This window comes from Streptomyces sp. NPDC049887 (genome assembly GCF_040656535.1).
Taxonomy (GTDB): Bacteria; Actinomycetota; Actinomycetes; order Streptomycetales; family Streptomycetaceae; genus Streptomyces.
This window is the reverse complement of sequence record NZ_JBFAMM010000001.1, coordinates 179,016-236,030: the sequence shown is the minus strand read 5'-3', so window position 1 is coordinate 236,030 and position 57,015 is coordinate 179,016. Positions and strand designations below refer to the sequence as shown.

The following is a 57,015-nucleotide window of genomic DNA, read 5'->3' as shown; positions in this document are numbered from 1 at the left end:
GCCCGGCACGAAGCAGGAGGCTTCGCAGCGCTCGCCGCAGCAGCGGCCGCAGCAGCGCCCCCCGCAGGAGCGAGGCCAGGAGCGTGGCCAGGAGCGCGGGCAGGAGCGCGGGCAGGAGCGTCGCCGCCCGGAGCGTGAGATGAGCGACGAGCCGATGCACCGTCGCCACGACGCCTGACGTCCGAGGCACCCGGAAGGGGCGCACCCAGTGCACGGGGTGCGCCCCTTTCCCACGGCCGATCGCCGCCGCCGGCCGTCCGGTTCCACGGCCCGGGCTCCTTGCCCGTCGTCCCGGGCGGCCGGGTTCCGCGGCCCGGCGGCAGGTTCGGTCTCCGGGTGGCCCGCTTCCGTGAGGCCCGGCGGCAGGTGCGCTCTCCGGCCCGCGATCGTCGTCGGTGCGTCGGTGCGTCGGTGCGTCGGTGCGTCGGTGCGTCGGTATGGCGGTACGGCGGTGCGGCGGTCAACGGCGCGGCGGTAGCGGAGGTCGGCGCCGGTCGGGGACGTTCGCGTAGCCCGGAGGCGTCTTGGCCGGATCCTTCGCCAGCCGGTCGAGCGCGACCTGCACCGCGGTGTCGAGGTCGGTGCGCTTGCCCTCGGCCCAGTGGAGCGGCGGGCGTTCGGCGAAGATGTCCGGCTCCACGCCGTGGTTCTCCACGGACCAGCCGTATGCCTCGAACCAGGCGGCGTTCATCGGCACCGTGATCACCGTCCCGTCCGCGAGCCGGTGTCGGCCGGTCATCCCCACCACACCGCCCCAGGTGCGCTGACCCACCACGGGACCGAGGCCCAGCAGTTTGATCGCCGCCGTGATCATGTCCCCGTCGGAGGAGGTCGCCTCGTCCGCGAGCGCCACGATCGGTCCGCGTGGGGCGTTGGAGGTGTACGAGACCGGCTGCGCGTTCCGCGTCAGGTCCCAGCCCAGGATCGTGCGGCTCAGCTGCTCGATGACCAACTCGCTGATGTGACCGCCCGCGTTGCCGCGCACGTCCACGATCAGCGACGGCCGGGACACCTCCATCCGCACATCGCGGTTGAACTGCGCCCAGCCGGAACCGCCGAGGTCCGGGATGTGGAGGTAACCGCACTCGCCGCCGCTCATCTCCCGTACGACCGCGCGCCGTTTGGCGACCCAGTCCTGATAACGCAGGGGGCGCTCGTCGATCAGCGGCACGACCGCCACCCGCCGCGGCCGGCCCTCGCCCTCGGCCGGCCGGAAGGTCAGCTCCACGGTCGTCCCGCCCGCCGCGGACAGCAGCGGGTACGGGCCGGTCACCCGGTCCACCGGACGTCCGTCGACATGGGTCAGCACGGCCCCCTCGCGAATGCCGGTGCCGGCGAGCGGGGAACGCGCCTTGGAGTCCGAGGAGTCGCCGGGCAGGATCCGCACGACGGTCCAGCCCTCCTCCCTGCGTGCCAGGTTGGCGCCGAGCAGGCCCATCGCCCGCTGGTAGTGGGGAGGCCCCTCGTTGCGGCGCGCCGGGGTGACGTAGGCGTGCGAGGTGCCCAGCTCGCCGAGCACCTCGCGGAGCAGGTCGGCGAACTCGTCGGGGGACGCGACCCGTTCGAGCAGCGGACGGTACTGGTCCAGCACCCCGCTCCAGTCGATCCCGCACATGCCCGGGTCCCAGTAGTAGTCCCGGATGAGCCGGCCGGCCTCCTCGTACGCCCCGCGCCACTCCGCGGGCGGGTCCACCTCGTGCAGGATCCGGCGCATGTCGAGGTACACCGTGGAGTCGCTGTCGCCGGACTCGGTCGCGGGCACGGCACGCAGCTCCCCGTCGTCGAAGAGCACCAGCCGGGAGCCGTCGCCGCTGACCGCGAACCAGTCGAGGTGCGCGACGAGTTCGGTCCTGCGGGCCTTGGGGATGTCGAAGTACTCCAGGGTCGGCCGGTGCGAGGGGTCGGCGGGGTTGGCGAACGTCTCGCCGAGGGCGCCCGAGATCGGCCACCGCAGCCAGACCAGACCGCCGCCCGCGACGGGGTGCAGGGACGAGTACTTGGACGCGGCCACGGGGAACGGTGTGACCCGGCTCTCCAGTCCCTCCACCTCCACCATCGCCGCGCCCTCCCCCACGTCGGCCTCGGTGGGGTCCAGCCCGCCCGCCGCGGGCCGTCCGTCGGGCAGCAGCGCGAACGGCGAGGGCGTGGCGGACGACAGCGGTACGAGGTAGGGGCGGCAGCCCAGCGGGAAGGACAGGTCGCCGGTGTGCACGTCGTACACGGGGTCGAAGCCGCGCCAGGAAAGGAAGGCCAGATAGCGGCCGTCGCGGGTGAAGACGGGGGACTCGTCCTCGAAGCGGCCGTTGGTCACGTCGACGACGGTGCGTGGGCCGGGGCCGTCGATACGGGCCATCTTGATCTGTCGCAGGGAGCGGCCGATGAACGGGTGGGACCAGGTGAGCCAGTTCCCGAGGGGGGAGAAGGCGAGATCGCGGACCGGCCCGTTGTCGGAGCGGATCAGCTCGGTGACGAGGTCCTCGACGGTGCCGGCGGTGCCGCCGGGTTCGTGGGTGGAGCCGGGGTCCGTCCCGCCGGGTTCGGCGGTGGAGCCGGCTTCCGAGCCGCCGGAAGCCCCTGTTCCGTCCGCTCCGTCCCCGGCGTCGTCGTGCCTCGGCGCCCCCGTTCCGTGCGCCCCCGTTCCGTCCGCCCCGTCGGTCGCGGACGCTTCCCCGGCGTCCCCCTCGTCCCCCGTCCTCCGCACCCGCTCCGCCCCGGTCTCCACTTCCGCCACCGCGAGGAGCAGCAGCCGCCCGTCGTGCGAAGCGATCGCGAGCCGCTCCCCGGCCGGGTCCGAGACCATCTCCAGCACCCGGCCCAGTCGGCCGGTGGCCAGTCTCCGGGGCGGCCGGTCGCCGCTGGCCCGGGGCAGGTACGCGATCTCGACGGCGTCCTCCCCGTCGGCGTCGGTGACGTACGCGACCTGTCCGCCGCCGCTGCCGAGCATCACCGGCAGCCGCACCCGGACGCCCGGGGTGTCGGCGATGGTGCGCGCCGGGCCGTCGCGGTGGGTCAGCCAGTAGAGGCTGCCGCGTACGACGACGGCACTCGCCCTGCCCGTGGTGTCCACGGAGAGCCCGTCGACGTGGCTGGCGGCCGGGACCTGGTAGCGGCGCCGTCCGGCGCGCGGGCCGCCGAGCCGGACGTCCAGCTTCCGCGGCCGGGAGTCCGGCGCCAGGTCCTCGACGATCCACAGGTCGCCTGCGCACTGGTAGACGACCCGGCTGCCGTCGCTGGAGGCGTGCCGGGCGTAGAAGGCGTCATGGTCGGTGTGGCGGCGCAGATCCGTGCCGTCGGGCAGGCACGAGTAGAGGTTCCCGACGCCCTCGTGGTCGGAGAGGAACGCGATGCGGCCGTTCACGAACATCGGGCAGTCGAGATGGCCGCCGATGTCGGCCAGCAGCCGTTCGCCGTGCAGGTAGAGGCGCCCCATCGCGCCGCCCCGGTAGCGCTTCCACCCGGCCGGTTCGTGCGGCGGCTTCCCCGTGAGCAGCAGGGTGCGGTGCTGTCCTTCGCCGCCGGCGACGGCGATGTCGGAGACCGGCCCCCAGGGGAGGCGCTTTCCCGGGTCGCCGTCCGTGGGCACCTTGTAGGCCCAGGAGAAGTAGGAGAACGGCTGGCCGTGCGAGGAGACCGCGAGGATGTTGCCGTCCGGGTCCCAGCCGCAGACCCGGGTGTCGGTCGAGCCCCAGTAGCCGAGGCGTCGTGCCGGGCCGCCGTCGACCGGTGCCAGATGGATCTCCGGGTCCAGGCTGCGCCAGGTCGTGTAGGCGATCAGGCTGCCGTCCGGGGAGAAGCGGGGGTGTCCGATCCGGGTCCGGTCGACGGTGAGCCGCCAGGCCCGGCCGGGGCTCCGGCCCGCGGGGACGAGGGGGGCGATCCAGAGATCGTCCTCGGCCGCGAAGCACAGCAAGTCGTCGTGCAGATGCGGAAAGCGGAGATACGCGACGTCTTCACTCACTCCTAAATGCTTTCCGTGTGCGGGGGGCCCGGCAACTCGTGGGGACGGACTTTCCCGTCGTCTTCGGGGTGGCCGCGACGACCCGGGCGGTGCGGTGTGGCCCGGCACACGTACGAAACGGTTTCGTTTCGTAGGCGGCGGGGGTACAGTCTTACTGTACGAAACCGTTTCGTTCGGAAGGTTGGGTCATGGCACGCAGCAGACTCACGCCCGAGCGCGAGGCCGAGCTGTACGAAGCCGTGCTCGACCTGTTGCGCGAGGTCGGTTACGACGCCCTCACCATGGACGCCGTGGCCGCCCGCACCCGCTCCAGCAAGGCCACCCTCTACCGCCAGTGGGGGAGCAAGCCCGAGCTGGTCGCCATGTCGTTGCGGCACAGCAAGCCGGTGGACATCTCCCGGATCGACACCGGCAGTCTGCGCGGCGACTTCCACGAGATGGTGTCGCAGTCCGACGACTGCCAGATGGAGCGGGACACCGCGCTGATGCGCGGCCTCGCCCGGGCGGTCCACGAGAACGACGATCTGCTGCAGGCGCTGCGCGAGCTGTTCATCGAGCCGGAGATCACCGGGCTCGACGTGCTGCTGCAGCGGGCCGTCGGCCGCGGTGAGATCTCCGCGGACAACCCCGCCCTGAAGTACCTGTCGCACATGCTGGTGGGCGCGTTCGTGGCCCATCCGCTGATCAAGGACGAGCCCATGTGCCAGGGCTTCCTGCACGGGTACCTGGACGCCGTCGTGCTCCCCGCCCTGGGTGTCCCCGCCGACGGCGACTGACGTCCCCTCCCTGTCCCCGCGCCGCACCCTCCCCGCTGCACCCTCCCCGCCCCGCATTCCGCAAAGCCCCACCTGACGCGCACCGCTCACGTCGTCGGGCTGGTGAAGCCTGCCCATCCGCCCCAACGACCTGACCGGGAGACCCATCTCGTGGCCACATTCCTCTACAAACTCGGACGGTTCGCCTTCCGGCGCCGACGGCTCGTTGCGTTGCTGTGGGTGGCGCTGTTCGCCCTCGCCGGCGTCGCCGCCTCCTCCGCGCCGACCGCCGCGTCCAGTTCCTTCTCCATACCGGGTACGGAGGCCCAGAAGGCCTTCGACCTGCTCGACGAGCGCTTCCCGGGCACCAGCGTCGACGGAGCGACCGCCCGCGTCGTCTTCAAGGCGCCCGAGGGCGAGAAGATGACGGACCCCGCAAACCGGGCCGAGGTCGAGAAGGCCGTCGCCGCACTCGAGTCCGGTTCGGACCAGGTCGCCTCGGTCGTCGACCCGTACCGGGCCAAGGCGATCAGCCGGGACGGAACCATCGCCTACACCCAGGTCTCCTACAAGGTCAGCGGCATGGAGCTGGCCGAGAAGGACCGCGAGGCCCTCACCGAGGCAGGTGAGAAGGCCGAGGGCGCCGGGCTGACCGTCGAGATCGGCGGCGACGCACTGCAGGCCGCCCCCGAGACCGGCGCGTCCGAGGTCATCGGCGTCGGCGTCGCCGCGGTGGTCCTCGTGATCACCTTCGGCTCGCTGGTCGCGGCCGGTCTGCCGCTGCTCACCGCCATCATCGGCGTCGGCATCGGCGTCTCCACCATCACGGCGCTCGCGAGCACCCTCGACCTGGGCTCCACCACGGCCACCCTGGCCACGATGATCGGTCTCGCCGTCGGCATCGACTACGCGCTCTTCATCGTCTCCCGCTACCGGGCCGAGCTGGCCGAGGGGCGCGACCACGAGGAGGCCGCGGGACGGGCCACCGGCACGGCCGGCTCCGCCGTCGTCTTCGCCGGACTGACCGTGGTCATCGCCCTCGTCGGCCTGGCCGTCGTCAACATCCCCATGCTGAGCAAGATGGGCTTCGCGGCCGCCGGTACCGTCGCCATCGCCGTGCTCATCGCCCTCACCCTGATCCCGGCCCTGCTCGGCTTCGCCGGCAGGCGGGTGCTGGGCCGCAAGGCGCGCAAGCTGACCGCGCAGGCGGGCGACAAGCCCAACATGGGCACTCGGTGGGCCCGGTTCGTGCTGCGCCGCCCGGTCGCCGTGCTGCTCGCCGGAGTCGTGGGTCTCGGCGCCGTGGCCGTGCCGGCCGCCTCGCTCGAGATGGGGCTGCCGGACGACGGTTCCCAGCCCACCAGCACCACCCAGCGCAAGGCATACGACCTGCTCTCCGAAGGCTTCGGCCCCGGCTTCAACGGGCCGCTGCTCATCGTCGTCGACGGCGACAAGGCCGCCGCGGACCGCACGGCGAAGGAGATCGCGGGGCTCGACGGCGTCGCGGCCGTCACCCCGGCCACGTACAACAAGGCCGGCGACACGGCGATGATCACGGTGATCCCGGAGGACCGGCCCAGCTCCACGGAGACCGAGGACCTCGTCCACACGATCCGCGAGACCAGCGGCGACAACGTGCACGTCACCGGTGCCACGGCGATGAACATCGACTTCTCGCAGCGGATGAACGACGCGCTGGTGCCCTATCTGGCGCTGGTCGTCGGTCTGGCCTTCCTGCTGCTGATGGTGGTCTTCCGGTCCGTCCTCGTGCCCCTGAAGGCGGCACTCGGCTTCCTGCTCTCGGTGGTCGCCGCCCTCGGTGCGGTTGTCGCGGTCTTCCAGTGGGGCTGGCTCGGCTCGCTGTTCGGCGTCGAGCAGACCGGCCCGATCATGTCGATGATGCCGATCTTCATGGTGGGTGTCGTCTTCGGTCTCGCCATGGACTACGAGGTGTTCCTGGTGACGCGGATGCGCGAGGCGTTCGTGCACGGCGAGCGGCCCGGCCAGGCGATCGTCACCGGTTTCCGGCACGGTGCCCGGGTGGTCACCGCCGCCGCGGTGATCATGATCGCGGTGTTCGCGGGCTTCATCGGCTCCAGCGAGCAGATGGTGAAGATGATCGGCTTCGGTCTCGCCATCGCGGTCTTCTTCGACGCCTTCGTGGTCCGGATGGCGATCGTGCCGGCGGTGCTCGCACTGCTGGGCGGCAAGGCCTGGTGGCTGCCGCGCTGGCTGGACCGCGTGCTGCCGAGCGTGGACGTCGAGGGCGAGAAGCTGGGTGGCGCGGACGACCCGGCGGGTGGCGGAGGCAAGGAGCGGGAACTGGTCGGCGCCTGAGCGCCCGCCCGGACCGGTGTGTGGCACGTCCACGGCCGGCCCGGGCATCGCCCGGGTCCGCCCGGCGCGTGGCGCCTGCTCGGCCGGACGTGGTCCCGGGCGGGTCCGGGGCGCGAGAACGAACGGGCGCCCACCGGTCGTCGGCCGGTGGGCGCCCGTGAGCCGGCAGGCGCGGTGGCCGCGTCCGTCACACCCTGGTGGCGGGAGCGGCCGCTTCCGCGTGGGTGCGGCGCAGGAAGCGTACGAGGGGGCGGGTGTCGAACTGGATCACCGCCACACCGTCCGGTGAGTGGAACTCGACGACCACCTGGGCGCGGCCGCACGGCCAGACGGCGACCGGACCGCGACGCGCGGGAGCGCGCAGCCCCGTCTCCAGCAGTTCGCGGCGGAACGCCCATTCGACGCCGCTCGGGAAGACGCACCGCACGGCGTCGGGGTCCGTTCCGGGCGCGTAGCGGAGGGCCACGGGCACCGATCGGTAGTGAGGGGCGTCGTTGATGATCCGGGCCTTCGCATGCTCTTCGACAGAGGGGCTCTCGACACTGTGGGACATCGGACGCTCCTCACCTTTGGTTCTCTTTGTCATCCAATGTCGCATATTTTCCATCGAAAGACCTGGGCGCCTTGCTTGCATCTGCAGATGGGGCACACTTGCAAGGAGTTCGCAACAGGGCGCATCATCGGACGGTTGACCAGCCAGGCCGATGTGGTCTGCCCCCGGAAGCGGAGCCCTCCATGCATGTCCCCGACGGATTCATCAATGTCCCCGTCTCCGCGGCGGCCGGGGTCGTCGCCGCCGGTGCCGTGGCCGTGAGCCTGCGCGGTGCCCGGCGGGAGCTCGGGAGTGCCACCCACGCCGGCGGCCACGGGGTCGACCGGACCGCACCGCTCGCGGGGCTCGTCGCCGCCTTCGTCTTCGCCGTCCAGATGCTCAACTTCCCGGTCGCGGCCGGGACCAGCGGCCATCTGCTGGGCGGGGCGCTGGCGGCGATCCTCGTCGGGCCGTACACGGGGGTGCTGTGCATCTCCGTCGTACTGCTGCTGCAGGGCGTGCTCTTCGCGGACGGCGGTCTGACGGCGCTCGGCGTCAACATCCTGCTCATGGGCGTGGTCACGGTCGTCGTCGCCTACACCCTGTTCCGTGCGCTGATACGGATGCTGCCGAAGAAGCGCAGGTCGGTGACGGTCGCCACGTTCCTCGCCGCCCTGGTGTCCGTGCCGGCGTCCGCCGTGGCCTTCACACTCCTCTACGCGCTCGGCGGCACGACCGACGTGCCGATCGGCACGGTCCTCGGCGCCATGACCGGGGTCCACATCCTCATCGGCATCGGCGAGGCCGCCATCACCGCGGCGACCGTCGGCGCCGTCCTCGCCGTGCGGCCGGACCTCGTACACGGTGCCCGCGGGCTGTCGGCGCCGCTCAAGCTGCGTGTGGACGGTGAACTGGTCGACGCGCGGCCCGAGTCGGCGCCGGCCCCCGTCGGCTCACCGCGCCCGGTGCTGTTCGCGGGCCTCGTGATCTCCCTGGTCCTCGCCGGGTTCGTCTCCTTCTACGCCTCCGCCGACCCCGACGGACTGGAGCGGGTCGCCGCCGACAAGGGCATCGACGAGAAGGTGGAGGACCACGCCACCGCCGACTCCCCGCTCGCCGACTACGGCGTCGGCGGCGTCGAGAACGCGCGGGTCTCCGGCGGCCTGGCGGGAGTGATCGGCGTCGGAGCCACGCTGGTGGTGGGCACGGGTGTGTTCATCGTCGTCCGCCGCCGCGGCGACAACGCCGGGGCCGCGAAGGAAACCGTACGGGGCTGAGGAAGCGGAAGCGGGAGAATGAGCACTGGCCACGCCCACAAGCTGTACCGGCACGGTGAGTCGCCGGTCCACCGGCTGCCGTCGCACTGCAAGATCGCCGCCGCCCTCTGCTTCGTGCTGGTGGTGGTCTCCACCCCGCGCGAGGCGGTCTGGGCCTTCGGCCTGTACGCGCTGCTGCTGGCCCTGGTCGCCGCGGCGGCCCGGATCCCGGCGGGCTTCGTACTGCGCCGGCTGGTGATCGAGATCCCGTTCGTCGCCTTCGCGCTGCTCATGCCGTTCGTGGTGCCGGGCGAACGCACCGAATGGCTCGGCATCTCCCTCTCCGTGCCCGGACTGTGGGGCGCCTGGAACATCCTCGCCAAGGGGACGCTGGGCGTCGCCACCTCCGTCCTCCTCGCCTCGACCACCGAGCTGCGGTCCCTGCTCCTCGGAATGCAGCGGCTGAGGATGCCGCCGCTGATGGTGCAGATCGCGTCCTTCATGATCCGCTACGGCGACGTCATCGCCGACGAGATGCGGCGGATGTCCGTCGCCCGGCGCTCGCGCGGGTTCGAGGCCCGCGGGGTGCGCCACTGGGGTGTGCTCGCCAAGTCCGCGGGTGCGCTCTTCATCCGCTCCTACGAGCGCGGCGAGCGGGTGCACCTGGCGATGGTCAGCCGCGGCTACACCGGCACCATGCCCGTCATCGACGAGGTGACCGCGTCCCGGGCGCAGTGGGCGTACGCCGCCGCCCTCCCGTTCTCGGCGCTCGCCGTCTGTCTGCTTGGCTGGACCCTATGACCTCGCTCCCCCCGGCAGCCGCCGTCCCGCCGTCCCTCGACGTCCGAGGGCTGGCGTACGCGTACCCCGACGGCCACCAGGCCCTCTTCGGCGTCGATCTGACCGTCGGCCGCGGCGAGCGCGTCGCCCTGCTCGGCCCCAACGGTGCCGGCAAGACCACCCTCGTCCTCCACCTCAACGGCATCCTCGCCGGCGGTGCCGGCACGGTCGCCGTCGCCGGGCTGCCCGTCGGCCGGCAGCACATGGCAGAGATCCGGCGGAAGGTCGGCATCGTCTTCCAGGACCCGGACGACCAGTTGTTCATGCCGACCGTCCGGGAGGACGTCGCCTTCGGTCCGGCGGCGGCCGGGCTGCGCGGGGAGGAGCTGGAGAGGCGGGTCCGCACGGCGCTCGACCGGGTGGGGATGTCGGACTACCTGGAGCGGCCGCCACACCACCTCTCCTTCGGACAGCGGCGCCGGGTGGCGGTCGCGACCGTCCTCGCCATGGAGCCGGAGATCCTCGTCCTCGACGAACCCTCGTCCAATCTGGATCCGGCGTCCCGTCGTGAACTCGCCGACATCCTGCGCTCGTTGGACGTCACCGTCCTGATGGTCACGCACGATCTGCCGTACGCCCTGGAGCTGTGCCCGCGTTCGGTGATCCTCAGTGAGGGCGTGATCGCCGCCGACGGGCGCACCCAGGACCTGCTCGCCGATCCCGACCTGATGCGCGCGCACCGGCTCGAGCTGCCCTTCGGCTTCGATCCCCGGGCAGTGACGACGGGCGCGTGAGCGTGCGGCGGGCTCCCGGGGCCCGCCGCACCGGCCCGGCATCGCAGGCGGCGTCCGACGCCCGCCCCGCCGGCCCGGGGCCGACCCGGAATTCCGGTCACGTCCCGGCACGTTGCACCATGGTGGGGCTAGGGGCAGGCCGGAACAGCAGGGAGAGGTGGACGTGGACGTCCAGGGCACGGTTGCGGAAGGCTTCGAGCCCGTCCGGGACGCGTTCATACGCAACTTCGAGGCGCGCGGAGAGCGCGGCGCCGCCGTAGCCGTCTACAAGGACGGAGTGAAGGTCGTCGACCTCTGGGGCGGCACCCGGGACGTGGACGGCGCCGAGCCGTGGGCCGTGGATACCGCGCAGGTCGTCCGCTCGGCCACCAAGGGCTTCGCCGCCGCCGTACCGCTGCTGCTGCACCAGCGCGGACAGCTCGACCTGGACGCCCCCGTCGGCACGTACTGGCCGGAGTTCAAGGCCGCGGGCAAGGAACGCGCGCTCGTACGGCATCTGCTGTCCCACCGGGCCGGAGTGCCCGCGCTCGACCGGCCGCTCACCCCGGCGGAGGCCGCCGACGGCACGACCGGGGCGCGCGCCGTCGCCGCCCAGGCCCCCGCCTGGGACCCCGGTGCCGATCACGGCTACCACGCCCAGACCTACAGCTGGCTGCTGTCGGAACTCGTACGCAGGGTCACCGGACGCACGATCGGCCGCTGGACCGCCGAGGAGATCGCCCGCCCGCTCGGCCTGGACTTCTGGATCGGCGTCCCCGACGACGAGGCCCACCGCACCGGCCGGATCGGACGGATCGAGGAACCGCCCACGGCCTCCGGCGGCGGGCTGAAACTGCGCCCCAAACGTTCCGTGGCCGAGGCGTACCGCGACCCGGACTCCCTCACCCGCCGGGCCTTCGGCGCCATCGACCCGATGCCCGACGAGAACGACCCCGCCTACCGCGCCGCCGAACTCCCCGCGTCCAACGGCGTCTCCACCGCCCGCGCTCTGGCCCGCTTCTACGCGGCGACGATCGGCGCGGTCGACGGCCACCGGCTCTTCGCCCCCGCCACGCTCACCCTCGCCCGTACCGAGGAGTCCACGGGCCCCGACCGCGTCCTCGTCGTCGGCACCCGCTTCGGCCTCGGCTACATGCTCCACGGGCCGGCCTGCCCGCTGCTGGGTCCCGGTTCCTTCGGCCACCCGGGCCGCGGCGGATCGCTCGGCTTCGCCGACCCGGAGTCCGGCACCGCCCTCGGCTACGTCACCAACGGCATGCGCAAGGGAGTCACCGCCGACCCCCGGGCGCAGGCTCTGGTCAGGGCGGTCCGCTCGGCAGCGTGATCGGCGCATGCGGCGTCATGTCGCATGGGCGGAGGTTTTCGGCTCGCATTCGACTTTCAACGGACTTGCCGCCCCCGACGCACTCGTCAAGAACGGTACCCAGCGATCCGGGCCGGGACGCATGGCGCGGCCCGGCCCCGCCCCGCCCTCAGCCGGCCTTGAGCACCGACGCCACCAGCGGCCCGGCCGCGTCGCCGCCGTGTCCGCCCGACTGCACGACCGCGGCCGCCGCCAGGTCTCCGGCGAACCCGGCGAACCAGCTGTTGGACGTGGCCTGTCCGTCCACCTCCGCGGACCCCGTCTTCGCGCCCTTGTCGCCGGGCACTCCGGCCATCGCCTGCGCGCCGGAACCCCACTGGGCGGTCGCCCGCATCATGTCCCTCAGCTGGCGCCACACCGATCCCGACAACTGCCGGTTTGCGGTGGCCAGTTCACGGCCGTCCAGCGAGCGCGGCACGATGACGGGCTGCCGGAAGCCGCCGTTCTTGGCCGTGGCGGCGACGGAGGCGACCGTCAGCGCGTTCATCTGGACCGTGCCCTGGCCGATGTACTGCGCGGCCGCCTCGCCGCCGCTGCCCTCCGGCACCGAGCCGTCGAAGGTCTGCACCCCGGTGCTCCAGTCGAGCCCGATGCCGAAGGCGTCCCGGGCCAGCTTCGACAGCGCCGTGTCGTCGTGGACGTCGTCGATCAGCTTGACGAAGGCCGTGTTGCAGGAGCGCGCGAAGCTCTGGGTGAACGTTCCGTCGGGGATGTCGAAGTGGCCCAGGTTGTGGAAGGTCCGCCCCTGGTACATCGCCTCCTTCGGGCATTCCGCCTTCCGGTCGGCGGCAGCCAGCCCCTTGTCCAGCAGGAGCGCGGCCGTCACGATCTTCATCGTCGAACCGGGCGCCTGCTGTCCTCCGAGCGCCGCGTCGAAGCCGTCCCTGCGGTTGTTGGCCACCGCGCGTATCTCTCCCGTGCTCGGCTTGATCGCGACGACCGACGCCTCGCTGTGCCGCTTCACGGCCTTCTCGGCCGCCGCCTGGACGTCCGCATCGAGCGTGGTCGGCAGCTCGCCCGGCTCTCCCTCGGACAGCGTCAGCAGGGTGGTGTCCGCGCCGTCCGGCGGGCTGATGACCAGCTCGACTCCCGCCTTGCCGCCCGCCTCGTCCCCGTACCTCTGCCGCAGTTGGTCGAGCACCGGGCCGAGCGAGGGGTACTTCTCCTTCGTCAGTTCCCTGCCCCTGCGGTCCACGGCCCTGATCGGCGGCGCGGCCGCGGGGCCCGTCTTCAGCCGTTCCTGCTTGTCGAGCTGCGGGTGGACGACGGAAGGGGCCCAGTCGACGAGCGGACGGCCGGTGGTCAGACCGCGGACGACCGTGAGCTCCGAGGTGTACGTCCAGGGCTTGCTGGCGCCCTCGTAGGACACCGTGGCGCTGACCGTGAACGGCACCTTCGGCCCGACCGGCTTGCCCTGCTTCATCGTCACCGCGCTGACGTGGGCCCCGTCGCGGAACGAGCTGAGCAGGGGCTCCGCCTCGGCGGCGTTGTTGGTGAGCTGCGCGGCCCGTGGTGCCTCCCCGGACGCCCAGGCGGCGAGGAAGTCCTCGGCGGTCGTGCGGACCTCCTCGGCACTCGGCGGACCCGAGCTCTTCGTGACGGCACCGGACCTCGACTCCGTACCGCCGTCGTCACCGCCGCTCAGGACGTTGTGGGCGCCGTACCCCACCCCGCCCGCGAACAGCACGAACACACCGCCCACGACGGCGATCCTGGCTCCACTGCGCATGCCGCAGTCCCTCCCCGTGGCCCCCCCTGAGGACCTTGAACGCGTTCAAGAGTATCCAGCGGGCACTCTACGGGACAGGAGTGAGCCAGGAGACGGGCGTTACCGGACCGTGCCGTCGTACCGGGTAGGGCAAGGGCCATGAACCGCACACGCACCATCGACACGACGACGCCGCCCGGTGATCGGTCGTCGGACACCGTCTGGTACACCGCCTACGGCTCCAACACGCATCTGGAGCGGCTGTCGCACTACCTCACCGGCGGCCGCCCGCGCGGCGCCGCGCGGACCTACCCGGGCTGCCGCGACCCCCGTCCGCCCGCGGCTTCCGTACCGGTGGAACTGCCGGGCACGCTGTACTTCGCCACCCACTCCCCGGTCTGGCGCGGCGGCCGGGCCTTCTACGACCCCGGCGAGCCCGGCACGGTCCGGGCCCGCGCGCACCTGGTGACGGCCGGGCAGTTCTCGGACCTCGTGGCCCAGGAGATGTACCGCGAGCCGGGGCGCGATCTGGACCTCTCCGAGGTGCTGGGACGCGGTAGGGCCGAACTCGGCGGCGGGCGATACGAGACGCTCGTCTGCCCGGGAGTCCTGGACGGAGTGCCCGTGCTGACCTTCACGGCCCCCTGGACCCTCCACGACGTGGAGTGGACCCGGCCGTCCGCGGCCTATCTGCGCCATCTCGTCGCGGGACTGTCGGACGCCGGCGCGTGGCCGGCGTCCGACATCGCCGCCTATCTCGCGGCCTGTCCCGGCGCCGCGGGCCACTGGACCGCCCAGGCGGTCGCGGCGCTCACGGCGGCCCGCTGACGGTGAACCCCATGGCGGTCGATGACTCGGCGGCCTGGTCGGCAAGGACTGGCCTGGTCGGCAAGGACGGGCCTGTTCGGTGAAGCGGGCCTCTTGAGTGGAGCGGTTCGTTCGGTGAAGCGGCTTTGTTCAGTAGAAGTGGCGTCGGCCGCCGACCGCGTGGCCCATCGCGCCGAGGACCCAGAGCAGGGCTCCGACGGCGACCAGGATGATTCCGATGGTCCACAGGATGTTGATGCCGGCGACCAGCCCGATGATCAGAAGGATGAGTCCGAGGATGATCATTTGGTCCTCCAGGTCGGGACCCCCACAACCCGAACCTTGCCGCTCCGGCCCGCCGCAAACGAACGGCGGGGCTGATCTTTTCGGGCCTCCTCCGACGCGGCCGCCCGGGGAGGAGTGGTCAACGACAAGCGGGTCTGCCGCTCTCGGAGATGGAGAGGCTGCCGTCTCCGGGCCGTAGAGCGACGGCCCAGGGCGACCGGAGACACCCGTCGACGACCACGGCGGCCCCGGCACCACCACGCGCCGGGACCACCGTCGTGCCTGCTAGACCCAGGTGTCCAGCCACATCCGGGCCCGCCAGTCGTCCATCGGGATCGGATCGCCCGTGAACAGCGGCCAGAAGTAGATGAAGTTCCAGATGACGAGCAGCACCAGCACGCCGGCCGTGACCGCGCCCACCGTCCTGCGGCGCTCTCCGGGGGCGAAGCCCTGTTCCGGTGGGGCGGCGGGGACGCCGGTGCGCTGGGCCGGGCCGATGATCGCGCCCAGGAACATCGCGACGGCCAGGCACAGGAACGGGACGAAGACGACCGCGTAGAAGATGAAGATCGTCCGCTCCTGGTAGAGGAACCACGGCAGCCAGCCCGCCGCGATCCCGCAGGCGATCGCTCCCGCGCGCCAGTCGCGGCGGAAGGCCCAGCGCCACAGCGCGTAGACGACGGCCAAGCAGGCGATCCACCACAGTACGGGAGTGCCGATCGCCAGGACCTCGCGTGCGCACTTCTCGGTGGCGGTCACGGGGCAGCCCGCGGTTCCCGCCGCCGGGTCCTCGTAGAAGTAGGAGACCGGACGGCCCAGGACGATCCAGCTCCACGGGTTGGACTCGTAGGTGTGACCGGACGTCAGATTGACGTGGAAGCTGTAGACCTCGGTCTCGTAGTGCCACAGGCTCCGCCACCAGTCGGGGAACACCACGCTCCAGGGGCTGTCGTCGCCCGCCGTCGCCGCCCAGTCCCGGAAGTAGCCCTTGTCCGTGAAGATCCAGCCGGACCAGGAGGCGATGTACGTGGCGACCGCCACCGGCAGACCGACGAGGGCCGGGAGGAGGTCGCGCCTCAGCACCGCCACGTACGGGCGGACCGCACCGGCCGTCTTTCGCGCGCCCGCGTCCCACAGCAGCGTCATCAGACCGAACGCGGCCAGGAAGTACAGGCCGTTCCACTTCGTGCCGATCGCCAGGCCCAGCATCACCGCCGAGGCGATCCGCCAGGGCCGCGGGCCCAGCCGCAGGGTCTCAGCGATCCGCGGGCCCGGACGCAGCACGCCCTCCGCGTCGACCGGGAGCGCGTCCGCGAACCGCCGTCTCGCCCGGTCGCGGTCGATCAGCAGAGAGCCGAACGCCGCCAGCACGAAGAACATCAGCACCTGGTCGAGCAGCGCCGTGCGGCTCATCACGAAGTGCAGGCCGTCCACGGCCATCAGCGCGCCCGCGAGGCACCCGAGGAACGTCGAACGGAACAGCCGCCTGCCGATCCGGCACAGCATCAGGACCGACAGCGTGCCGAGCACGAACACCATGAAGCGCCAGCCGAACGGGGTGAACCCGAAGATCTGCTCGCCGAGTCCGATGATCCACTTGCCCACCGGCGGGTGCACCACATAGCCGGGGTCCGACGGGATCGCGACCGCGTCCGGGTTCGCCAGGATCGCCTTGTCGACGTCCTTGGGCCAGGAGCCCTCGTAGCCCTGGTTGACCAGGGCCCATGCGTCCTTCGCATAGTACGTCTCGTCGAATATCACCGCCTTGGGGCTGCCCAGCTGCCAGAACCGCAGAAGCCCGGCCACCAGCGCCACCAGCAGCGGGCCGCCCCACGAGGAGAAGCGCTCAACCCGGCGCGCCGCTCCCGGCGGCACCCCGAGCAGGGACCACAACCGGTCGGAGGGCCGGGTGTACGGCGGCACCAGCCGCTCGCGCAGCCCGATGCCGGGTCTGGGCACATGGCCGAATCTGCGCAGGCGCTGCTGCCAGGGCGGCGGCTGTTCCACGACGTCCCGACCGTGCGCGGCCCGTGGGGCGGTACTGGTCACCGCGCCATCGTAGGGAACGCGTCTGTGCGAGGGGTGGGGCCCGCCCTGCGAGGATTGCTCCTGTGACTGGATCGGTGACTGGAACACTCGTACTGGCAGGGACCCCCATCGGTGATGTGGCGGACGCCCCGCCGCGGCTCGCGGCCGAGCTGGAGAACGCCGACGTGGTCGCAGCGGAGGACACCCGGCGGCTGCGCCGCCTCACCCAGGCGCTGGGGGTGCACACCCGCGGTCGGATCGTGTCGTACTTCGAGGGCAACGAGTCCGCCCGCACCCCTGAACTGGTGGAGGCGCTGGAGAGCGGGGCGCGGGTGCTGCTCGTCACCGACGCCGGGATGCCGTCCGTGTCCGACCCCGGCTACCGGCTCGTCGCCGCGGCCGTGGAGAAGGACATCAGGGTCACAGCCGTGCCCGGCCCGTCCGCCGTGCTGACCGCGCTGGCCCTGTCGGGGCTCCCGGTGGACCGGTTCTGCTTCGAGGGCTTCCTGCCCCGCAAGGCGGGCGAGCGGCTGGGCCGGCTGCGCGAGGTCGCGGACGAGCGCCGGACGCTCGTCTACTTCGAGGCGCCGCACCGCCTCGACGACACGCTCGCCGCCATGGCCGAGGTGTTCGGCGCGGACCGCAGGGCGGCGGTCTGCCGGGAGCTGACGAAGACGTACGAGGAGGTCAGGCGCGGCGGCCTCGGGGAGCTGGCGGCCTGGGCGGCGGAGGGCGTGCGCGGGGAGATCACTGTCGTCGTGGAGGGCGCCCCGGCCCCGGGGCCTTCCGAGCTGGGCGCGGACGAGCTGGTGCGCAGGGTGCGGGTGCGCGAGGAGGCGGGGGAGCGGCGCAAGGAGGCCATCGCGGCGGTCGCCGCCGAGGCGGGCCTGCCCAAGCGGGAGGTGTTCGACGCGGTCGTCGCGGCAAAGAACGCGGCAGGAACAGGACCGTCGAACGGTAAAGGTCTATCGTGAAAGGCAAAGCTCGGACCGCGCGATCACGCCTTCCGGAATGCGCCGGCCAAATCCTCGCCAAATAGCCGGAAGGTCTGATGTCATCCCGCGGCGACAGGAGTCCACTGGTAGAGGACGCACCCCGCCGAACAGGGGGCAGTGGATCAGGAGGAGCTGGCATGAGCGACACAGCGGGCACCCCGAGCGGCGCGGCCCCCCTTCCGGTCGGCGCACCCGAGACGGTGCAGGAGTCCTACGCCTTCGCCTGTATGCGGTGCGGCTACGGCTGGGAGCAGACCTACGACATCGAGCACCACATCGACGGCACGGGCCGGCCCTTCTTCACCTACCGCGTGCAGGGGCAGGTCGTTCCCTCCCCGCTGAACCGGCTGACCTGCCTCAACTGCGGCGGGCAGAAGGTCCGCATCATGCGTGCGGGGCAGGTGTCCGGCCTCGCCGAGTCGCTGCGACGCCAGCACTTCGCGCCCCCGAACTTCGCCACCGCCGGGCCGGTTCCGGCGTCCGAGGCGGAGTCGAGGGTTCCAAGGCGCCGCCACGGGGCACACGCCGCCGACGCGTCCGCGTCCGAGGAGGCCGCGTCCGAGGGGGCCGTGGCGGGAGCCGCCGTACCCGAGGGCGCGCCGCGCCGCGGCCTCGGCGGGATGTTCCGCGGTTTCCACCGCCGCAAGTGAGTCCGGCGGGTCTGGTGCCCGGGGCGGGTCGACCGTGAGCACGGGCCCCTGCCGGTGAACGCCGTCCGCGGGCCCGCCGCCGTGCGTGAGGCCGTGGCCATGGTCCTCGTACGATCGTGGGCATGAGTGCCAAGCCCAACGACACCCCTCCGCCGCTGCCCGCACCGCTGGCCGTGCCGGTCGCCGATTCGCACACCCATCTGGACATGCAGAGCGGCACCGTCGAGGAGGCGCTGGAGAAGGCGGCGAAGGTCGGTGTGACGACCGTCGTCCAGGTGGGGTGCGACATCAACGGCTCGCGCTGGGCGGCCGAAACGGCGGCGCGGCACGGGAACGTCCACGCGGCGGTCGCGCTTCACCCGAACGAGGCACCGCGAATCGTCCACGGCGACCCCGTCGAGCAGGCGCCGCGAGACGAATCGGCCAAGGGCGGTGGTGGGAGTCGGGCGGGACGGCCCCGGCAGGGTGCGCGGCGCGGCGGCGGGGACGCCGCGCTCGACGAGGCGCTCGCCGAGATCGAGCGGCTGGCGGGTCTCCACCAGGTGCGGGCCGTCGGCGAGACCGGGCTCGACCACTTCCGTACGGGTCCCGAGGGCATCGCCGCCCAGGAGCGGTCCTTCCGCGCCCACATCGAGATCGCCAAGCGCCACGGCAAGACCCTCGTCATCCACGACCGCGACGCCCACGCCGACGTTTTGCGGATCCTGGCCGAGGAGGGAGCCCCGGAGCGCACGGTCTTCCACTGCTACTCGGGGGACGCGGAGATGGCGCGGACCTGCGCCGACGCCGGGTACTTCATGTCCTTCGCCGGCAATGTCACCTTCAAGAACGCCCAGCCGCTGCGGGACGCGCTCGCCGTCGCCCCGCTGGAACTCGTCCTGGTGGAGACCGACGCGCCGTTCCTGACGCCCGCGCCCTACCGCGGTCGGCCCAACGCGCCGTATCTCATTCCTGTCACGGTGCGCGCGATGGCCGCGGTGAGAGGGATCGACGAGGACGCCATGTCGGAGGCGATTGCTTCGAACACGGCTCGTGCATTCGATTACTGAAGGATAACGAACCGTCACATTCCAGGACCTGTCTGGCATGGCGTCGCGACACCGGGTAGCCGTCCTGCTTTGGAGAGTGACGAGGAGCGGCTAGGGTCCCGGCCTCGTGAGCACTTCGCAGGGCAGTCACCGTGCCGCGCGCGGCGGTCGCCGCGCCGCCCGGCTCATGGAGCCCCCGCCGCCGCCCGTGCCGCCGGCGCCCGTCAGGGTCCCGCCGCACGGGCGGGCGGTGCCGGTGTCTCCGTACGCTCCGACGGTCACCGCGTTCCGGCCCGGGACGCCCGAGGGCCCACCCGGCGGTCCCGGCGGTGGCCGCCCCGGTCCCGACGGCTCCGTCCCGGCCGGACGGCCTCCGGCCCCCGGCGCACCGGGCCGCCCCGCCGGTCCGGGCGGCGCACCCGTCAGTGGGGCCGCGGGGCCGGCGACCGCCGCGGTTCCCGCCACTCCCATGGGCCGCGGCGCCGATGCCCGCCCGGCTCCCGCCCCTCCCGGCAGCCCCGCCGGCGGCCGCGCCGCCGCCCGGGCCGAAGCCCGCCGCGCCGCCCGCCGCCGCAGGAGCGGACCGTTCACGCTCGGCGGTACCGACGGACTGCGCCGCCTCATCCCACAGGCCCTCGTCGTCGCCTTCCTCGCCGGCGGCACCACCGCCTTCGTCGCCGCCGACAAGGCCGTCCGCCTCAGCGTCGACGGGGTGCCCCGCACCCTGCACACGTTCGCCGACGACGTGGACGAACTCCTCGCCGAGGAAGGGGTCACGGTCGGCGACCACGACATCGTCGCCCCGGCCCCCGGCACCGAGCTCTCCCACGGCGACGAGGTCGTCGTCCGATTCGGCCGACCCGTCACCCTCACCATCGACGGCCGCAGCCGCCGGGTGTGGACGACCGCCCGCACCGTCGAGGAGGCGCTGCACCAGGTCGGGGTGCGGGCGAACGGCGCGTCCGTGTCCGTCTCGCGCTCCCGGTCCATCTCCCGCGGCGGCCTCGACGTCGACGTGCTGACCGAGCGCACCGTCACGCTCCTGGCCGACGGCAGGGCCCGCACCATCCGCACGAACGCGGCGACCGCACAGGAGGCCGTCGAGGCGGCCGGCATCACCCTCGGCGGTCAGGACACCACCTCCGTGCCTCCGGACAGCTTCCCGCGCGACGGCCAGACGATCACCGTCATGCGCATCAGCGACACCGAGGAGGTCCGCGAGGAGCCCGTCCCGTACGACACCGTCCGGACCGAGGACCCGGAGCTGCACCGAGGCACCGAGGTCGTCGCACGGGCGGGGCGGGCGGGCGTGCGGCGTGTCACCTACGCGGTGCGGACCGTGAACGGCGTCCGGCAGAAGCCCCGGAAGGTCTCCGAGGAGGTCGTGCGGCAGCCGGTCGCCCGGCAGGTGAGGACCGGCACCAAACGGCCGCCCGAATCGGTACGGGGGGCCGACGGACTGAACTGGAACGCGCTGGCGCAGTGCGAGTCGGGCGGGCGCCCGGATGCGGTGGACCCGTCGGGCACCTACGGCGGGCTGTACCAGTTCGACACCCGCACCTGGCAGTCGCTCGGCGGCCGAGGCCGACCCCAGGACGCCTCCCCCGAGGAACAGACGTACCGGGCGAAGAAGCTGTACGTGCAACGGGGGGCGAGTCCGTGGCCGCACTGCGGCCGTAGGCTGTACCGGTGAGCACCACCGATCCCGATGCCCTCCTCGGCCCCGCCGACATCCGAGAACTGGCCGCAGCGCTTGGCGTACGCCCCACCAAGCAGCGCGGCCAGAACTTCGTCATCGACGCCAACACCGTCCGCCGGATCGTCCGCACCGCCGAGGTGCGGTCCGACGACGTGGTCGTGGAGGTCGGCCCCGGGCTCGGCTCCCTCACCCTCGCGCTGCTGGAGGCGGCGGACCGGGTGACAGCCGTCGAGATCGACGACGTGCTCGCCGCCGCACTGCCCACCACGATCGCCGCCCGGATGCCGGAGCGAAAGGACCGCTTCGCGCTGGTCCACTCCGACGCGATGCACGTGCGGGAGCTTCCGGGCCCCGCGCCCACCGCGCTCGTCGCCAACCTCCCGTACAACGTGGCCGTCCCGGTCCTGCTGCACATGCTGGAGCGCTTCCCGACCATCGAGCGGACGCTGGTCATGGTGCAGTCCGAGGTCGCCGACCGGCTCGCGGCCCGGCCCGGCAACAAGGTCTACGGCGTGCCGTCGGTCAAGGCGAACTGGTACGCCGAGGTCAAGCGGGCCGGGGCGATCGGCCGGAACGTCTTCTGGCCCGCGCCGAACGTCGACTCCGGGCTCGTCTCCCTGGTCCGTCGCACCGAGCCGCTGAAGACCACCGCCACCAGGACCGAGGTCTTCGCGGTCGTCGACGCGGCCTTCGCACAGCGCCGCAAGACACTGCGGGCCGCGCTCGCCGGCTGGGCGGGCTCCCCGGCGGCGGCGGAGGCGGCACTGGTCGCGGCCGGGATCTCGCCCCAGGCGCGGGGCGAGTCGCTGACGGTGGAAGAATTCGCGCGGATCGCGGAGCACAAGGGAGCCGGGGAAACCACGTGAGCGTCACCGTACGGGTACCTGCCAAGGTCAATGTCCAGCTGGCCGTCGGCGGGGTCCGCGACGACGGGTACCACGACCTGGCCAATGTGTTCCTGGCCGTCGGGCTGTACGACGAGATCACCGTCACCCCCGCGAAGTCGCTGACCGTCACCTGCACCGGCCCCGGCGCCGACCAGGTGCCGCTGGACCGCACGAACCTCGCCGCGCGGGCGGCGGAACTGCTCGCCGCGCGGTACGGCATCGACCCGGCCGTGCACATCCACATCGACAAGGACATCCCCGTCGCCGGCGGCATGGCGGGCGGCAGCGCCGACGGCGCGGGCGCCCTCCTCGCCTGCGACGCGCTGTGGTCCACCGGGGCGTCGCGGGAGGAACTGCTCGGCATCTGCGCCGAACTGGGCAGCGACGTGCCGTTCAGCCTGGTCGGGGGTGCCGCCCTCGGCACGGGCCGGGGCGAGCGACTCACGGAGCTGCCCGTCGGCGGGGCGTTCCACTGGGTCTTCGCCGTCGCCGACGGGGGGCTGTCCACCCCGGCGGTCTACCGGGAGTTCGACCGGCTCAGCGAGGGCACCGACGTCCCCGCGCCGACGGCGTCCCCGCTGCTGCTGGACGCGCTGCGCACCGGCGACGCGGGCGCACTGGCCGGGGCACTGGTCAACGACCTCCAGCCCGCGGCCCTCTCGCTGCGTCCGTCGCTCGCGGACACGCTGCGCACCGGCACTGAAGCGGGTGCGCTGGCCGCGCTCGTCTCGGGCTCCGGGCCGACGACCGCGTTCCTCGCCAAGAACGCGGACTCGGCGGGTCAGATCGCCGAGGCGCTGCTCGCGTCGGGGACCTGCCGCGCGGCGCGTGTCGCAGAGGCCCCGGTGCCGGGGGCGACGATCCTGTAGTCGGCAGCTCGGCAGCTCGGCAGCTCGGCAGCTCGGCAGCTCGGCAGCTCGGCAGCTCGGCAGCTCGGCGGTTCGGCGGCTCCACGGCTCCGCGGTGTGGTGCGGTTCGGCGGTTCTGCAGCTCTGCGGTTCTGCAGCTACTCAGGTGCGAGTTGAGTACCAACGCCCTCACGCCCATGCGCCCCCGGGCGGGACCGTGGGCGCATGGGATCACGCGTACGAGCGTTCGCCGAGGCGACACCGGACACCCGGGACCGTTATGTCGACCTGCTGAGGGTCGTCTCGCTCGGGACCGTCGTGCTCGGGCACTGGCTGATGGCCGCCGTCACCGCCGACGGCGTCGGCAACCTGCTCGCCGTCGTGCCGGAGCTCCAACTCCTCACCTGGGCACTGCAGATCATGCCGGTGTTCTTCTTCGTCGGCGGCTTCTCGCACGCGCTCTCCTACCGCTCCCTGCGCCGCAGGCACCCCGCGGACGACGGCACCTCGCTCTACGCGGCGTTTCTGCGGGCGCGGCTGCGGCGACTGCTGCGGCCCACCATGGTCTTCGTGCTCGTCTGGGGCGCGGCGGCGCTGCTGGTGCAACTGCTGGGCGGTGGCGGCGGGTTGACGGGCGTCTCGCTGAGACTCGTCACCCAGCCGCTGTGGTTCATCGGCATCTACCTGGCGATGGTCGCCTTCACCCCGCCGCTGCTGAAGCTGCACGAGCGGTACGGCTGGGGCGCGTTCGGGGCGCTCGTCGCCGGCGCGGTCCTCGTGGACGTGCTCCGGTTCGCGCTGGGGGTCCCGTTCGTGGAGTTCCTGAACTTCGCCTTCGTCTGGCTGGCCGTGCACCAGCTCGGCTTCCTGCGGGCCGACGGATGCCTCCGGCTGCCGTCGGCGCTGGCGGCGACCGGGCTGGCCGGGGCCGCGCTGCTGGTGGCGGCCGGTCCGTACCCGCTGTCCATGGTCGGCATGCCGGGGGAGAAGGTCTCCAACATGGCCCCGCCCACGCTGGCGCTGCTCTGCCACGGGCTGTGGCTGGTCGGCGCGGTGGAGCTGCTGCGCGGGCCCGGCGCCCGGCTGGTGGCCCGGCCCCGGGTCTGGCGCGGCGTCGTCGCTGCGAACGGCGTCGCCATGACCGCGTTCCTGTGGCATCTGACCGCGATGCTCGGGGTCTACGGCGCGCTGCTCGCCGCGGGCGTCACGCTGCCGGAGCCCGCCTCTGCCGCCTGGTGGGCGCAGACCCCGCTGAGGATAGCCGCGGCGGCGCTCCTCACGGCGCTGCTGGTCGCCGCGTTCCGGGGCTTCGAACAGCCCTCACCCGCACCGGTCCGGCCCGGCTCGGGCCCGCTCGCCGCGCTCGGAATCACCCTCTGCCTGTTCGGAGTGCTCGGCCTGTCCATGGTCGGCTTCGCCGGTCTGCTCGAAGGCCGCACGGCCACCCTGATCGCGGTGCCGGTCAGCGCCCCGGCCGCGGTCGCGATGGCGCTGGCGGGCTGGTGGCTGGTGGAACGGTCAGGCTTCGCCGTACGCCGAGACGAACGCTGACCAGACGGCGGCGGGGACGGCGAGCTGAGGGCCGTCGGGGACCTTGGAGTCGCGGACGTGGACGGTACCGGGGCAGGCGGCGACCTCGACGCAGTTGTCGCCCTGAGTGCCGCTGTAGCTGGACTTGTGCCAGGACAGGGCGACTTCGACGCAGCTGTCGCCCTGGTCGCTGCTGTAGCTGGACTTGAACCAGGCGAGTTCGGCAGTGCTCATAGCGCTCCTCGGATTCGCTCCAGCAGACACCTTGAGTCACCAGGGGTAAGGGCCTGCGAGCGCAGTGTGTCATACCGCTGTTGGAGTGGGACCACCTCCCTCGGGTCGCTGATCAGACGGCCGTTGCGTTGCCCCTCGGAGTAGGCATACCTCTTGCCATCCGGCCCTTCCAGTAACTGCAACGGTCCTGCCAGGCAGGCGTGGAACTCGGATTCGGTCGGCATGACTTGAAGCGTCACGTTCCGGCGCGCACTGCTCGCAAGTACGTGCGCGAGCATCTCCCGTGCTACCTCGCGGCCGCCGAGACGCTGACGGAAGACGGCTTCCGCGACGATGAAGCTGAACGGGACGTTCGGCAGCTCAACCAGCAGTCGTTGGCGCTCCATTCGCATGAGGAGCTGGTTCTCCAAGTCCTCATCTGTCAGTGGCGGCACGGCGTTCTCGTAAACGGCGCGGATGTACCCCTCCGACTGCAGCAGCCCCGGCACCATCCGGCACTCGTACGTGCACAGGCTCACCGCCGTCCGCTCCCGCCGCGCCCACTCGCGGAACCACGACGCCAGTCCCGGCTGCCGCGTCAGATGCCCGAACGCCCGCCGCAGCGCGCCCGTGTTGCCCAGTGCCGCCTCCGCCAGCTCCACGAACTGCGTGTCCGGCATCCGGCGGCCCAGCTCGATCGAGGCCACCGTGTGCCGGGAGAAGCGCACCATCGGCGCGAACGCCTCCCGCGTCAACCCCGAATGCTCCCGCAGCCCCTGCACGAACGCCCCGAACGTCCTCAGACTGTCCGACGACACCGGCTCGTCGTCCACCCCGGCCAAATCCGCCACCTCCAGGTGCGTTTCCCCGCCCTCAGGCCCCAGGCTCCAGGCCGACGGCCACCCACGGCCGTCCAGAGCTCACACGGTCAACTGGGGCGACCCACCCAGCGTCGCGACCCGGTCGCGTACTGTCCACTCTCCGTGGATGTACGGTCGCGCACCGTACGCGCGGACTGCGGACGGTGCGCCCCGACTACCCTGGTAGGTCGATCGATCCCCCTGTCAGGAGAGAAATGGCCGTCAATCTGGTCAATGTCGAGGCAGTCAGCAAGGTGTACGGCACCCGTGCCCTGCTCGACGGAGTGTCGCTCGGCGTCTCCGAGGGTGACCGCATCGGAGTCGTCGGGCGCAACGGAGACGGCAAGACCACGCTGATCCGCATGCTCGCCGGGCTGGAGGAGCCCGACACCGGCCGGGTCACCCACAGCGGCGGACTGCACATCGGGGTGCTCACCCAGCACGACTCGCTCGACCCCGCCGCCACCATCCGCCACGAGGTCATCGGCGACCTCGCCGACCACGAGTGGGCCGGCAACGCCAAGATCCGCGATGTGCTCACCGGTCTCTTCGGCGGGCTCGACCTGCCCGGCTTCCCGCAGGGCCTGGACACCGTCATCGCCCCGCTGTCCGGCGGTGAGCGGCGCCGGATCGCGCTCGCCAAGCTGCTGATCGCCGAACAGGACCTGATCGTCCTCGACGAGCCCACGAACCACCTGGACGTCGAGGGCATCGCCTGGCTCGCCCAGCACCTCCGGGCACGCCGCTCGGCACTCGTCTGCGTCACCCACGACCGCTGGTTCCTCGACCAGGTCTGCACCCGCATGTGGGACGTCCAGCGCGGGACGGTGTACGAGTACGAGGGCGGCTACTCCGACTATGTCTTCGCCCGCGCCGAGCGCGAGCGCATCGCCGCGACCGAGGAGACCAAGCGGCAGAACCTCGTCCGCAAGGAGCTCGCCTGGCTGCGCCGCGGCGCACCGGCCCGTACGTCGAAGCCCCGCTTCCGCGTCGAGGCCGCCAATGAGCTGATCAAGGACGTGCCGCCGCCGCGCGACACCTCCGAGCTGATGAAGTTCGCCACCACCCGGCTCGGCAAGACCGTCTTCGACCTCGAGGACGTCACCGTCCAGGCCGGCCCGAAGGTCCTCCTCAAGCACCTGACGTGGCAGCTCGGCCCCGGCGACCGGATCGGCCTGGTCGGCGTGAACGGCGCCGGCAAGACCTCCCTGCTGCGCGCCATGGCCGACGCCGCGGACAGCGACGGCGAACGGCAGCCCGCCGCCGGGCGGATCGTCACCGGCAAGACCGTGCGGCTCGCCTACCTCTCGCAGGACGTCACCGAACTCGACCCCGAACTGCGGGTGCTGGAGGCCGTCCAGCAGGTCCGCGACCGTGTGGACCTCGGCAAGGGCCGGGAGATGACCGCTGGCCAGCTGTGCGAGCAGTTCGGCTTCGCGAAGGAGAAGCAGTGGACCCCGGTCGGCGACCTGTCCGGCGGTGAGCGGCGCCGACTCCAGCTTCTGCGGCTGCTGATGGACGAGCCGAACGTCCTCTTCCTCGACGAGCCCACCAACGACCTCGACATCGAGACGCTGACGCAGCTCGAGGACCTCCTCGACGGCTGGCCGGGCTCGATGGTCGTGATCTCCCATGACCGCTTCTTCGTCGAGCGCACGACCGACCGTGTGCTCGCGCTCCTCGGTGACGCGACACTGCGGATGCTGCCGCGCGGCATCGACGAGTACCTGGAGCGCAGGGCGAGGGTCACGCAGGCCGCGGCTCCGGCACCTGCCGCGCCCACGAAGCCCGCCGGGGCGGAGAGGTCCGCGGCGGACCAGCGGGCCGCGAAGAAGGAGCTGCAGAAGATCGAGCGGCAGCTCGACAGGATCTCCGAAAAGGAATCCACGCTGCACTCGCAAATCGCCGAAAACGCCACCGATTTCGAGAAAGTGGCGGAACTCGACGCGCGCCTCCGTGAACTCTCGGGTGAGCGCGAAGAGTTGGAAATGCGCTGGCTCGAACTCGCCGAGGACGCGTAGCGGCGGCGCACGCCGGTCGCGTAACAAGGGCATCACAGGCCGGTTCTCCCTTGGGTACAGGGGCGGACCGGCCCGCTTCTTGACATGCTCCGGGTGATACAAAGAAGCCCCGCTCGACTGACGTGACGTTGCGGAATCCATGTCCGATTCGCTCCATTTCCAAAGGCACATGCCCGAGGGAATCGCGGGGGAGGCCGGTCGGGCAGCGGACCGCACGAAGGGGGAGAGCTGATGACTCAGCCACCCAGCCAGCAACCGCCGCAGGGGGGCTCCGGGTCTCCGCAGGACCCTCAGCAGGGCACTCCCCAGCAACCCGTCCAGCCGCCGCAGCTGCCGCCCACCCCGCCGCACGCCCCTCCGGCCCAGCCCGCCGGTCCGCCGCAGGACGCGCAGCCCGGGTACGGCTACCCGCAGGCGGCGCCGCAGCCGGGGTACGGCTATCCGCAGCAGGCTGCCGGTCAACCCGGTCCGTACGGCGGTCAGCCCGGTCCGTACGCCCAGCAGCCGGGTCCGTACGGTCAGCAGCCTGGCCCCTACGGTCAGCAGCCGGGTCCGTACGGTCAGCAGCCTGGCCCCTACGGTCAGCAGCCCGGTCCGTACGGTCAGCAGCCCGGTCCGTACGGCGCCTACCCCACCCAGCCTCAGTACCCGGGTGCGCCCGTCCCGCCCCCTCCGGGCGGCGGCAGCGGCAACTTCTTCAAGGGCAGGCCCGCCGCGATCATCGGCGCGGCCGTGGCGGCACTCCTCGTCATCGGCGGCGGCACCTGGTTCGCGCTCAGCGGCAGCGAGGACGGCCCCAGGCCCGACGCCAAGCAGACCGGCGGCCCGCAGCCGACCGGCTCCGAGTCCGTGGACCAGGGCGACGGCAGCGGCACCGGGCGCAAGGAGGTCGACGACCTCAACGCCGGCCGCAAGGACGGCGAGTCCAAGGTGCTCTGGCTGGCGAAGAACGAGGTCGACCTGCCGCGCAACGGCGCCGAGGTGTACGGGCCGTGGTTCGCCGGCGACATCGTCGTCAAGGGCATGTACAAGGAGGTCGCGGGCTACTCGGCCGACGACGGCAGCAAGAAGTGGAGCCTGCCGCTGCCCGCCGAGCTGTGCGCGGCCCCGGTCCGCGGCACCGACGACGGCAAGCTCGTCATCGCCTACAAGGACGGCACGAGCGACAAGGCGAACTGCACCCAGCTGCAGCTCGTCGACCTCAGGACCGGGAAGGCGGGCTGGAAGAAGACGATCACCAAGAAGGGCGCCTTCGACCTGCTGTCCAGCCTCACCCTGGCGATCAGCGGCAACACCGTGACGGCCGCCCGCACGGGCAACGGCGAGGCGTTCCGGATCAGCGACGGCGCACCGCTCTTCGGCAAGCTGCCGGGCAACTGCCAACCGCAGGCGTTCGCCGGCGGTCCGAAGCTGATCGCCGCGGAGACCTGCCGCACGGGTGACTACGACAAGACCCAGCAGCAGCTCCAGGAGCTGGACCCGACCACCGGCAAGGCCAGGTGGACGTACAGGCTTCCGGTCGACTGGCAGGTCGACAAGGTCTATTCGGTCAGCCCCCTCGTCGTCTCGATGTCGCAGCCCGACCAGAAGAAATGGAGCGTCGTCGCGCTCAACGCCAACGGGACGCTGCGCTCCCAGATCGACGGCGGCACGGACCGCTACCAGCCGCGCTGCGGCGGCGGTTTCGTCGTCTTCGGCGAGATCCTCGAGGGCTGCGTCGGCGTGGCCGCCGACGCCGACACCTTCTACATGGCCACGGAGCCCAGGAAGGGCGGCACCGCCCGCACCAACGCCGTCGTGGCGTTCGACCTCGACACCGGCAAGCGCAAGTGGCGAGCGGACGCACCCGCCGAGCAGATGATGATCCCTCTCCGCATGGAGGGTTCGAACGTCCTGGTGTACCTGGAGCCGAAGTACGACTCGGGCGGCGCGGTCGCGACGCTCGCGCCGACCGGCGGCAAGCCCACCGTGCTGCTGCAGAACCCCGCGTCGACGTCCTCGATCGAGCGAACCTTCTGGAGCCCCAGGCTCGCGTACCACAACGGCCGGTTCATCATCGCGAGCGGCCGGGTCAGCGCGAGCAACGACAAGGAGGAGAAGGAGACCAAAACGATGATGGCCTTCGGGAAGTGACCGCGTCCGGCCGGACGCCCCGACCCGGACCACCGGAACGAATCGTTTCCTTCCCACATCCCCCAGAGGTACGCAGGAATGACGCAACCACCCCAGCCCGCGCAACAGCCGGGTGAGCAGCCGAAGCAGCCGGGCGAGCAGCCGGACCCGCCCCCGAAGCAGTTGGGCGCGCAGCCGGACCAGTTGCCGCACCAGCCGTCCGGGCCGCCCCCGCAGCAGCCCGCGCAGCCTCCGCAGGGCGGCTTCGGCGCGCCCACCCCGCCGCCACAGCAGCCCGGTTACGGCTATCCGCAGACGCCGCCGCCCGGTCAGCCGGCCGGTTACGGCTATCCGCAGACGCCGCCGCCCGGTTACGGCTATCCGCAGGCACCGGGCCGGCCGACGCAGCCGATGGGCCAGCAGCAGTACGGCTACGGCTACGGCTACCCGGGGCAGCCCACGCAGCCGCAGTACGGCCCGCAGCAGCCCGGCGGCCCCGGCGGCCCCGGCGGCAAGAAGCCGAACACCCAGACGCAGATCATCATCGCCGCGGTCGTCGCCGTGGTGCTGATCATCGGCGCGGGCGTCTGGTACTCCGCGGCCAAGGGAGACGACGAACGCGGCAACGCCAAGGGCTCCAGCCAGGGCGCGGACGGCGGCAAGGACAAGGCCCTCGGCGGCGGCAAGGAGAAGGCGCCGTCCAACCCGGCGGCCAAGGTGGCCTTCCAACTCCCCCAGCCGAAGGTCACCGATGTCACCGACGTGAGCGGCTCCTGGGTCACGGACTCGCTGTACGTCAAGACCGGCATCAACTCCGTCGTCGGACACGACCTCACCACGGGCACGGTGAAGTGGACCCTTCCGCTTCCCGGCCAGGTGTGCGCCGCCTCGCGCCATGCCACGGCGGACCACAAGACGGCCATCGCCTTCGAGCCCGCCAAGCGCAAGCCGCCGCGGAACTACGAGAAGTGCAGTGAGGTCGGCGCGATCGACCTCACCACCGGCAAGCTGCTGTGGAGCAAGTCGGCCACGGGGTCCGGTGACGACAAGGCCCGCTTCAACGAGGTCACCCTCAGCGGCGGCACGGTCGCCGCGGGCGGCACCGACGGCGGAGCGGCGTTCGACCTCGCCACCGGCGCCGTCAGGTGGAAGCCCCAGGTCAACGCCGAGAACTGCTACGACATGGGCTACGGCGGCGGCCCCGCCCTCGTGGCGGCCCGCAAGTGCGGCGACTACGGCAACCAGTACGTCGTCATCCAGTCCCTGAACGCGCAGACCGGCGCGCCGGTCTCCTCGTACAAGATGCCCACGGGCGTGGAGTACGCGGGCATCGTGTCCACCAAGCCCCTCGTGGTCGCCGCCGACGTCGGCGACACCGCCGGGGACGGCAGCGGCATCTCGGACTTCTTCGTCGTCGACGAGAAGACCGGCAAGCTGAAGGTCAAGATCTCCGCCGACGCGGACCGGTTCGCCGCCCGCTGTGGCTCCACCGAGGTCGAGACCTGCCGGCACGTCGTCGTCGGCAACAACCGCCTGTACCTGCCCACCGAGGAGCACGAGGGCAGCGGGGAGTACGGCGACACCAACGAGATCGTGTCCTTCGACCTGACCACGGGCAAGCCGACCGCCGACAAGGCGGAAGCCGGTGACCGGTACACGATCTCGCCGCTGCGGATGGACGGGGGCAACCTCATCGCCTACAAGCGGCCCCCGTACGACAAGGGCGGTCGGATCGTCAGCATCGACGGCGGCACCTTCAAGCAGACGGTGCTGCTGGAGGTCCCGTCCGACGAGTCCGTCCGCGAGGCGGAGTCCAGCTTCAGTGAGGACTACTCGGAGATCCTCTACGCCGACGGACGGCTGTTCATGTCCGAGACGATGCTCAGCAAGCGGAGCGGATCGGCCTCGCGACAGGAGTATCTGGTGCTCTCCCTGAGCACGAACTGAACCACAGGTGCACGAGTGACGGAGGTCCCCCGCGCGCACGGGCGGGGGACCTCCGTCGTTCGTCAACTTGCCCCCGAACGACACGCATTTCACCGATCCGAGGGATATCTGATGCGTAGGGCAGCGCGGCGTCGAACAAGCGTGTAGCTTGCCGGGTCAGTAGTGCTGGGGGCGGGGGGCCGGCTCCAGGGGTTGGGGGGGTTGCTCGATGGGTGTGCGGCTCATGGTGGTCGACGACCACCGTTTGCTGGCCGAGGCGCTGGCCTCCGCGCTGAAACTGCGCGGACACCGGGTGCTCGCCGCTGCGGCGCCGACGGCGGGGGCGGCCGAACTCGTGGTGAGCAGGGCGCCCGAGGTGTGCCTGCTGGGGACGGCGGCGCCGGCGGAGCCGGGCGCCTTCGACCCCATCGTGCGGATCAAGCGTGAGCGTCCGCAGGTCGCCGTGGTGGTGCTCGGACCCGTGCCGTCGCCGCGGGGGATAGCGGCGGCCTTCGCGGCCGGCGCGTCGGGTTATGTGCGCCACGACGAGCGGATAGAGGGCGTCGAACGGGCCATGGCCAAGGCGCGGGCGGGCGAGGCGGCGGTGGCGCCGCAGCTGCTGCAGGGCGCGTTCACCGATCTGCTCAACCCGGCGGCCCAGCCGGACGACGAGGGGCGGCGGCTGCTGCGCATGCTGACCCCGCGCGAGGTGGAGGTGCTGGTGCGCGTCGCCGAGGGCGAGGACACCCGGCTCATCGCCGCGGGCATGGGCATAGCCCCCAGTACGGCACGCACGCACGTCCAGCGGGTGCTGATGAAACTGGGCGTCGGCTCCCGGCTGGAGGCCGCGGCCCTCGCGGCCCGCACGGGCCTCCTCGACCACGCGGCGAGCCACCCGCCGCTACCGGCCGACCCGGACCTCGACGTGGACTGAGGGAGCACGGCGCTGCGCGGCAGGCCGACGGGTGGGGCGTTCCAGAGCCCACCATCCGGGACGGATGCTCCACCGTGCCTCGATGTCCCGGCCCAGCGCCCCCGGTCTCGCCTGTGATCAGTGATCAGCGATCAGCGATCTGTGGCCTGTCGCCGGTGGCCTGTGACCTGTCGTCGGTGATCTGCGGCAGGTCCCCGGTGGGTGCGCGATGGGCCGGTGGACACGCCCCGCCGGGGTGTCGGGGCGTGTCCACCGCCCTTCAGCAACCCGGCTTTCAGCAACCCGGCCTGCCGCAACCCGGCCTGCCGCCACTCAAGGAATCCCCGGACCGGAGCCCCCGGACCGGGGCCCCCGCCCCGGAGGTCAGGGCCCGGTCCGCCCCCGGGGTCCGCACCGCCCTCCCGCAAGCGCCACCGGCCCAGTCCAACGGATTCGCTCATCTCGCCGCAGGCAAACATGTTGGATCACGAATCCTTGTGTGTGGTTATGTTGGATGTGGGGTTGGTCATGGTCGGGTCATGGTCGGGTCATGGAGGTACTCCGCGTGAAGAAGACGGTCACCAGACTCGCCGACGGCCGCGAGCTGCTCTACTACGACTCCCGCGACGACGTCGTCCGCGACGCCGTCGACCGCCGGCCGCCGGAGCCGACCGTCACCACGTCCGAGATCCGGCACGACCCGCTCCTCGGCGACGCCGTCGCCATCGCCTCGCACCGACAGGGCCGCACCCACCATCCGCCCGTCGGCGAATGCCCCCTCTGTCCCTCCCGGGACGGGCGGCTCAGCGAGATCCCCGACAGTGACTACGACGTCGTCGTCTTCGAGAACCGCTTCCCGTCCTTCGCCGGCGGGAACGGCCGCTGCGAGGTCGTCTGCTTCACCCCCGACCACGACGCGTCCTTCGCCGCCCTCACCGAGGAGCAGGCCGCGCTCGTGCTGGACGTGTGGACCGACCGCACCGCCGAGCTGGCGGAGTATCCGCAGGTCAAGCAGGTGTTCTGCTTCGAGAACCGCGGTACGGAGATCGGTGTGACGCTCGGCCATCCGCACGGCCAGATCTACGCCTATCCCTTCGTCACCCCCCGCACGGCCCTGATGCGGCGTTCCGCCGCCGCGCATCGCGCCGCCACCGGCCGGAACCTCTTCGACGACGTCGTCACGCGCGAGCTGGAATCCGCCACCCGGGTCGTGCTGGCGGGCGGCCACTGGGTGGCCTTCGTGCCGTACGCGGCGCACTGGCCCTACGAGGTACATCTGTACCCACGCCGCCGGGTGCCGGACCTGCGCGAGCTCGACGACGCGGCGCGCACAGAGTTCCCACAGGTCTATCTGGAACTCTTGAGGCGCTTCGACCGGATCTTCGGTGCCGATCAGCCACCGACGCCGTACGTCGCCGCCTGGCACCAGGCCCCGTTCGACGACGGCGCACGCGCTGCCGGTACGCGCGGCGGGCGCGAGGACTTCGCGCTGCATCTCGAGCTTTTCACCGTCCGCCGAACTTCCGGAAAGCTGAAGTTCCTCGCGGGTTCCGAGTCCGGCATGAGCGTGTTCATCAACGATGTGCCGCCGGAGTCAGCAGCCCGGCGACTGCGAGAGGTGGCGAGCGAGTGAGCAAGTACCTGGTGACGGGCGGAGCCGGCTATGTCGGCAGCGTGGTGGCCGCGCACCTGCTGGAGGCGGGGCACGAGGTCACGGTCCTCGACGATCTGTCCACGGGATTCCGCGAGGCCGTCCCGGACGGCGCCGCCTTCGTCGAGGGACGGGTCCAGGACGCGGCCCGCCATATCGGCCCGTCATACGACGGCGTCCTGCACTTCGCCGCGTACTCGCAGGTCGGTGAGTCGGTCGCGCAACCCGGCAGGTACTGGGAGAACAACGTCGGCGGGACGATGGCACTGCTCGCCGCGATGCGCTCCGCAGGGGTCCGCAAGCTCGTCTTCTCCTCCACGGCGGCCACCTACGGCGAGCCGGCCTCCACGCCGATCACCGAGTCCGACCCGACGGCACCGACCAGCCCGTACGGCGCCACCAAACTCGCCGTCGACCACATGATCGGCGGTGAGTGCGCCGCGCACGGACTGGCGGCGGCGTCCCTGCGGTACTTCAACGTCGCCGGCGCCTACGGCGACTGCGGGGAGCGCCACGACCCCGAGTCGCACCTCATCCCACTCGTCCTCCAGGTAGCGCTCGGCACCCGCGAGACGATCTCCGTCTTCGGGGACGACTACCCGACGCCGGACGGCACCTGCGTGCGGGACTACATCCATGTCGCCGACCTCGCGGAGGCCCATCTGCTCGCCATGGCCGCGATCACCCCCGGGGAGCATCTGATCTGCAACCTCGGCAACGGCAACGGCTTCTCCGTCCGCGAGGTCGTCGAGACCGTCCGCAAGGTCACCGGCCACCCGGTCCCGGAGACCGTCGCCGCCCGCCGCGCCGGCGATCCGGCCGTGCTGGTCGCCTCCTCCGCCACGGCGCAGGAGCGCCTCGGCTGGGCCCCGTCGCGGCCGGACCTCGCGGGAATCGTCGCCGACGCCTGGGACTTCGCCCGATCCCGGCGGGCGGGCGCGTGAGGGTCGCCGAGCGGTTCCGGGAGCTGTACGGGTACGAGCCCGACGGCGTCTGGGCCGCGCCGGGCAGGGTCAACCTGATCGGCGAGTACACCGACGTCAACGACGGCTTCGTCATGCCGCTCGCCCTCCCGCACACCGCGCTCGCGGCGGTGGCGCGTCGCACCGACGGCGTGCTGCGGGTCCACTCGTCCGGCACCGGCCACGGCGTGCTCGCGCGGGGCGTGGACTCGCTCGTGCCCGGCTCCGGGACGGGCTGGGCCGCGTACCCGGCGGGCGTCGTATGGGCGCTGCGGGACGCGGGGCACCCCGTCACCGGCGCGGACGTCCATTTCTCCTCGACGGTGCCGACCGGCGCCGGACTGTCGTCGTCGGCGGCCCTGGAGGTGGTCACGGCGCTGGCGTTGAGCGAGTTGCACGGACTCGGCCTGCCGCGCGAGGAACTGGCTCGGCTGGCGCAGCGTGCCGAGAACGCCTTCGTCGGCGTGCCCTGCGGGATCATGGACCAGATGGCGTCGGCCTGCTGTGTCGAGGGCCACCTGCTGCACCTCGACACCCGTGACCTCGTACGCCGCCAGGTGCCCTTCGACCTCGCTGCGCACGGCCTGCGGCTCCTCGTCGTCGACACCGGTGTGCGGCACGCCCTCGGCGACGGCGCGTACGCGGAGCGGCGCGCCTGGTGCCAGGCGGGTGCGCGGGCGCTGGGTGTGCGCACGCTGCGCGACGTCGACTGCACGCAACTGCCGGAAGCACTGGGGCGCTTGGGCGCGCCGTCCGCCGGGGGCGGAGCGCCCGGCACGCCGGACGACCGGATCAGCCGCTGCGTCCGTCATGTGGTGACCGACAACCACCGTGTGGAGCGCGCGGTCGCACTGCTCGACGCGGGAGACGTCCGCGGCGTGGGCCCGGTGCTCACCGAGGGCCATGTCTCGCTCCGCGACGATCTACGGGTCTCCTGCCCCGAGTTGGACCTCGTGGTCTCGTCCGCGAACGCCGCGGGCGCGCTGGGCGCACGGATGACCGGCGGCGGCTTCGGCGGCTCGGCGATCGTCCTCGTCGAGTCCGCGGACGAGGACTCGGTGACCGGGGCGGTCCTCGACGCCTTCGTGGCGGAGGGCCGCTCGGCGCCCCGCATCTTCCCGGCCGTCCCGTCCGCAGGCGCCCGCCGACTCGGCTGATCCGCCACGGAGGCGCATCCGTCGGCCCGCCCCGCCGGGCTCGCCGGCCTGGGCTGCCGCCGGGCTCGCCGGCCCGGGCTGCCGTCGGCGGCGGACCGCCGGTGGCTCGCCCGACCGTCACGGCGCGCGGGTCCGGCGAAGGGCTGCGGGTGCGACGTGCCCGCGGTCCGCCACGAGGCGCCCGTCCCCGTGGCGTCCATCAAGGAGCGCTGGTGACCAGCGCTTCGATGGCTGATCCTCAGCCCAGCAGTTGCGCGAGGCGCTCGAGATCGTCGTGTGCGAACTCGCGTTCCTCCGCGGAGAGGTGGACCGCGCCGGCCGCGACGAGCGCCGACGTCGCGGTGTCATCGTCGCCGAGGCGGTCCGCGACGTCCGCACGCAGCACGAGAAGACGAAGTAGCTGCACGGGCGTTGGCCGCTCGCCCTCCATGCGCAGCGCCCGGTCGATGATTCTCGCGGCGCCCGTCGGGTCCTCCCTGGAGTCCGCGAGGAGGGATGCGTGGTGCAGGGCCCGGTCGAAGGTCTCCTTGGGGGCGGGCCGGTGGTGCTGGTCGTCGCTCGTCCGCTGCCCGATGCGGAGGCAGTTGCCGCCGGGATCGGTCATGAGGAACTGCCGCACGCCGTGTGACGTGTTCTTCAGCGGCCCGATGCGCGGCAGTCCGCGGTTCGGCACTCTCCCGTACGCCGCCTTCAGTCCGGCCCGGAAGGTCTTGTGCAGCCCGTCGACATCATCGGTCTGGACGATGCACGTACTGAACGACTCGGTCGGCTCGTACCGCTTCATCCCGAAGAAATGGAGCTGTATGCCGCCGCGCTGGACGGCAGCGTACGGATTGGGGCTCTTCTGCTGGAAGGTCACCTCGAACCCGAGGGTCGTGTAGAAGTCGAGAACGGGCTGGATGGTCCGGCACGGCAGGATCGGAATGGTCTTCTCACCCATGCGGGGTACTCTAGTCAAATTTGAGTAGAGGGTTGCGGGTGTTTCGCCGATCCGCCGGGACGACCTCGGCGCCCGCCTCCCGGCGCGCACCCGTGCCCCGCCTCCCCGCGCGCACCCGCGCGCCGTCGACTCAGCCGAGGTGCTTCGCCAGCAGGTACTCCGTCACGCCCGGTGGGTAGTCGGGCACCCGGCCGACGATCTCGTAGCCGTGCTTCCGGTAGAAGTCGGGTGCCTGGAAGTCCCACGTCTCAAGCCGGGACCAGGAGCATCCGCGGCCCAATCGGGCCTCGCGCTCGGCCGCGGAGAGCAGCTGGGAGCCCAGGCCCGCGCCGCGGTGCCGGGCGTCGACCCAGAGGAGGTCGACATGGAGCCAGCGGGCCCAGGTGCGGCCCGTCAGTCCCGCGGCCAGTTCCCCGGTCGCCTCCTCCACCACCCAGACCTGCAGGGGGACTTCGTCCTTGTGCGGGCTCACCGCCAGGGCCCGCATCGCCGGAGAGCGCTGTGCGTTGGCGGCCTCGAGTCTTTCACCGAGCAGGCCGAGGCGATCCTTGTCGACTTCTGTCTCAAAACGAAACATGCGGCACACCCTAAACACGGCGTCCAACCAGTTCTGCAAATGCCCTTCCCCTCAGGGCCGCCGGCCGTACTCTGAAGCACGTGCACCGGTGGGGGCCGGTGCTGATCAGGGGGCGAGACGGTCGGGTACGACGCCCGGGGCGGGGTATCGGTCAATCGCGGCGGCGGCCGCGACGGCCCACCCATTCCTGTCGGGCGCCGTACCCGTCGACGCGTGGCCTCCGCCGGAAAACGCAGCCTGGGGGTGTCTGTGGTTCGTATCCGGGTCCTCGTCGTGGACGACCACCGAATCTTCGCCGAGTCCCTCGCGGCGGCGCTCGCCGCCGAGCCGGACGTCGAGGTCGCCGCGGCGGGCAGTGGCCCGGCCGCGCTGCGCTGCCTCGAGCGCGCGGCGGCCGAGGGGCGCAGATTCGACGTGATGCTGGTCGATGCCGATCTGGGGATCGCGACGACACCGGGCGGCACCGTGGTCGCGCGAGCCGTCCCCGACAACGGCGACGGCTTCGTCGACGGGATCTCCCTGGTCGCCGCGGTTCGCACCGCGCGCCCCGCCGTCCGTACGGTCGTGCTCGCCGAGAAGGACGACCCGCGCCGGGCCGCGCTCGCGCTCCAGGCCGGCGCCTCCGGCTGGGTCGCCAAGGACTGCTCCCTGCAGCGGCTGCTCACGGTGATCCGCGGCGTTCTGCGCGACGAGACGCACCTGCCGCCCGCGCTGCTCACCGGCGTACTGCGAGAACTCACCGCCGCCCGCAAGCACCGCACCGAGAGCGAGCGGCTCGTGGAGTCGCTCACCCCGCGCGAGCGGGAGGTGCTGCGGTGCATGGTGGCCGGACTGGGCCGCAAGGCGGTCGCCGAGCGGCTGTTCCTCTCCCCGCACACCGTGCGCACCCATATGCAGAACGTCCTGGGCAAGCTCGGAGTCCACTCGACCCTCGCCGCGGTGGCGCTGGCCCGCCGGGCCGGGGTCGGCCCCGCGGAACTCGCGCCCTCAGCCGGGGATGTTGTCGAACGGGGCGGTCAACTGGCGTAGCAGGCCGGCGAGTTCACCGCGCTGAGCACGGGACAGCTCGGCCAGGATCGCGCGTTCCTGGGCGAGCAGCCCGGCGAGGGCCTGATCGGCGCGGTCCCGCCCCTCCGTGGTGAGGCGCACCAGCACGCCGCGACGGTCACTGGGGTCGGGTAGTCGTTCGACCAGGCCCTTCTTGGCGAGCCGGTCGATGCGGTTGGTCATCGTGCCCGAGGTGACCAGGGTCTGGGTGAGCAGCTGGCCGGGGGAGAGCTGGTAGGGCGCCCCCGCGCGCCGCAGCGACGTCAGGACGTCGAACTCCCAGGGCTCCAGATTGTGCTCGGCGAAGGCGATCCTGCGTGCGCGGTCGAGATGGCGTGCGAGTCTGGAGACGCGGCTGAGCACCTCGAGCGGCTCCACGTCGAGGTCGGGGCGCTCGCGGCGCCAGGCAGCGACCAGTCGGTCGACCTCGTCCTCCATGGCGATCAGTGTAGAGGGTCTGTCGACATGAAGTCTCTTGACGTCAAGATATATTTACATGGACTATTGGGCATGGTCGGGCCGGAACTCCTGCTCCGGTTCCGGCGAACGTTCCTGCAAGGGGGATCGAACATGCATTCCGTTCCAACCTGGGATCCACAGCAGTACCTGCGTCACTCAGGCCATCGAACCCGCCCGTTCCTCGATCTGCTCGGCCGCATACCCGAACTGCCCCACGGAAACCGCCCGCCCCGTATCGCCGACCTCGGGTGCGGCCCCGGCAACGTCACCGTGCTCCTCGCCGACCGCTGGCCGGACGCGCGGATCACCGGATTCGACCTCTCACCCGAGATGCTCGCCCGCGCCGAGAAGGAGTACGCGGGCACCACCAGCGGCGGCGGCTGGATCGACTTCCGGCCCGCCGACGCCGCCCACTGGACCCCCGACGAGCCCTACGACCTCATCGTCTCCAACGCCGCGCTCCAGTGGGTGCCCAACCACCCCGAGTCCTTCGCCACCTGGATCGACGGCCTCACACCCGGCGGCACCCTCGCCTTCCAGGTGCCCGGCAACTTCACGTCGCCCAGCCACGCGCTGCTCGGCGAACTCTGCGACACCCCGCAGTGGCGCGACCGCCTCGCCGACCAGGGCCGCCGCTTCGTCCATGTACTGGACCCGGCCGACTACCTCCTGCGGCTCGCCGACCTCGGGTGCGCCGCCGACACCTGGGAGACGACCTACCTCCAGCTGCTCACAGGCGAGGACCCCGTCCTGGACTGGGTCAAGGGCACCGCGCTGCGCCCGGTCCTCACCACGCTGGACGGGGACGAGGAGGCCACCGACGAGTTCCTCTCCCAGTACCGCGATCTGCTCCGCAAGGCATACCCGCCCGGCCCGCACGGAACGGTCTTCCCGTTCCGCCGCATCTTCGCCGTGGCCCGCAAACCGATGTAGACCCGTCGGGAAAGGACGTGTCACCGTGCTGACCGCTGTCGATCACGTCCAGCTCGCCGTGCCCGCGGGCTCCGAGGAAGCGCTGCGCGCGTACTACGGCGGCGCCCCGGGGATGACCGAGATGGCCAAGCCGCCGTCGCTCGCCGTCCGCGGCGGCTGCTGGTTCCGGACCGGCGACGTCCAGTTGCATCTCGGGGTGGACCCGGGTTTCCGGCCCGCGCGCAAGGCCCACCCGGGGCTGCGGGTGACCGGTGTCGAGGCGTTCGCCGAGCGCCTGCTCGCCCACGGCGCCGAGGTCGTCTGGGACGAGGACCTCCCCGGGCACCGCCGCTTCTTCTCGAAGGACCCGGTGGGCAACCGGCTGGAGTTCCTGGAACCGGTGGAGTGACCGGCCCGGCTGCCCGGCCGGCGTTCCTCCCGCGACGAGCGACGAGCGGGGAGCCGGACGCCGGCCGGCCGCGGCGCCCGTTCGCGGGCCGGCGGTGCGGGTGCGGGGATCGGCGCGACGCGTGGGCGTCATCGTGCGCACCCCCGTCCGCGCACACCCCCGACGTGACGCGACGCGCACCGGCCCGCCGCGCGCCGCAGCCGCTCAGCTCTTGCGGTGCCCTATCAGCCGCGGCTTCTGCTCCAGCCCGTCCAGCCCGTGCCAGGCCAGGTTCACCAGGTGGGCCGCGACCTCCGCCTTCTTCGGCTTGCGGACGTCCAGCCACCACTGGCCCGTCAGCGCCACCATCCCCACCAGCGCCTGCGCGTACAGCGGCGCCAGCTTCGGGTCGAAGCCGCGGGCCTTGAACTCCAGGCCCAGGATGTCCTCGACCTGTGTGGCGATGTCGCTGATCAGCGACGCGAACGTACCCGTGGACTGGGCGACCGGCGAATCACGGACCAGGATCCGGAAACCGTCCGTGTAGGTCTCGATGTAGTCCAGCAGCGCGAACGCCGCCTGCTCCAGCAGCTCCCTCGGGTGGCCCGCGGTCAGCGCCCCGGTCACCATGTCCAGCAGCTGGCGCATCTCCCGGTCGACCACGACGGCGTACAGGCCCTCCTTGCCGCCGAAGTGCTCGTACACCACCGGCTTGGACACCCCGGCCTTCGCCGCGATCTCCTCCACCGACGTGCCCTCGAAGCCCTTCGCGGCGAAAAGCGTGCGACCGATGTCGAGCAGCTGCTGGCGGCGCTCCGCCCCGGTCATCCGGACCCTGCGCCCACGCCGGGGCTTCTCACTGCTGCTGCTGGTGCTGCTGCCGTCGATCGCCACGCCCTCAATCATGCCGCCTCCGCGGCTTCCTTCCGGCGCCGGGCGGCAATCCGGTCCGCACTCGGCCAGCGCACGTCGTACGCCCAGCCCGCCTTCTCGAACCAGCGGATCAGCCGGGCGCTGGAGTCGATCTGCCCGCGCATCACACCGTGCCGGGCGCTCGTCGGGTCGGCGTGGTGCAGGTTGTGCCAGGACTCGCCGCACGACAGCACCGCGAGCCACCACACATTGCCCGAACGGTCGCGCGACTTGAACGGGCGCTTGCCGACCGCGTGGCAGATCGAGTTGATCGACCACGTCACGTGGTGCAGCAGTGCGACGCGGACCAGCGAGCCCCAGAAGAACGCGGTGAACGCGCCCCACCACGACATCGTCACCAGACCGCCGACCAGCGGGGGGATCGCCAGGGACACGATCGTCCAGATCACGAACTGGCGCGAGATCGCCCGGAGCGCCGGGTCCTTGATCAGATCGGGCGCGTACTTGTGCTGCGGGGTCTGCTCCTCGTCGAACATCCAGCCGATGTGTGCCCACCACAGGCCCTTCATCAGCGCCGGGACCGTCTCGCCGAAACGCCACGGCGAGTGCGGGTCCCCCTCGGCGTCGGAGAACTTGTGGTGCTTGCGGTGGTCGGCCACCCAGCGCACCAGCGGGCCCTCCACGGCCAGCGACCCCATGATCGCCAGTGCGATCCGCAGCGGCCGCTTGGCCTTGAAGGAGCCGTGGGTGAAGTAGCGGTGGAAGCCGATCGTGATGCCGTGGCAGCCGATGAAGTACATCGCCACCAGCAGGCCGAGGTCGAGCCAGCTCACACCCCAGCCCCACGCCAGCGGGATCGCCGCCAGGAGCGCCAGGAAGGGCACCGTGATGAACATCAGCAGGGCGATCTGCTCGATCGAACGCTTGCTGTCGCTGCCCAGCGTGGCGGAGGGAAGATCGGGCGCGGACGACTTCCGGGCGTCGTCGATCACATCGGGACTCGTGGTCATGGGGTGTCCCCTGGGGGGTGAGGGTGCGGCTGAACCGTCCGGCTACGGAACCGTAACCTACGGGGTCGTAAGTATGGCAGCGCGAAGCCTCGCGGCAAGAGGGCGGTGGACAACGCCGAGTGAACGGACACCTATCCTTGGAGTCGTCGGACAGCGTGGTCCGCAAAGCCTCCGGAAAACCTCCAGACGTGCTCAAACACTGCAAGGAGCCGCACCTGTGAGCAGTGCCGACCAGACCACATCCGCCAGCGCGGAGCTGCGTTCCGACATCCGCCGACTGGGCGATCTGCTGGGCGAGACCCTCGTACGGCAGGAAGGCCCCGAACTCCTCGACCTCGTGGAACGCGTACGCGCCCTGACCCGGTCCGACGGCGACGCCGCCGCGGAGCTGCTCGGGGACACCGACCTGGAAACCGCCGCGAAGCTGGTGCGTGCGTTCTCCACGTACTTCCATCTTGCCAACGTCACCGAGCAGGTGCACCGCGGCCGCGAGATGCGCGAGCGCCGCGCCGCCGAGGGCGGGCTGCTCTCCCGGACCGCCGACATGCTCAAGGAAGCGGACCCCGAGCACCTGCGCGAGACCGTGCGCAACCTCAACGTGCGGCCGGTCTTCACCGCCCACCCCACCGAGGCGGCCCGCCGGTCCGTGCTGAACAAGCTCCGGCGCATCGCCGAGCTGCTGGAAACCCCGGTCAACCCCGCCGACCGCCGCCGGCACGACCTGCGGCTCGCCGAGAGCATCGACCTGATCTGGCAGACGGACGAGCTCCGCGTCGTGCGCCCCGAGCCCGCCGACGAGGCCCGCAACGCCATCTACTACCTCGACGAGCTCCACGCGGGCGCCGTCGGGGACGTCCTGGAGGACCTCGCCGCCGAGCTGGAGCGCGCCGGGGTCGAGCTGCCGCCCGGCACCCGGCCCCTCACCTTCGGCACCTGGATCGGCGGCGACCGCGACGGCAACCCCAACGTCACCCCCGAGGTCACCCGCGAGGTCCTGATCCTCCAGCACGAGCACGGCATCACCGACGCCCTCGAAGCCGTCGACTCGCTGCGCGCGCTGCTGTCCAACTCGATCCGCTACGCGGGCGCCACCGAGGAACTGCTCGACTCCCTCCAGTCCGACCTCGAGCGCCTGCCGGAGATCAGCCCCCGCTACAAGCGGCTCAACGCCGAGGAGCCCTACCGGCTCAAGGCCACCTGCATCCGCCAGAAGCTCGTCAACACCCGCGAGCGCCTCGCCAAGGGCACCCCCCACGAGAAGGGCCGCGACTACCTCGGCACCGCCGAGCTGCTCCAGGACCTCACCCTCATCCAGACGTCGCTGCGCGAGCACCGCGGCGGGCTGTTCGCCGACGGCCGCCTCGACCGCACCATCCGCACCCTCGCCGCCTTCGGGCTGCAGCTCGCCACCATGGACGTGCGTGAGCACGCCGACGCGCACCACCACGCCCTCGGCCAGCTCTTCGACCGGCTCGGCGAGGAGACCTGGCGCTACGCCGACATGCCGCGCGAGTACCGGCAGAAGCTGCTCGCCAAGGAACTCCGCTCCCGGCGGCCGCTCGCCCCGACCCCGGCACCGCTCGACGCCGCGGGCGCCAAGACCCTCGGCGTCTTCCACACGGTCAAGGAGGCATTCGAGCGCTTCGGGCCCGAGGTCATCGAGTCCTACATCATCTCGATGTGCCAGGGCGCCGACGACGTCTTCGCCGCCGCCGTGCTCGCCCGCGAGGCCGGACTGGTCGACCTGCACGCAGGCTGGGCCAGGATCGGCATCGTGCCGCTGCTGGAGACCACCGACGAACTCCGGGCTGCCGACGTCATCCTCGACGAGATGCTGGCGGACCCGTCCTACCGCAGGCTCGTCGCCCTGCGCGGCGACGTCCAGGAGGTCATGCTCGGCTACTCCGACTCCTCCAAGTTCGGCGGCATCACCACCTCGCAGTGGGAGATCCACCGCGCCCAGCGCAGGCTCAGGGACGTCGCCCACCGCTACGGCGTCCGGCTGCGGCTCTTCCACGGCCGGGGCGGCACCGTCGGCCGCGGCGGCGGCCCCACCCACGAGGCCATCCTGGCCCAGCCCTGGGGCACGCTCGAGGGCGAGATCAAGGTGACGGAACAGGGCGAGGTCATCTCGGACAAGTACCTCATCCCCTCCCTGGCCAGGGAGAACCTGGAGCTCACGGTCGCCGCGACCCTCCAGGCGTCCGCCCTGCACACCGCGCCCCGGCAGAGCGACGAGGCGCTCGCCCGCTGGGACACCGCGATGGACACCGTCTCCGACGCCGCCCACGCCGCCTACCGCAGGCTGGTCGAGGACCCGGACCTGCCGGCGTACTTCTTCGCCTCCACCCCCGTCGACCAGCTCGCCGAGCTGCACCTGGGCTCCCGGCCCTCCCGCCGCCCCGACAGCGGCGCCGGCCTGGACGGGCTGCGGGCCATCCCGTGGGTGTTCGGCTGGACCCAGTCGCGGCAGATCGTGCCCGGCTGGTTCGGCGTCGGCTCCGGCCTGCGGGCCCTGCGCGAGGCCGGCCAGGACTCCGTCCTGGAGGAGATGTACGAGAAGTGGCACTTCTTCCGCAACTTCGTCTCCAACGTCGAGATGACCCTCGCCAAGACCGATCTGCGGATCGCCCGCCACTACGTGGACACCCTCGTGCCGGACGAGCTCAAGCACGTGTTCGCCGGCATCGAGACCGAACACGAGCTGACGGTGCGTGAGGTGCTGCGCGTCACCGGAGGCGAGCAGCTGCTCGACTCCAACCCGGGACTCCAGCAGACCTTCGGAATCCGGGACGCCTATCTGGACCCGATCTCCTACCTCCAGGTCTCGCTGCTCGCCCGGCAGCGCACCGCCGCCGAACGCGGGGAACCGGCGGATCCGCTGCTGTCGCGGGCGCTGCTGCTGACGGTCAACGGCGTCGCGGCCGGACTGCGCAACACGGGCTGACGGCCCCGCTCCGCCCCGACGGCAGGGGGCCCGGGAACCCTCCCGGGCCCCCTGCCCGTCTTTCCGGCCACTCCCGGGTCGGGGTGCCGCGCCGGGACGGGTGTCCGGGCCGGGCCGCTGGGCCGGGTCGCTTGGTGGGGTCGCTTGGTGGGGCCGCTGGGCCGGGTCGCTGTACCGGGTTGCCGTGCCGGGTTGCTGGGTCGCGCTGCCGCGCCGCGCTGCTGTACCGGGCTGCCGGCGCTGGCCGGGACGGGTGCCCGGATCGGTGTGCCGTGCCGGGTTGCTCGGTCGCGTTGCCGCGCCGGGCTGCCGCTCGGTCTCGCCGCCGGGTGGGCTGCCGGGCCCGGTCCGCTGACCGGGCGGGCCGCGCGCTGCTTCGTGTCGCTGGGCCGCGCCGCCGGGTCTCACTGCTCAGAGCGCGAAGAACGCGCCCACCAGCAACGCGCCGCCCGCGGCGGCCGTCCCCCACGCCGTCCGCGTCATCCGCAGACCGCCGCCGATCACACAGGCGGCGAGCAGCAGTGCACCGCCGAGGGGCAGCCACGCGTGCAGCGCCCCGGGCCAGCCGGTGCGCACGACCTCGTCCGTGCCCGGCTTCACCACCACGGCGAGCTCCGCGCCCTCGGCCACCGCCACCGACCTCTCGATGACCATGCCCGACCGCGCGCCGCCGGGCCCATCGGGGTCGTACGGGCCCGTGCAGGTCTTCTCGCCGCAGTCGGCGACGGTGAGCGTCCCGTGCTCACGGCCCTTGGACAGCAGCACGTGCTGGGCCGTGCCCCAGGAGGACCAGAAGCCGGCCACGAGCAGCAGCAGCACCACCGCGGCCAAGGACGCACGGCGGCCGTGGTCGAGCATCCGGCCGGAGGAGTTCCGCTTCATGGGGCGCGATCCTTCGGCACCCGACCTCGCTCGGTCAACTCATGGCCGGCGCTATGGAGGGCTTGTCAGGAGTTGTACGCACTCTGCGCGCGCTCCAGCCCCTCCGTCACCAGACACTCCACCGAATCCGCCCCGCGGTCCACGAAGTAGTCCAGCTCCTTGCGCTCGGCACCGGAGAAGTCCTTCAGCACGAAGTCCGCCACCTGCATCCGCCCCGGCGGACGCCCGATGCCGAACCGCACCCGGTGGTAGTCCGAACCCATCGCCTTCGTCATCGACTTCAGACCGTTGTGCCCGTTGTCACCGCCACCCAGCTTCAGCCGCAGCACACCGAAGTCGATGTCCAGCTCGTCGTGCACCGCCACCACGTGCGCCGTCGGAACCTTGTAGAAGTCCCGCAACGCCACCACAGGACCACCCGAAAGATTCATGTACGACATCGGCTTCGCCAGGATCACCCGACGGCTCCCCGGACCCGCCGGACCGATCCGGCCCTCCACCACCTGCGCCTGCGCCTTGGCCGCCCGCTTGAACTTCCCGCCCATCCGCTCCGCGAGCAGATCGGCGACCATGAACCCCACGTTGTGGCGGTTCCCCGCATACCCCGGCCCCGGATTGCCCAGCCCCACCACCAGCCAGGGCGCGCCGGCGTCGACCGTCGTCATGAACGTCTCCTCGAGTCCGCGAACGAGTCCGAAAAACAGCGAACGGGGTGGCGGGCCGCGCGGCCCGCCCCCCCCGCCAGCAGAGCGTACGGCGCAGGGCGCGGCGCCCGCGGCGGCCCCCGCCGCGCCCGCCGCCGCCCCCACGGCCGCGGGGGCCCCCGCCGCGGCCTGCGCGGCCAGGACCTGCAGCACGACCGCGTCCTCGTCCACGGCCAGGGAGACGCCCTTCGGCAGCTCGACGTCCTTGGCGTGGACGGAGGCGCCGGCCTCCAGGCCCTCGACGGACACCGTGAAGGACTCGGGGATGTGGGTGGCCTCGGCCTCGACCGGCAGCGCGTTCAGCACGTGCTCCAGCAGGTTGCCACCGGGGGCCAGCTCACCCTCGGCCTGCACCGGAACCTCGACCGTGACCTTCTCGCCGCGCTTCACCAGCAGCAGGTCCACGTGCTCCAGGAAGCCCTTCAGCGGGTCGCGCTGCGCCGCCTTCGGGATGGCCAGCTCCTTCTTGCCCTCGATGTCCAGCGCGAGCAGGACGTTCGGGGTACGCAGCGCCAGCAGCAGCTCGTGACCCGGCAGCGTCACGTGGACCGGGTCCGAGCCGTGACCGTACAGAACGCCGGGAACCTTGTTGTCGCGACGGATGCGCCGGGCGGCGCCCTTGCCGAACTCGCTGCGGAGCTCCGCGGAAATCTTCACCTCGGACATGTGCACTCCTCGTATGCGGTGACGAACATGAACAGTCACCCGGCCACGACTGGCCTGCTACGAAGAGCGCGTCGATAACGGACCGCCGTACCGAAACGGGTACGGCCTCCCTCGCCGAGCAACCCGATGAGTCTACCCGGAGGGAGGCCGCAGCCTAAATCGATCTCCGATCGCGCGGTCCGCCGCCCGTCGGCTACTGCTCCTCGAACAGGCTCGTCACCGAGCCGTCCTCGAAGACCTCGCGCACCGCACGCGCGATCGTCGGCGCGATCGACAGGACGGTGATCTTGTCCAGCTCCAGATTGCTCGGGTCCGGCAGCGTGTTCGTGAACACGAACTCGCTCACCTTCGAGTTCTTCAGCCGGTCCGCGGCGGGACCCGACAGCACACCGTGCGTGGCCGTGACGATCACGTCCTCCGCACCGTGCGCGAAGAGCGCCTCCGCGGCCGCGCAGATCGTGCCGCCGGTGTCGATCATGTCGTCGACGAGTACGCAGACCCGGCCCTCGACATTGCCCACGACCTCGTGGACCGTCACCTGGTTCGCCACGTCCTTGTCGCGGCGCTTGTGGACGATCGCCAGGGGCGCGTCCAGACGGTCGCACCAGCGGTCCGCCACGCGCACCCGGCCGGCGTCCGGGGACACCACCGTCAGCTTCGAGCGGTCGACCTTCGCGCCGACGTAGTCCGCCAGCAGCGGCAGCGCGAACAGGTGATCCACCGGCCCGTCGAAGAAGCCCTGGATCTGGTCCGTGTGCAGATCCACCGTGAGGATCCGGTCCGCACCGGCCGTCTTCATCAGATCCGCCACCAGGCGCGCCGAGATCGGCTCACGACCGCGGTGCTTCTTGTCCTGACGGGCGTAACCGTAGAACGGCAGGATCACGGTGATGCTCCGCGCGGAGGCCCGCTTCAGAGCATCGATCATGATCAACTGCTCCATGATCCACTTGTTGATGGGAGCCGTGTGGCTCTGCATCAGGAAGCAGTCCGCGCCACGCGCCGACTCCTGGAAACGGACGTAGATCTCACCATTGGCGAAATCGAAGGCCTTCGTCGGCACGATGCCGACACCCAGCTGATGGGCGACCTCCTCGGCCAGCTCGGGGTGGGCGCGGCCGGAGAAGAGCATCAGCTTCTTCTCGCCGGTCGTCTTGATCCCGGTCACAACACTGTCTCCTCAGACGTGTATCTCTGCTGCTGATCCGCCCGTCCTTGGTTGCGGCGAGCCAGCCGAATCATGTGCACGTATCACGGTACGCCGAGATTGACGCACCCGTTCCCGGTCAGCCGTCGCGCTCCACGGCCTCACCAGCGGCCTGAGCCGCCTGCGCGGCCGCACTCCCGGGACGCTTCCGCGCCACCCAGCCCTCGATATTCCGCTGCTGACCACGGGCCACGGCCAGCGAACCCGGAGGCACATCCTTGGTGATCACCGAGCCCGCCGCGGTGTACGCACCGTCCCCGACTGTGACAGGAGCAACAAACATGTTGTCCGACCCCGTCCGGCAGTGAGAGCCGATCGTCGTGTGGTGCTTCGCCTCACCGTCGTAGTTCACGAACACCGAGGCAGCACCGATGTTCGTGTACTCACCGATCGTCGCGTCACCCACGTACGACAGATGGGGCACCTTCGTGCCCTCGCCGAGCGAGGCGTTCTTCATCTCCACGTACGTACCCGCCTTGGCCTTCGGGCCGAGCTTCGTCCCAGGACGCAGGTACGCGTACGGACCCACCGACGCCGACTCCCCGATCACCGCGCGGTCCGCCACCGTGTTGTCCACCCGTGCCCCACGGCCCACCACCGTGTCCCGCAGCCGCGAGTTCGGACCCACCTCGGCGTCCTCCCCCACATGCGTCGCACCCAGCAACTGCGTGCCCGGGTGAACCACCGCGTCCCGCTCGAACGTCACCGTCACGTCCACCAGCACCGACGCCGGATCCACCACCGTCACCCCGGCCGTCATCGCCCGCTCCAGCAACCGCTGGTTCAGCAGCCGGCGCGCCTCCGCGAGCTGTACCCGGTTGTTGATCCCCAGGATCTCCCGGTGGTCCCCGGCCACCGACGCACCCACCCGGTGCCCCGCCTCACGCAGGATTCCGAGCACGTCCGTCAGGTACTCCTCGCCCTGGCTGTTGTCCGTGCGCACCTTGCCCAGCGCATCCGCCAGCAGCCGGCCGTCGAACGCGAAGACACCCGAGTTGATCTCCTTGATCGCCCGCTCGGCCTCGGAGGCGTCCTTGTGCTCCACGATCGCGGTCACCGCACCCGTGGCGGAATCCCGCACGATCCGGCCGTACCCCGTCGAGTCCGGGACCTCCGCCGTCAGCACCGTCACGGCATTGCCGTCGGCCGCATGAGTTCCGGCGAGCGCCGACAGCGTCTCGCCGGAAAGAAGGGGAGTGTCACCGCACACGACCACGACCGTGCCGTCCGGGGCCTGGCCCAGCTCCTCCAGGGCCATCCGCACGGCGTGACCAGTGCCGTTCTGCTCCGCCTGGAACGCCGTGCGCGTCCCCTCGTAGTGCGCGGCGAGATGTTCCCTGACCTGTTCGCTCGCATGCCCCACGACCACGACGAGCTGCTCGGGCTCGAGCTCACGGGCGGCGGACACGACGTGCCCGACGAGCGAGCGTCCGGCGATCTCGTGCAGGACCTTGGGGGTCTTCGACTTCATGCGGGTGCCCTCACCCGCTGCAAGGACGACGACGGCGGCCGGGCGGTTGGCGCTCACGGGAATGCCCTTCGGCTTCGGGTGGTGGACATCCGAAGGATACCGGGGGCATACAGGCGTGAAATAAGTGCGGGTCCTGACCGTGAGGTCAGGACCCGCACTTGGCAGTTTGCTCCCGGGGGAGGACTCGAACCCCCATGATCAGAACCAAAATCTGACGTCTTGCCCTTAGACGACCCGGGATTACCGCTATGTCCGATTTGTTGGATCGGCTGCGGAGGCAGCCCCTACTATGCCGTACCACCAGCCCTCGATGCGACGGTACAGCTCCGCGCTCTGCCGGACCTGGATGACGAGGCAACCCCGGTAACCCGTGCCCACGTTCTTGCGGACGGTCTTCGGGTTGTGCCGCTTGAGCGTGGTCTTGCCGAATGTCGCGACGTCCGCCCCGACGAGGTCGGCCCAGTATCGCTCCGCGGTGTGCACCTCGGCCGACTCGTGGATCATCACGTGAAACCTCAGGCGAGTCCTCTCGACTCCGAGCAGGTCGAGCCACGCGAGGAACAGCGTGATCATGTCGGGGTCGCTGTTGACGAAGGTCACCCGCTCTCGGCGCGCGTGAGGTTTGTCCTTGGTGCCTTCGGCCCAGTAGAGGCCGACTCCGATCAGGTGAAGCTCCCGGTCGGTGAGCGCGCCGACCTCGGCTGCGGCGCGGGACTTGGCCTGCTGTCGTGCCGCCTCCCTCCTCGGGCCCTCGTGCTCCCAGCGCTTGCGGGCCGCCAGACTGGCCTGCTCGGCAGGTGTGCGCCGGACCGGCGCCGGCAGGTCACGCACCCACAGTGAGATCGAGCTCTTCGAGCACCCCAACTCGACCTGGATCTGGTCGTAGGTCATCCCTTGCAGTCGAAGCTCGCGCGCCTTCGCCCGCAGGTCGTCCTTCGCGTTCGGGCGCCTGGTCCAGTCGGGTGGCGGCTCGCCCTTCACGAGGCGGTTGAGGATGTCGTTGTTGCCGATGTGGAGTCGGTCGCGGATCTGGCGGAGGCTGAGGCCTTCGCGGCGCAGCGCGATCGCCCGTCTGCGGAGGTTTTCGAAGTCGGCGTACGGGCCGGTCGTGGAGGTCATGCGCCCAGGTTCGTCCGGAATGCGGACATCCGGGTCGAAGGAGTGGTCGATTCACCTGTTCGAGCGGTCGTCGCGGTTTGTGACCTCGTTCGATCACGTTCCGTGCTGTGGAAGCCGCCGGAAAATCGCTCGACCGCTTTCGTAGTCTGGGAGACATGACCACAACGGGGGCACACCAGGACTCCGCGGACGACGCGTCGCCGCGGAGCTTGCTGTGGTGGGGGCGGCGGCGGAGTGCGGTGCTGGACGTGGGGCTCGGTCTCGTGTCCGCGGCGGAGTGCGCGCTGGAGGGGGTGCGCTTCTCGGAGACGGCCGCGCTGCCCGTTCCGGTGGGGGTGGTCTTCGGGCTGCTCGCCGGGTCGGCGCTGGTGCTGCGCCGGCGCTGGCCGGTCGCCGTGGTGCTGGTGTCGATCGCGATCACGCCGGCCGAGATGGGCTTCCTGATGGCGATCGTCGGGCTGTACACGCTCGCCGCCTCGGAGGCGCCGCGGCGGGTGATCGCGGCGCTGGCGGGAATGTCGTTGCTGGGGACGCTGATCGTCACGTTCGTCAGGACGCGGCAGGACGTGGCGACGGCCGATTTCGATCCGGGTCCCTGGTACGTGCCGGTGGTGTCGGTCGTGATGTCGATCGGACTGACCGCTCCACCGTTGCTGCTGGGCCTGTACGTGGGGGCGCGGCGGCGGCTGATGGAGAGCCTGCGGGAGCGTGCGGTCAGTCTGGAGCAGGAGTTGTCCCTGCTGGCCGACCGTGCGGAGCAGCAGGCGCAGTGGGCGCGTACGGAGGAGCGGACGCGGATCGCGCGGGAGATGCACGACGTGGTGGCGCACCGGGTGAGTCTGATGGTGGTGCATGCGGCGGCGTTGCAGGCGGTGGCGTTGAAGGATCCGCAGAAGGCGGTGAAGAACGCGGCCCTGGTGGGGGACATGGGCCGGCAGGCGTTGACGGAGTTGCGGGAGATGCTGGGGGTGCTGCGGTCGGGCGAGGAGGTCGCGGCGCGGGCGGCGGCGGAGCCGGTGCCGTTGGCGGCGGTGGGTGTGGCGGCGGCGGCCGCCGCCGAGGCCGCCGAGGCCGCGGTGACGGGCGAGGGGCCGTCGTTGGCGGATCTCGGCTCGTTGGTGGAGCAGTCGCGGCTGGCGGGGATGGTGGTCGAGTTCTCGGTGCAGGGCGAGTCGCGCGGGTACCGGCCGGAGGTGGAGCAGACGGCGTTCCGGGTGGTGCAGGAGGCATTGACGAACGTGCACAAGCATGCGGCGGGTGCGAGGGTGTGGGTGCGGGTCGCCCATCGTGATGCGGAGATCGCGATGCAGGTGGAGAACGGTCCTTCGGAGCGGGGTGCGGCGGACGCGGGTCTGCCGAGCGGGGGGAACGGTCTGGTGGGTATGCGGGAGCGGGTGTCGGCACTGGGCGGTGTGTTCGTGTCGGGGCCGACGGACGGGGGCGGTTTCCGGGTGTCGGCGGTGCTGCCGATGGAGTCACCGGTGGAGTCGTCGGTGGTGTGAGCGTCCGCGGGGCGCTCTTCGGCTGCCGGATGATGCCGGCCGGTGGTCCGGGCGTCCGGGGTGGCCCGGTGTGAACCGCCAGGTCGGTCCGATGTGCCAGGGTGAGCCGGCGGGTGGGTCCGATGTGCCCGGGTGAGGGGCGGGTGGGTCCGATGTGCCCGGGTGGAAGTGCCGGTCGGTCGGGCGGGCCTCTGCCGGTCCGGTCCGGTGTGCCGGTGTTCCGTGTTGTGGTGGTCCGGCGGGGCGGTCGCCGCCGCGGGACCCTGGCGTTGTCCGCTGCTCTCCGTCGCGGTGCCCCCGGGGCGTGGTGCCCTGTGCCCGCGCCGTCCCGGGTGTGGTGCCCGGGTCGCGGGGCCGGTCTCAGGACGTGGTGAGGCGGGCGGGCTGGCTGCCGTTGACGAGGGTGACGAGGGCCTGGTCGAGGTCGGGACCGAGGTACCAGTCGCCGGTGTGGTCGACGCTGTAGACGCGGCCCTCGGTGTCGATGGCGAGGACGGCCTGGGCGTCGCCTTCCTCTCCGAGGGGCGCGATCTCGGTGTCGAGGGCGCGGCCGAGGTCGCTGAGGGTGCGGGCGAGGTGGAGCCCGGCGAGGGGGTCGAGGCGGAGGGCCGTCGGTGCGGTCTGGCGGCCGGGTCCGGGCGGGGTGATGTGGAGGGCGCCGAACTCGGCCCAGGCTTCGACGGCCGCGGGGAAGACGGCGTGCCGGTGGCCGCCGGGGGAGACGTGGGCGCGCAGGGTGTCGGCCCATTGTTCGGCGAGTTTGATGTCCCAGCGGCCCGGTTGCCAACCCGCGTCGCGCAGGGTTGCGTCGACGGCGACGGGGAAGCGGGTGGTGCTGAGGGGGTGGTCGGGCATGTGTGTGCGTTCAGCCGTTCTCGTTCTGGGTGGGGTCGACGGCGCGTACGCCGAAGTGAGCGAGCATCGCCGCGCAGGAGCGGCAGGGGGCGGCGTAGCTGCCGTGGAGGGGGTCGCCGTCCTCGCGGATGCGTCGTGTGGTGAGTTTGGCGTGCTTGAGGGAGCGGCGGGCTTCGCCTGGGGTGAGGGGTTTGCGCTGGGCGCGTTTGGAGCGTGCCGCGTCGGTGGCGCCGATGTGGCGGGATAGCAGGATGGCTTCGGGGCACCGGCCGGTGAAGCGTTCGCGCTGGCCGCTGGTGAGGGTGTCGAGGAAGTCCTGGACGAGCGGGTGGAGGGTGGGGGCCTGGTCGCCCTTGGCCGCGGTGCAGGTGAGGGTCGAGCCGCGGACGGACAGTGCGGCGGCGACGGTGGGCAGGATTCCGTCGCGGCGGAAGCGGAGTACGGGCGGGCGTGCTGCGGCCTCCGCGCTGCTCCAGCTGAGCCTGGGGTCGCCGGTCGTGGCTGATGGCGACGGTTGCGGTGCCGTGTACATGGTGCTGTTGTCCCTCCCTGCAATCCCCCGAGTTGCTGGGACAGCCTGCCAAATGGGGCGGGTGGTGCGGAAGCGGGGTGGCTGAAACGTGTATTCGTGTCGTTCCGTCCTGGGCTGAGGGTCACGCGGGCGTGACGGTTCGTTACGGGAGCGGAGGGGCGGTGGCCGTTGTCGCCCCACCGCATAGGCTGTGGTGAACCAGCCGGACGCAGCAGGGGGCATACCGCCATGACGACAGGTCGGATCGGGCTGGGGGCACCTCCCGGCCCCCAGGGCCGGGAGGTCGCAGTGCCGCCGAACGCGGCCTACGCCGGGCAGGTCGTTCACTTCCCGGATCCGGTGAGGGCTGCTCGGCATCCTATGGGCGTCCGGGTGGACGAGCGTGGTTTTCCGGATTTCTCGCCCTATGCGCGGGCGGCGGCGGAGATCGCCGAGCCCCCGGAGGGTTTCGGCGTCGACGAACTGCGGCTGACGGACTACGTGTCGGCGAACGCGGCTCTGGCCGCGACGGGCCATGAGCTGTGGGACACGATTCCGCCGGTGGCGACACCGCACGGATGGACGTGGCACCACGTGGCGGGGAGCCGTCGGCTGGAGCTGGTGCCGGTCGAGGTGAAGGCGCTGCTGAGGCATCACGGCGGTGTGGCGACGACCGTGGTGGACCACGGGAAGCGCGGGACCCGTCCGCTGCAGGAGACGCGGCCGGCGCACTTCGGTCTGCCGAAGGGCGCGGTGTCGGTGTCGGAGCAGCAACTGCTCGGGGTGGAGGAGGACTTGGGGTACCGCCTGCCGGGGGCGTACCGCTCGTTCCTGAAGGCGGCCGGTGGGTGCGCGCCGGTGGGTGCGGCGCTCGACGCGGAGCTGGGGTTGCTGGTGGACCAGCCGTTCTTCACGGTGCGTGAGGAGGCGGCGGTCAACGACCTGCTGTATGTGAACAAGTGTCTGCGGGACCACCTGACGAAGGACTATCTGGGCGTCGGTTTCGTCCAGGGCGGGTTGCTGGCGGTCAAGGTCCGTGGTGCGGACGTGGGTTCGGTGTGGTTCTGCGCGTACGACGACGCGCGGGACCGGGACGGCTTGACGGTGACGGAGCGGGTGGAGCGGCTGCTGCTGCCGTGCGGTGAGGACTTCGACGCGTTCCTGGAACGGCTGGCCGGGAATCCGCCGGAGTTGGAGACCGTGGCGAACCTGATGGTGGACGGCGGCTTCGCGCGTGCCGTCCCGGTGGGGGAGTGAGCTTCTCGATGGTGACGTTCGCGCAGGCGCAGGAGCGCGCGGAGGAGTGGTTCAACGGCGACCTGCCCGCGTACCAGCACCGCGAGGTGCGGGTGCGGGAGTTCGAGCTGGGCTTCGTGGTGTGGGCGGAGGACCGACCTGAGGGGCCGACGTCGGACGGCGGCCGGCAGCGGATGGTGATCGCCCGGGACAGCGGGGAGGCCACGCTGTGGCCGGGCCTGCCGGTGGGTGAGGTGATCCGCCGCTACGAGGAGGAGTACGGCGCTCCCGCGACGGCTGCGGCTCCGGCCGTGGCGCCGCCGGAGCGGGTCGATCTGAATCAGACGTCGTTCCTGCTGAGTCCGCCGGAATGGCTGCAGGACGCGGCGGACAGGTTGGGCATTCCGGACCAGCGGGGTTCGCGTGGCGACGCGGGCGCTCCGGTGGCGGGTACGTCCTCCGCGGACGCCCCCGCGGGTGCCGCCGCCGGGCAGCCGGCGCAGGACGCGGGGAGCCCTCAGGACGCGATCGCCGGTGGTGTCACCAACGGGCGTGGTTCACACGTGGGCGGGAGCGCGTGGCCGGGTGCGGCTGCCGCCTCTCCGCAGACCTCCGCCGCCGGAGCGGCCGTTGGGCCTGCTCCCGTCGGGGCCGGCCCCGGCGGCGCGTCTGCCGCGGTGCCGCCGGGCGCCACGAGTGGCGGTTCGCATGTGGGCGGGAGCGCGTGGCCGGGTGCGGCTGCGGCTGCCGCATCGGGTTCGCCGGAGACGCCCGCCGCGGGGGCCGACGGTGCGGCCGCCTCGGGCGAGGGCCGCCCCCAGGGTGGGACCGGTGGGGACGAGTACGAGCCGACCGCTTCCGACGGGGTGCCGGCCGCGCCCGCGGGTGCGACGCCGTGGGCGGGGACGGACACGAACGCCGGCTCGGAGGACGGTTCCGTTCCGCTGCCGGCGACGGTGTTCGCGCCGCCGCTGGCCGGTGCGGACGACGAGGACACCCCGCCCTCGGTGGGAGCGGACGCGCCGACGGCGCTGATGTCGGGTGGCAGCCAGTTGCCGCCTACGGCGGTGTCGCCCGCCCTCGATCCGCAGGACCGTGTCGCCGGTGCGGCTGCCGCGCCGCCTGCGGGCACTCCCGCGCCGCGTTCGGCGGGGGACATCGCGGACGCCGCGACGAGCAAGGCCACGGTGCCGCCGCGCGGTGCGCGCGTCCCGGGGCCGACGACTCCGCCGCCGCCGGGTGCGCCCGGTGTTCCTGGCGGGAGGCCCGGTGCGACGCCGCCTCCGCCGGGGCCCGCTGCGCCGGCGGGCGGTTATGTGCCCACGCAGATGGTCTCCCAGATCGGCCCGGACGGACCGCAGCCGCCGAACGCGGGTCCGGCCGGTCCGGGTGTTCCGCGGCCTCCTGGTCCGCCGGGGGTTCCGGGTACGCCGCCGGGTGGGGTGCACCACGCGGCGACGATGCTGGCGAACCCGAACCCGAACCCGAACCCGAACCCGAACGCGAGTCCGGATTCCGGTCCGGGTGCGGGTTCTCCTCCCGCTCCGAACGCGGGTCCAGCCGGTCCGGGTGTTCCGCGGCCTCCTGGTCCGCCGGGGGTTCCGGGTACGCCGCCGGGTGGGGTGCACCACGCGGCGACGATGCTGGCGAACCC

Annotated in this window: 47 protein-coding genes, 1 tRNA gene and 2 pseudogenes (1 of these 50 cut by a window edge); 29 read left to right on the top strand and 21 right to left on the bottom strand. The window is 71.8% G+C overall.

The features are described 5' to 3' along the window. Positions 1 to 178: the 3' portion of a hypothetical protein gene (locus AB0J10_RS01015; RefSeq protein WP_363056821.1), read on the top strand. It extends 62 nt beyond the left edge of the window; 178 of the gene's 240 nt are visible here — the last part of the coding sequence; its start codon lies beyond the left edge, outside the window; it ends in the stop codon at positions 176 to 178. Between the two features lie 282 nt (positions 179 to 460). On the opposite strand, the gene AB0J10_RS01010 is transcribed toward AB0J10_RS01015, so the two are convergent. Continuing rightward, positions 461 to 3,958: a S41 family peptidase gene (locus tag AB0J10_RS01010; protein ID WP_363056414.1), complete on the bottom strand. Its 3,498-nt coding sequence runs from the start codon at positions 3,956 to 3,958 to the stop codon at positions 461 to 463. Positions 3,959 to 4,146: 188 nt separating this feature from the next. On the opposite strand from AB0J10_RS01010, the gene AB0J10_RS01005 reads away from it, so the two are divergent. Beyond that, positions 4,147 to 4,734, top strand: a complete 588-nt coding sequence (locus AB0J10_RS01005; RefSeq protein ID WP_363056412.1) for a TetR/AcrR family transcriptional regulator — start codon at positions 4,147 to 4,149, stop codon at positions 4,732 to 4,734. Positions 4,735 to 4,884: 150 nt separating this feature from the next. Then, complete coding sequence (locus AB0J10_RS01000; protein ID WP_363056410.1) at positions 4,885 to 7,050, top strand: MMPL family transporter; 2,166 nt, start codon at positions 4,885 to 4,887, stop codon at positions 7,048 to 7,050. 187 nt (positions 7,051 to 7,237) lie between these two features. On the opposite strand, the gene AB0J10_RS00995 is transcribed toward AB0J10_RS01000, so the two are convergent. Further along, complete coding sequence (locus AB0J10_RS00995; protein ID WP_363056408.1) at positions 7,238 to 7,603, bottom strand: SsgA family sporulation/cell division regulator; 366 nt, start codon at positions 7,601 to 7,603, stop codon at positions 7,238 to 7,240. Between the two features lie 182 nt (positions 7,604 to 7,785). On the opposite strand from AB0J10_RS00995, the gene AB0J10_RS00990 reads away from it, so the two are divergent. From AB0J10_RS00990 to AB0J10_RS00975, 4 genes are all read left to right on the top strand, one after another. Then, the gene (locus AB0J10_RS00990) at positions 7,786 to 8,859 is read left to right on the top strand and encodes an energy-coupling factor ABC transporter permease (RefSeq protein ID WP_363056406.1); all 1,074 of its coding nucleotides are present in this window, start codon (positions 7,786 to 7,788) and stop codon (positions 8,857 to 8,859) included. Positions 8,860 to 8,877: 18 nt separating this feature from the next. Continuing rightward, positions 8,878 to 9,639, top strand: coding sequence for a cobalt ECF transporter T component CbiQ (gene cbiQ, locus AB0J10_RS00985; RefSeq protein ID WP_363056404.1), 762 nt, complete (start codon positions 8,878 to 8,880; stop codon positions 9,637 to 9,639). After that, a complete protein-coding gene (locus AB0J10_RS00980) occupies positions 9,636 to 10,412 on the top strand; it encodes an ABC transporter ATP-binding protein (protein WP_363056402.1) in 777 nt (258 codons plus the stop codon). Before cbiQ ends, AB0J10_RS00980 begins: the two co-directional genes overlap by 4 nt. A gap of 163 nt (positions 10,413 to 10,575) precedes the next feature. Further along, positions 10,576 to 11,736, top strand: a complete 1,161-nt coding sequence (locus tag AB0J10_RS00975; RefSeq protein ID WP_363056400.1) for a serine hydrolase domain-containing protein — start codon at positions 10,576 to 10,578, stop codon at positions 11,734 to 11,736. A gap of 148 nt (positions 11,737 to 11,884) precedes the next feature. Here AB0J10_RS00975 and AB0J10_RS00970 read toward each other — a convergent pair whose 3' ends face one another. Beyond that, the gene (locus tag AB0J10_RS00970; RefSeq protein WP_363056398.1) at positions 11,885 to 13,504 is read right to left on the bottom strand and encodes a penicillin-binding transpeptidase domain-containing protein; all 1,620 of its coding nucleotides are present in this window, start codon (positions 13,502 to 13,504) and stop codon (positions 11,885 to 11,887) included. Between the two features lie 138 nt (positions 13,505 to 13,642). Here AB0J10_RS00970 and AB0J10_RS00965 point away from each other — a divergent pair, with 138 nt between their 5' ends. Then, positions 13,643 to 14,311: a histone deacetylase gene (locus tag AB0J10_RS00965; RefSeq protein ID WP_363056396.1), complete on the top strand. Its 669-nt coding sequence runs from the start codon at positions 13,643 to 13,645 to the stop codon at positions 14,309 to 14,311. Between the two features lie 129 nt (positions 14,312 to 14,440). Here the strand turns inward: AB0J10_RS00965 and AB0J10_RS00960 are convergent, their stop codons facing one another. Continuing rightward, positions 14,441 to 14,596 carry a DUF6131 family protein gene (locus AB0J10_RS00960; RefSeq protein WP_171053047.1) on the bottom strand — a complete coding sequence of 52 codons (156 nt, stop codon included), beginning with the start codon at positions 14,594 to 14,596 and terminating at the stop codon, positions 14,441 to 14,443. 264 nt (positions 14,597 to 14,860) lie between these two features. Next, positions 14,861 to 16,624, bottom strand: coding sequence for a phospholipid carrier-dependent glycosyltransferase (locus AB0J10_RS00955; protein ID WP_363056394.1), 1,764 nt, complete (start codon positions 16,622 to 16,624; stop codon positions 14,861 to 14,863). Positions 16,625 to 16,698: 74 nt separating this feature from the next. On the opposite strand from AB0J10_RS00955, the gene rsmI reads away from it, so the two are divergent. The 7 genes from rsmI (at position 16,699) to AB0J10_RS00920 (ending at position 24,261) form a co-directional block, all read left to right on the top strand. Further along, complete coding sequence (rsmI, locus tag AB0J10_RS00950) at positions 16,699 to 17,577, top strand: 16S rRNA (cytidine(1402)-2'-O)-methyltransferase (protein ID WP_138054769.1); 879 nt, start codon at positions 16,699 to 16,701, stop codon at positions 17,575 to 17,577. 158 nt (positions 17,578 to 17,735) lie between these two features. Next, positions 17,736 to 18,248 (top strand): hypothetical protein, encoded by a 513-nt coding sequence (locus tag AB0J10_RS00945; RefSeq protein WP_363056391.1) that lies wholly within the window; start codon positions 17,736 to 17,738, stop codon positions 18,246 to 18,248. A 122-nt stretch (positions 18,249 to 18,370) separates the two neighbouring features. After that, positions 18,371 to 19,297, top strand: coding sequence for a TatD family hydrolase (locus AB0J10_RS00940; RefSeq protein WP_363056389.1), 927 nt, complete (start codon positions 18,371 to 18,373; stop codon positions 19,295 to 19,297). 448 nt (positions 19,298 to 19,745) lie between these two features. Then, positions 19,746 to 20,969, top strand: coding sequence for a ubiquitin-like domain-containing protein (locus tag AB0J10_RS00935; protein WP_363056387.1), 1,224 nt, complete (start codon positions 19,746 to 19,748; stop codon positions 20,967 to 20,969). Then, positions 20,966 to 21,841 (top strand): 16S rRNA (adenine(1518)-N(6)/adenine(1519)-N(6))-dimethyltransferase RsmA, encoded by an 876-nt coding sequence (gene rsmA / locus AB0J10_RS00930; protein WP_363056385.1) that lies wholly within the window; start codon positions 20,966 to 20,968, stop codon positions 21,839 to 21,841. The genes AB0J10_RS00935 and rsmA overlap by 4 nt, the downstream gene beginning before the upstream one ends. Continuing rightward, positions 21,838 to 22,731 carry a 4-(cytidine 5'-diphospho)-2-C-methyl-D-erythritol kinase gene (locus AB0J10_RS00925; protein ID WP_363056383.1) on the top strand — a complete coding sequence of 298 codons (894 nt, stop codon included), beginning with the start codon at positions 21,838 to 21,840 and terminating at the stop codon, positions 22,729 to 22,731. Before rsmA ends, AB0J10_RS00925 begins: the two co-directional genes overlap by 4 nt. 204 nt (positions 22,732 to 22,935) lie before the next feature. Next, positions 22,936 to 24,261 carry an acyltransferase gene (locus tag AB0J10_RS00920; RefSeq protein WP_363056381.1) on the top strand — a complete coding sequence of 442 codons (1,326 nt, stop codon included), beginning with the start codon at positions 22,936 to 22,938 and terminating at the stop codon, positions 24,259 to 24,261. Here the strand turns inward: AB0J10_RS00920 and AB0J10_RS00915 are convergent. Together AB0J10_RS00915 and AB0J10_RS00910 are read right to left on the bottom strand one after the other, a co-directional pair. Beyond that, complete coding sequence (locus AB0J10_RS00915; protein WP_363056379.1) at positions 24,229 to 24,474, bottom strand: DUF397 domain-containing protein; 246 nt, start codon at positions 24,472 to 24,474, stop codon at positions 24,229 to 24,231. The genes AB0J10_RS00920 and AB0J10_RS00915 overlap by 33 nt on opposite strands. Beyond that, on the bottom strand, positions 24,471 to 25,286 hold the full coding sequence (locus AB0J10_RS00910; protein ID WP_363056377.1) for a helix-turn-helix transcriptional regulator: 816 nt from the start codon (positions 25,284 to 25,286) through the stop codon (positions 24,471 to 24,473). The genes AB0J10_RS00915 and AB0J10_RS00910 overlap by 4 nt, the downstream gene beginning before the upstream one ends. A 242-nt stretch (positions 25,287 to 25,528) precedes the next feature. On the opposite strand from AB0J10_RS00910, the gene AB0J10_RS00905 reads away from it, so the two are divergent. From AB0J10_RS00905 to galK, 7 genes are all read left to right on the top strand, one after another. Beyond that, complete coding sequence (locus AB0J10_RS00905) at positions 25,529 to 27,334, top strand: ABC-F family ATP-binding cassette domain-containing protein (RefSeq protein ID WP_363056375.1); 1,806 nt, start codon at positions 25,529 to 25,531, stop codon at positions 27,332 to 27,334. Between the two features lie 231 nt (positions 27,335 to 27,565). After that, positions 27,566 to 29,467 carry a PQQ-binding-like beta-propeller repeat protein gene (locus AB0J10_RS00900; protein WP_363056373.1) on the top strand — a complete coding sequence of 634 codons (1,902 nt, stop codon included), beginning with the start codon at positions 27,566 to 27,568 and terminating at the stop codon, positions 29,465 to 29,467. A 78-nt stretch (positions 29,468 to 29,545) separates the two neighbouring features. Further along, entirely contained in the window at positions 29,546 to 31,393 is a 1,848-nt protein-coding gene (locus AB0J10_RS00895) for a PQQ-binding-like beta-propeller repeat protein (RefSeq protein ID WP_363056371.1), read from the top strand. A gap of 208 nt (positions 31,394 to 31,601) precedes the next feature. After that, the gene (locus AB0J10_RS00890; RefSeq protein ID WP_363056369.1) at positions 31,602 to 32,306 is read left to right on the top strand and encodes a LuxR C-terminal-related transcriptional regulator; all 705 of its coding nucleotides are present in this window, start codon (positions 31,602 to 31,604) and stop codon (positions 32,304 to 32,306) included. A 544-nt stretch (positions 32,307 to 32,850) separates the two neighbouring features. Next, on the top strand, positions 32,851 to 33,918 hold the full coding sequence (gene galT / locus AB0J10_RS00885) for a galactose-1-phosphate uridylyltransferase (RefSeq protein WP_363056819.1): 1,068 nt from the start codon (positions 32,851 to 32,853) through the stop codon (positions 33,916 to 33,918). Further along, positions 33,915 to 34,880 carry a UDP-glucose 4-epimerase GalE gene (galE, locus tag AB0J10_RS00880; protein WP_363056367.1) on the top strand — a complete coding sequence of 322 codons (966 nt, stop codon included), beginning with the start codon at positions 33,915 to 33,917 and terminating at the stop codon, positions 34,878 to 34,880. Before galT ends, galE begins: the two co-directional genes overlap by 4 nt. Then, a complete protein-coding gene (galK, locus tag AB0J10_RS00875; RefSeq protein ID WP_363056365.1) occupies positions 34,877 to 36,055 on the top strand; it encodes a galactokinase in 1,179 nt (392 codons plus the stop codon). Before galE ends, galK begins: the two co-directional genes overlap by 4 nt. Positions 36,056 to 36,293: 238 nt before the next feature. Here the strand turns inward: galK and AB0J10_RS00870 are convergent, their stop codons facing one another. After that, positions 36,294 to 36,995: a VOC family protein gene (locus tag AB0J10_RS00870; protein WP_363056363.1), complete on the bottom strand. Its 702-nt coding sequence runs from the start codon at positions 36,993 to 36,995 to the stop codon at positions 36,294 to 36,296. Positions 36,996 to 37,125: 130 nt separating this feature from the next. Continuing rightward, a complete protein-coding gene (locus AB0J10_RS00865; protein ID WP_363056361.1) occupies positions 37,126 to 37,572 on the bottom strand; it encodes a GNAT family N-acetyltransferase in 447 nt (148 codons plus the stop codon). Positions 37,573 to 37,821: 249 nt separating this feature from the next. On the opposite strand from AB0J10_RS00865, the gene AB0J10_RS00860 reads away from it, so the two are divergent. Further along, positions 37,822 to 38,601 carry a response regulator transcription factor gene (locus AB0J10_RS00860; RefSeq protein ID WP_363056817.1) on the top strand — a complete coding sequence of 260 codons (780 nt, stop codon included), beginning with the start codon at positions 37,822 to 37,824 and terminating at the stop codon, positions 38,599 to 38,601. On the opposite strand, the gene tamR is transcribed toward AB0J10_RS00860, so the two are convergent. Beyond that, positions 38,560 to 39,057 (bottom strand): MarR family transcriptional regulator TamR, encoded by a 498-nt coding sequence (tamR, locus tag AB0J10_RS00855; protein WP_363056359.1) that lies wholly within the window; start codon positions 39,055 to 39,057, stop codon positions 38,560 to 38,562. The two genes, AB0J10_RS00860 and tamR, sit on opposite strands and share 42 nt — an antisense overlap. A gap of 132 nt (positions 39,058 to 39,189) precedes the next feature. On the opposite strand from tamR, the gene AB0J10_RS00850 reads away from it, so the two are divergent. Together AB0J10_RS00850 and AB0J10_RS00845 are read left to right on the top strand one after the other, a co-directional pair. Next, the gene (locus tag AB0J10_RS00850; protein ID WP_363056357.1) at positions 39,190 to 40,011 is read left to right on the top strand and encodes a trans-aconitate 2-methyltransferase; all 822 of its coding nucleotides are present in this window, start codon (positions 39,190 to 39,192) and stop codon (positions 40,009 to 40,011) included. A gap of 25 nt (positions 40,012 to 40,036) precedes the next feature. After that, on the top strand, positions 40,037 to 40,399 hold the full coding sequence (locus AB0J10_RS00845; RefSeq protein ID WP_363056355.1) for a VOC family protein: 363 nt from the start codon (positions 40,037 to 40,039) through the stop codon (positions 40,397 to 40,399). Between the two features lie 204 nt (positions 40,400 to 40,603). Here the strand turns inward: AB0J10_RS00845 and AB0J10_RS00840 are convergent, their stop codons facing one another. Beyond that, positions 40,604 to 41,284, bottom strand: a complete 681-nt coding sequence (locus tag AB0J10_RS00840; RefSeq protein WP_269729973.1) for a TetR/AcrR family transcriptional regulator — start codon at positions 41,282 to 41,284, stop codon at positions 40,604 to 40,606. Further along, entirely contained in the window at positions 41,281 to 42,261 is a 981-nt protein-coding gene (locus tag AB0J10_RS00835) for an acyl-CoA desaturase (protein WP_363056353.1), read from the bottom strand. Before AB0J10_RS00835 ends, AB0J10_RS00840 begins: the two co-directional genes overlap by 4 nt. Positions 42,262 to 42,478: 217 nt before the next feature. Here AB0J10_RS00835 and ppc point away from each other — a divergent pair, with 217 nt between their 5' ends. Then, the gene (gene ppc, locus AB0J10_RS00830) at positions 42,479 to 45,208 is read left to right on the top strand and encodes a phosphoenolpyruvate carboxylase (RefSeq protein ID WP_363056350.1); all 2,730 of its coding nucleotides are present in this window, start codon (positions 42,479 to 42,481) and stop codon (positions 45,206 to 45,208) included. 411 nt (positions 45,209 to 45,619) lie between these two features. Here ppc and AB0J10_RS00825 read toward each other — a convergent pair whose 3' ends face one another. From AB0J10_RS00825 to AB0J10_RS00795, 7 genes and pseudogenes are all read right to left on the bottom strand, one after another. Further along, positions 45,620 to 46,090: a hypothetical protein gene (locus AB0J10_RS00825; protein WP_363056348.1), complete on the bottom strand. Its 471-nt coding sequence runs from the start codon at positions 46,088 to 46,090 to the stop codon at positions 45,620 to 45,622. Positions 46,091 to 46,155: 65 nt separating this feature from the next. Further along, positions 46,156 to 46,755, bottom strand: coding sequence for an aminoacyl-tRNA hydrolase (pth, locus tag AB0J10_RS00820; RefSeq protein WP_283299089.1), 600 nt, complete (start codon positions 46,753 to 46,755; stop codon positions 46,156 to 46,158). 165 nt (positions 46,756 to 46,920) lie between these two features. Beyond that, positions 46,921 to 47,460: pseudogene (locus AB0J10_RS00815) on the bottom strand (50S ribosomal protein L25/general stress protein Ctc); the annotation flags it as partial. 193 nt (positions 47,461 to 47,653) lie between these two features. Beyond that, positions 47,654 to 48,628, bottom strand: coding sequence for a ribose-phosphate diphosphokinase (locus AB0J10_RS00810; RefSeq protein ID WP_363056346.1), 975 nt, complete (start codon positions 48,626 to 48,628; stop codon positions 47,654 to 47,656). 118 nt (positions 48,629 to 48,746) lie between these two features. Beyond that, positions 48,747 to 50,195 carry a bifunctional UDP-N-acetylglucosamine diphosphorylase/glucosamine-1-phosphate N-acetyltransferase GlmU gene (gene glmU / locus AB0J10_RS00805; RefSeq protein ID WP_363056344.1) on the bottom strand — a complete coding sequence of 483 codons (1,449 nt, stop codon included), beginning with the start codon at positions 50,193 to 50,195 and terminating at the stop codon, positions 48,747 to 48,749. A 112-nt stretch (positions 50,196 to 50,307) separates the two neighbouring features. After that, positions 50,308 to 50,378, bottom strand: a tRNA-Gln gene (locus AB0J10_RS00800). A gap of 6 nt (positions 50,379 to 50,384) precedes the next feature. Next, complete coding sequence (locus AB0J10_RS00795) at positions 50,385 to 51,257, bottom strand: hypothetical protein (RefSeq protein ID WP_363056342.1); 873 nt, start codon at positions 51,255 to 51,257, stop codon at positions 50,385 to 50,387. A gap of 155 nt (positions 51,258 to 51,412) precedes the next feature. Here AB0J10_RS00795 and AB0J10_RS00790 point away from each other — a divergent pair, with 155 nt between their 5' ends. Then, positions 51,413 to 52,759: a histidine kinase gene (locus AB0J10_RS00790; RefSeq protein ID WP_363056340.1), complete on the top strand. Its 1,347-nt coding sequence runs from the start codon at positions 51,413 to 51,415 to the stop codon at positions 52,757 to 52,759. A gap of 360 nt (positions 52,760 to 53,119) precedes the next feature. On the opposite strand, the gene AB0J10_RS00785 is transcribed toward AB0J10_RS00790, so the two are convergent. Both AB0J10_RS00785 and AB0J10_RS00780 read right to left on the bottom strand, forming a co-directional pair. After that, positions 53,120 to 53,614, bottom strand: coding sequence for an SUKH-3 domain-containing protein (locus tag AB0J10_RS00785; protein ID WP_363056338.1), 495 nt, complete (start codon positions 53,612 to 53,614; stop codon positions 53,120 to 53,122). A gap of 10 nt (positions 53,615 to 53,624) precedes the next feature. Beyond that, positions 53,625 to 54,146 (bottom strand): YwqJ-related putative deaminase, encoded by a 522-nt coding sequence (locus AB0J10_RS00780; protein WP_363056336.1) that lies wholly within the window; start codon positions 54,144 to 54,146, stop codon positions 53,625 to 53,627. Between the two features lie 228 nt (positions 54,147 to 54,374). Here AB0J10_RS00780 and AB0J10_RS00775 point away from each other — a divergent pair, with 228 nt between their 5' ends. Further along, complete coding sequence (locus AB0J10_RS00775) at positions 54,375 to 55,382, top strand: SMI1/KNR4 family protein (protein ID WP_363056334.1); 1,008 nt, start codon at positions 54,375 to 54,377, stop codon at positions 55,380 to 55,382. 8 nt (positions 55,383 to 55,390) lie between these two features. Then, a pseudogene (locus tag AB0J10_RS00770) lies at positions 55,391 to 57,015 on the top strand (hypothetical protein); the annotation flags it as partial.

Excerpts from the sequence above, each read along its gene's own strand:
- AB0J10_RS01005 (WP_363056412.1), top strand. The coding sequence starts at position 4,147 with ATGGCACGCAGCAGACTCACGCCCGAGCGCGAGGCCGAGCTGTACGAA.
- AB0J10_RS00995 (WP_363056408.1), bottom strand. The coding sequence starts at position 7,603 with ATGTCCCACAGTGTCGAGAGCCCCTCTGTCGAAGAGCATGCGAAGGCC.
- AB0J10_RS00990 (WP_363056406.1), top strand. The coding sequence starts at position 7,786 with ATGCATGTCCCCGACGGATTCATCAATGTCCCCGTCTCCGCGGCGGCC.
- cbiQ (WP_363056404.1), top strand. The coding sequence starts at position 8,878 with ATGAGCACTGGCCACGCCCACAAGCTGTACCGGCACGGTGAGTCGCCG.
- AB0J10_RS00980 (WP_363056402.1), top strand. The coding sequence starts at position 9,636 with ATGACCTCGCTCCCCCCGGCAGCCGCCGTCCCGCCGTCCCTCGACGTC.
- AB0J10_RS00970 (WP_363056398.1), bottom strand. The coding sequence starts at position 13,504 with ATGCGCAGTGGAGCCAGGATCGCCGTCGTGGGCGGTGTGTTCGTGCTG.
- AB0J10_RS00965 (WP_363056396.1), top strand. The coding sequence starts at position 13,643 with ATGAACCGCACACGCACCATCGACACGACGACGCCGCCCGGTGATCGG.
- AB0J10_RS00960 (WP_171053047.1), bottom strand. The coding sequence starts at position 14,596 with ATGATCATCCTCGGACTCATCCTTCTGATCATCGGGCTGGTCGCCGGC.
- AB0J10_RS00945 (WP_363056391.1), top strand. The coding sequence starts at position 17,736 with ATGAGCGACACAGCGGGCACCCCGAGCGGCGCGGCCCCCCTTCCGGTC.
- AB0J10_RS00940 (WP_363056389.1), top strand. The coding sequence starts at position 18,371 with ATGAGTGCCAAGCCCAACGACACCCCTCCGCCGCTGCCCGCACCGCTG.
- AB0J10_RS00935 (WP_363056387.1), top strand. The coding sequence starts at position 19,746 with ATGGGCCGCGGCGCCGATGCCCGCCCGGCTCCCGCCCCTCCCGGCAGC.
- AB0J10_RS00920 (WP_363056381.1), top strand. The coding sequence starts at position 22,936 with ATGGGATCACGCGTACGAGCGTTCGCCGAGGCGACACCGGACACCCGG.
- AB0J10_RS00915 (WP_363056379.1), bottom strand. The coding sequence starts at position 24,474 with ATGAGCACTGCCGAACTCGCCTGGTTCAAGTCCAGCTACAGCAGCGAC.
- AB0J10_RS00905 (WP_363056375.1), top strand. The coding sequence starts at position 25,529 with ATGGCCGTCAATCTGGTCAATGTCGAGGCAGTCAGCAAGGTGTACGGC.
- AB0J10_RS00900 (WP_363056373.1), top strand. The coding sequence starts at position 27,566 with ATGACTCAGCCACCCAGCCAGCAACCGCCGCAGGGGGGCTCCGGGTCT.
- AB0J10_RS00895 (WP_363056371.1), top strand. The coding sequence starts at position 29,546 with ATGACGCAACCACCCCAGCCCGCGCAACAGCCGGGTGAGCAGCCGAAG.
- AB0J10_RS00890 (WP_363056369.1), top strand. The coding sequence starts at position 31,602 with ATGGGTGTGCGGCTCATGGTGGTCGACGACCACCGTTTGCTGGCCGAG.
- AB0J10_RS00870 (WP_363056363.1), bottom strand. The coding sequence starts at position 36,995 with ATGGGTGAGAAGACCATTCCGATCCTGCCGTGCCGGACCATCCAGCCC.
- AB0J10_RS00865 (WP_363056361.1), bottom strand. The coding sequence starts at position 37,572 with ATGTTTCGTTTTGAGACAGAAGTCGACAAGGATCGCCTCGGCCTGCTC.
- tamR (WP_363056359.1), bottom strand. The coding sequence starts at position 39,057 with ATGGAGGACGAGGTCGACCGACTGGTCGCTGCCTGGCGCCGCGAGCGC.
- AB0J10_RS00850 (WP_363056357.1), top strand. The coding sequence starts at position 39,190 with ATGCATTCCGTTCCAACCTGGGATCCACAGCAGTACCTGCGTCACTCA.
- AB0J10_RS00840 (WP_269729973.1), bottom strand. The coding sequence starts at position 41,284 with ATGATTGAGGGCGTGGCGATCGACGGCAGCAGCACCAGCAGCAGCAGT.
- AB0J10_RS00835 (WP_363056353.1), bottom strand. The coding sequence starts at position 42,261 with ATGACCACGAGTCCCGATGTGATCGACGACGCCCGGAAGTCGTCCGCG.
- AB0J10_RS00825 (WP_363056348.1), bottom strand. The coding sequence starts at position 46,090 with ATGAAGCGGAACTCCTCCGGCCGGATGCTCGACCACGGCCGCCGTGCG.
- pth (WP_283299089.1), bottom strand. The coding sequence starts at position 46,755 with ATGACGACGGTCGACGCCGGCGCGCCCTGGCTGGTGGTGGGGCTGGGC.
- AB0J10_RS00795 (WP_363056342.1), bottom strand. The coding sequence starts at position 51,257 with ATGACCTCCACGACCGGCCCGTACGCCGACTTCGAAAACCTCCGCAGA.
- AB0J10_RS00790 (WP_363056340.1), top strand. The coding sequence starts at position 51,413 with ATGACCACAACGGGGGCACACCAGGACTCCGCGGACGACGCGTCGCCG.
- AB0J10_RS00785 (WP_363056338.1), bottom strand. The coding sequence starts at position 53,614 with ATGCCCGACCACCCCCTCAGCACCACCCGCTTCCCCGTCGCCGTCGAC.
- AB0J10_RS00780 (WP_363056336.1), bottom strand. The coding sequence starts at position 54,146 with ATGTACACGGCACCGCAACCGTCGCCATCAGCCACGACCGGCGACCCC.
- AB0J10_RS00775 (WP_363056334.1), top strand. The coding sequence starts at position 54,375 with ATGACGACAGGTCGGATCGGGCTGGGGGCACCTCCCGGCCCCCAGGGC.